49 protein-coding genes (2 of these 49 running past the window's edge) are annotated in these 56,716 nt (G+C 70.6%); 36 read left to right on the top strand and 13 right to left on the bottom strand.

Annotated features, from left to right (window positions below; all coding sequences use genetic code 11):
- The 5 genes from aceB to paaK form a co-directional block, all read left to right on the top strand.
- On the top strand, positions 1 to 660 hold the 3' portion of the coding sequence (gene aceB, locus ABEA67_RS08075; protein ID WP_345463740.1) for a malate synthase A. It extends 879 nt beyond the left edge of the window; only the last 660 of its 1,539 coding nucleotides appear in the window; its start codon lies beyond the left edge, outside the window; it ends in the stop codon at positions 658 to 660.
- Between the two features lie 212 nt (positions 661 to 872).
- A complete protein-coding gene (locus tag ABEA67_RS08080) occupies positions 873 to 1,688 on the top strand; it encodes an IclR family transcriptional regulator (RefSeq protein ID WP_345463550.1) in 816 nt (271 codons plus the stop codon).
- 190 nt (positions 1,689 to 1,878) lie between these two features.
- Complete coding sequence (locus ABEA67_RS08085; RefSeq protein WP_345463553.1) at positions 1,879 to 3,024, top strand: ABC transporter substrate-binding protein; 1,146 nt, start codon at positions 1,879 to 1,881, stop codon at positions 3,022 to 3,024.
- 218 nt (positions 3,025 to 3,242) lie between these two features.
- Entirely contained in the window at positions 3,243 to 4,667 is a 1,425-nt protein-coding gene (locus ABEA67_RS08090; protein ID WP_345463556.1) for an FAD-binding oxidoreductase, read from the top strand.
- Complete coding sequence (gene paaK / locus ABEA67_RS08095) at positions 4,648 to 5,928, top strand: phenylacetate--CoA ligase PaaK (protein WP_345463559.1); 1,281 nt, start codon at positions 4,648 to 4,650, stop codon at positions 5,926 to 5,928. Before ABEA67_RS08090 ends, paaK begins: the two co-directional genes overlap by 20 nt.
- Here the strand turns inward: paaK and ABEA67_RS08100 are convergent.
- Genes ABEA67_RS08100 through ABEA67_RS08110 form a run of 3 tightly spaced genes read right to left on the bottom strand, consistent with a single transcriptional unit; the run spans position 5,917 to position 8,790 of the window.
- Positions 5,917 to 7,317 (bottom strand): MATE family efflux transporter, encoded by a 1,401-nt coding sequence (locus tag ABEA67_RS08100; protein ID WP_425557163.1) that lies wholly within the window; start codon positions 7,315 to 7,317, stop codon positions 5,917 to 5,919. The genes paaK and ABEA67_RS08100 overlap by 12 nt on opposite strands.
- A 22-nt stretch (positions 7,318 to 7,339) precedes the next feature.
- On the bottom strand, positions 7,340 to 7,819 hold the full coding sequence (locus tag ABEA67_RS08105; RefSeq protein WP_345463565.1) for a MerR family transcriptional regulator: 480 nt from the start codon (positions 7,817 to 7,819) through the stop codon (positions 7,340 to 7,342).
- Positions 7,816 to 8,790, bottom strand: coding sequence for an NADPH:quinone oxidoreductase family protein (locus tag ABEA67_RS08110; RefSeq protein ID WP_345463568.1), 975 nt, complete (start codon positions 8,788 to 8,790; stop codon positions 7,816 to 7,818). The genes ABEA67_RS08105 and ABEA67_RS08110 overlap by 4 nt, the downstream gene beginning before the upstream one ends.
- 209 nt (positions 8,791 to 8,999) lie before the next feature.
- Between ABEA67_RS08110 and ABEA67_RS08115 the strand changes: the two genes are divergently transcribed.
- Genes ABEA67_RS08115 through ABEA67_RS08125 form a run of 3 tightly spaced genes read left to right on the top strand, consistent with a single transcriptional unit; the run spans position 9,000 to position 12,336 of the window.
- The gene (locus ABEA67_RS08115) at positions 9,000 to 9,635 is read left to right on the top strand and encodes a LysE family translocator (protein ID WP_345463571.1); all 636 of its coding nucleotides are present in this window, start codon (positions 9,000 to 9,002) and stop codon (positions 9,633 to 9,635) included.
- A gap of 41 nt (positions 9,636 to 9,676) precedes the next feature.
- A complete protein-coding gene (locus ABEA67_RS08120) occupies positions 9,677 to 11,473 on the top strand; it encodes an acyl-CoA dehydrogenase (RefSeq protein WP_345463574.1) in 1,797 nt (598 codons plus the stop codon).
- Positions 11,473 to 12,336 carry an alpha/beta fold hydrolase gene (locus tag ABEA67_RS08125; RefSeq protein WP_345463577.1) on the top strand — a complete coding sequence of 288 codons (864 nt, stop codon included), beginning with the start codon at positions 11,473 to 11,475 and terminating at the stop codon, positions 12,334 to 12,336. The genes ABEA67_RS08120 and ABEA67_RS08125 overlap by 1 nt, the downstream gene beginning before the upstream one ends.
- Positions 12,337 to 12,345: 9 nt before the next feature.
- On the opposite strand, the gene ABEA67_RS08130 is transcribed toward ABEA67_RS08125, so the two are convergent.
- Complete coding sequence (locus ABEA67_RS08130; RefSeq protein WP_345463580.1) at positions 12,346 to 14,004, bottom strand: M20/M25/M40 family metallo-hydrolase; 1,659 nt, start codon at positions 14,002 to 14,004, stop codon at positions 12,346 to 12,348.
- Positions 14,005 to 14,081: 77 nt separating this feature from the next.
- Here ABEA67_RS08130 and ABEA67_RS08135 point away from each other — a divergent pair, with 77 nt between their 5' ends.
- From ABEA67_RS08135 to ABEA67_RS08180, 10 genes are all read left to right on the top strand, one after another.
- Complete coding sequence (locus ABEA67_RS08135) at positions 14,082 to 14,996, top strand: LysR family transcriptional regulator (RefSeq protein ID WP_345463582.1); 915 nt, start codon at positions 14,082 to 14,084, stop codon at positions 14,994 to 14,996.
- A gap of 142 nt (positions 14,997 to 15,138) precedes the next feature.
- Positions 15,139 to 15,915, top strand: a complete 777-nt coding sequence (locus tag ABEA67_RS08140) for an SDR family oxidoreductase (protein ID WP_345463585.1) — start codon at positions 15,139 to 15,141, stop codon at positions 15,913 to 15,915.
- 116 nt (positions 15,916 to 16,031) lie between these two features.
- Positions 16,032 to 16,490 (top strand): MaoC family dehydratase, encoded by a 459-nt coding sequence (locus ABEA67_RS08145; protein WP_345463588.1) that lies wholly within the window; start codon positions 16,032 to 16,034, stop codon positions 16,488 to 16,490.
- The gene (locus ABEA67_RS08150; RefSeq protein ID WP_345463591.1) at positions 16,487 to 16,933 is read left to right on the top strand and encodes a PaaI family thioesterase; all 447 of its coding nucleotides are present in this window, start codon (positions 16,487 to 16,489) and stop codon (positions 16,931 to 16,933) included. The genes ABEA67_RS08145 and ABEA67_RS08150 overlap by 4 nt, the downstream gene beginning before the upstream one ends.
- Positions 16,930 to 18,015 carry an SMP-30/gluconolactonase/LRE family protein gene (locus tag ABEA67_RS08155; RefSeq protein WP_345463594.1) on the top strand — a complete coding sequence of 362 codons (1,086 nt, stop codon included), beginning with the start codon at positions 16,930 to 16,932 and terminating at the stop codon, positions 18,013 to 18,015. The genes ABEA67_RS08150 and ABEA67_RS08155 overlap by 4 nt, the downstream gene beginning before the upstream one ends.
- Entirely contained in the window at positions 18,012 to 18,440 is a 429-nt protein-coding gene (locus ABEA67_RS08160; RefSeq protein ID WP_345463596.1) for a PaaI family thioesterase, read from the top strand. The genes ABEA67_RS08155 and ABEA67_RS08160 overlap by 4 nt, the downstream gene beginning before the upstream one ends.
- Entirely contained in the window at positions 18,437 to 18,772 is a 336-nt protein-coding gene (locus ABEA67_RS08165) for a hypothetical protein (RefSeq protein WP_345463599.1), read from the top strand. Before ABEA67_RS08160 ends, ABEA67_RS08165 begins: the two co-directional genes overlap by 4 nt.
- On the top strand, positions 18,769 to 20,013 hold the full coding sequence (locus ABEA67_RS08170; protein ID WP_345463602.1) for an acyl-CoA dehydrogenase family protein: 1,245 nt from the start codon (positions 18,769 to 18,771) through the stop codon (positions 20,011 to 20,013). The genes ABEA67_RS08165 and ABEA67_RS08170 overlap by 4 nt, the downstream gene beginning before the upstream one ends.
- 36 nt (positions 20,014 to 20,049) lie before the next feature.
- Positions 20,050 to 20,265 carry an AbrB/MazE/SpoVT family DNA-binding domain-containing protein gene (locus tag ABEA67_RS08175; protein WP_345463605.1) on the top strand — a complete coding sequence of 72 codons (216 nt, stop codon included), beginning with the start codon at positions 20,050 to 20,052 and terminating at the stop codon, positions 20,263 to 20,265.
- Positions 20,262 to 20,651, top strand: coding sequence for a type II toxin-antitoxin system death-on-curing family toxin (locus ABEA67_RS08180; RefSeq protein WP_345463607.1), 390 nt, complete (start codon positions 20,262 to 20,264; stop codon positions 20,649 to 20,651). Before ABEA67_RS08175 ends, ABEA67_RS08180 begins: the two co-directional genes overlap by 4 nt.
- Positions 20,652 to 20,785: 134 nt before the next feature.
- On the opposite strand, the gene ABEA67_RS08185 is transcribed toward ABEA67_RS08180, so the two are convergent.
- Both ABEA67_RS08185 and ABEA67_RS08190 read right to left on the bottom strand, forming a co-directional pair.
- Positions 20,786 to 21,106, bottom strand: coding sequence for a type II toxin-antitoxin system HicB family antitoxin (locus ABEA67_RS08185; RefSeq protein ID WP_345463609.1), 321 nt, complete (start codon positions 21,104 to 21,106; stop codon positions 20,786 to 20,788).
- Positions 21,103 to 21,357 carry a type II toxin-antitoxin system HicA family toxin gene (locus ABEA67_RS08190; RefSeq protein WP_345463611.1) on the bottom strand — a complete coding sequence of 85 codons (255 nt, stop codon included), beginning with the start codon at positions 21,355 to 21,357 and terminating at the stop codon, positions 21,103 to 21,105. Before ABEA67_RS08190 ends, ABEA67_RS08185 begins: the two co-directional genes overlap by 4 nt.
- Before the next feature lie 43 nt (positions 21,358 to 21,400).
- On the opposite strand from ABEA67_RS08190, the gene ABEA67_RS08195 reads away from it, so the two are divergent.
- The 4 genes from ABEA67_RS08195 to ABEA67_RS08210 are packed head-to-tail and all read left to right on the top strand — an operon-like array spanning position 21,401 to position 24,990.
- On the top strand, positions 21,401 to 22,216 hold the full coding sequence (locus tag ABEA67_RS08195) for an SDR family NAD(P)-dependent oxidoreductase (protein ID WP_345463613.1): 816 nt from the start codon (positions 21,401 to 21,403) through the stop codon (positions 22,214 to 22,216).
- Positions 22,213 to 23,325, top strand: coding sequence for a phosphotransferase family protein (locus ABEA67_RS08200; RefSeq protein ID WP_345463616.1), 1,113 nt, complete (start codon positions 22,213 to 22,215; stop codon positions 23,323 to 23,325). Before ABEA67_RS08195 ends, ABEA67_RS08200 begins: the two co-directional genes overlap by 4 nt.
- Positions 23,322 to 24,026: a histidine phosphatase family protein gene (locus ABEA67_RS08205; RefSeq protein WP_345463619.1), complete on the top strand. Its 705-nt coding sequence runs from the start codon at positions 23,322 to 23,324 to the stop codon at positions 24,024 to 24,026. The genes ABEA67_RS08200 and ABEA67_RS08205 overlap by 4 nt, the downstream gene beginning before the upstream one ends.
- A 37-nt stretch (positions 24,027 to 24,063) precedes the next feature.
- Complete coding sequence (locus ABEA67_RS08210) at positions 24,064 to 24,990, top strand: alpha/beta hydrolase (protein WP_345463622.1); 927 nt, start codon at positions 24,064 to 24,066, stop codon at positions 24,988 to 24,990.
- A 185-nt stretch (positions 24,991 to 25,175) separates the two neighbouring features.
- Here ABEA67_RS08210 and ABEA67_RS08215 read toward each other — a convergent pair whose 3' ends face one another.
- Together ABEA67_RS08215 and ABEA67_RS08220 are read right to left on the bottom strand one after the other, a co-directional pair.
- On the bottom strand, positions 25,176 to 28,520 hold the full coding sequence (locus ABEA67_RS08215; RefSeq protein WP_345463625.1) for a diguanylate cyclase domain-containing protein: 3,345 nt from the start codon (positions 28,518 to 28,520) through the stop codon (positions 25,176 to 25,178).
- Between the two features lie 238 nt (positions 28,521 to 28,758).
- On the bottom strand, positions 28,759 to 30,453 hold the full coding sequence (locus tag ABEA67_RS08220) for a long-chain fatty acid--CoA ligase (protein ID WP_345463628.1): 1,695 nt from the start codon (positions 30,451 to 30,453) through the stop codon (positions 28,759 to 28,761).
- A gap of 252 nt (positions 30,454 to 30,705) precedes the next feature.
- Here ABEA67_RS08220 and ABEA67_RS08225 point away from each other — a divergent pair, with 252 nt between their 5' ends.
- From ABEA67_RS08225 to ABEA67_RS08250, 6 genes are all read left to right on the top strand, one after another.
- Positions 30,706 to 31,998, top strand: coding sequence for a hydroxyacid-oxoacid transhydrogenase (locus ABEA67_RS08225; protein ID WP_345463631.1), 1,293 nt, complete (start codon positions 30,706 to 30,708; stop codon positions 31,996 to 31,998).
- Between the two features lie 740 nt (positions 31,999 to 32,738).
- The gene (locus tag ABEA67_RS08230) at positions 32,739 to 33,359 is read left to right on the top strand and encodes a TetR family transcriptional regulator (RefSeq protein ID WP_345463634.1); all 621 of its coding nucleotides are present in this window, start codon (positions 32,739 to 32,741) and stop codon (positions 33,357 to 33,359) included.
- Positions 33,356 to 34,747, top strand: a complete 1,392-nt coding sequence (locus ABEA67_RS08235) for a cytochrome P450 (protein ID WP_345463637.1) — start codon at positions 33,356 to 33,358, stop codon at positions 34,745 to 34,747. The genes ABEA67_RS08230 and ABEA67_RS08235 overlap by 4 nt, the downstream gene beginning before the upstream one ends.
- Positions 34,744 to 35,586 (top strand): alpha/beta fold hydrolase, encoded by an 843-nt coding sequence (locus tag ABEA67_RS08240; protein ID WP_345463640.1) that lies wholly within the window; start codon positions 34,744 to 34,746, stop codon positions 35,584 to 35,586. The genes ABEA67_RS08235 and ABEA67_RS08240 overlap by 4 nt, the downstream gene beginning before the upstream one ends.
- Positions 35,587 to 35,647: 61 nt before the next feature.
- Complete coding sequence (locus ABEA67_RS08245; RefSeq protein ID WP_345463643.1) at positions 35,648 to 36,478, top strand: SDR family NAD(P)-dependent oxidoreductase; 831 nt, start codon at positions 35,648 to 35,650, stop codon at positions 36,476 to 36,478.
- Positions 36,475 to 37,347 carry a patatin-like phospholipase family protein gene (locus tag ABEA67_RS08250; protein ID WP_345463646.1) on the top strand — a complete coding sequence of 291 codons (873 nt, stop codon included), beginning with the start codon at positions 36,475 to 36,477 and terminating at the stop codon, positions 37,345 to 37,347. Before ABEA67_RS08245 ends, ABEA67_RS08250 begins: the two co-directional genes overlap by 4 nt.
- 56 nt (positions 37,348 to 37,403) lie before the next feature.
- Here ABEA67_RS08250 and ABEA67_RS08255 read toward each other — a convergent pair whose 3' ends face one another.
- Positions 37,404 to 39,437 carry an FAD-dependent oxidoreductase gene (locus tag ABEA67_RS08255; protein ID WP_345463649.1) on the bottom strand — a complete coding sequence of 678 codons (2,034 nt, stop codon included), beginning with the start codon at positions 39,435 to 39,437 and terminating at the stop codon, positions 37,404 to 37,406.
- Positions 39,438 to 39,950: 513 nt separating this feature from the next.
- Here ABEA67_RS08255 and ABEA67_RS08260 point away from each other — a divergent pair.
- A complete protein-coding gene (locus ABEA67_RS08260; RefSeq protein WP_345463652.1) occupies positions 39,951 to 41,813 on the top strand; it encodes a glycoside hydrolase family 2 protein in 1,863 nt (620 codons plus the stop codon).
- Between the two features lie 132 nt (positions 41,814 to 41,945).
- Here the strand turns inward: ABEA67_RS08260 and ABEA67_RS08265 are convergent, their stop codons facing one another.
- Positions 41,946 to 42,827: a tyrosine-type recombinase/integrase gene (locus tag ABEA67_RS08265; RefSeq protein WP_345463655.1), complete on the bottom strand. Its 882-nt coding sequence runs from the start codon at positions 42,825 to 42,827 to the stop codon at positions 41,946 to 41,948.
- Between the two features lie 273 nt (positions 42,828 to 43,100).
- Between ABEA67_RS08265 and ABEA67_RS08270 the strand changes: the two genes are divergently transcribed.
- Entirely contained in the window at positions 43,101 to 44,021 is a 921-nt protein-coding gene (locus ABEA67_RS08270) for a cation diffusion facilitator family transporter (protein WP_345463658.1), read from the top strand.
- Positions 44,022 to 44,110: 89 nt separating this feature from the next.
- Here ABEA67_RS08270 and ABEA67_RS08275 read toward each other — a convergent pair whose 3' ends face one another.
- Positions 44,111 to 45,310 carry a PucR family transcriptional regulator gene (locus ABEA67_RS08275; protein ID WP_345463660.1) on the bottom strand — a complete coding sequence of 400 codons (1,200 nt, stop codon included), beginning with the start codon at positions 45,308 to 45,310 and terminating at the stop codon, positions 44,111 to 44,113.
- Positions 45,311 to 45,644: 334 nt separating this feature from the next.
- On the opposite strand from ABEA67_RS08275, the gene ABEA67_RS08280 reads away from it, so the two are divergent.
- The 3 genes from ABEA67_RS08280 to ABEA67_RS08290 are packed head-to-tail and all read left to right on the top strand — an operon-like array spanning position 45,645 to position 49,224.
- Entirely contained in the window at positions 45,645 to 46,685 is a 1,041-nt protein-coding gene (locus tag ABEA67_RS08280) for a branched-chain amino acid ABC transporter permease (protein WP_345463663.1), read from the top strand.
- Entirely contained in the window at positions 46,682 to 48,502 is a 1,821-nt protein-coding gene (locus ABEA67_RS08285) for a branched-chain amino acid ABC transporter ATP-binding protein/permease (RefSeq protein WP_345463666.1), read from the top strand. The genes ABEA67_RS08280 and ABEA67_RS08285 overlap by 4 nt, the downstream gene beginning before the upstream one ends.
- Positions 48,499 to 49,224, top strand: coding sequence for an ABC transporter ATP-binding protein (locus tag ABEA67_RS08290; protein ID WP_345463669.1), 726 nt, complete (start codon positions 48,499 to 48,501; stop codon positions 49,222 to 49,224). Before ABEA67_RS08285 ends, ABEA67_RS08290 begins: the two co-directional genes overlap by 4 nt.
- A 31-nt stretch (positions 49,225 to 49,255) precedes the next feature.
- Here ABEA67_RS08290 and ABEA67_RS08295 read toward each other — a convergent pair whose 3' ends face one another.
- Positions 49,256 to 52,294: a CheR family methyltransferase gene (locus ABEA67_RS08295; protein WP_345463672.1), complete on the bottom strand. Its 3,039-nt coding sequence runs from the start codon at positions 52,292 to 52,294 to the stop codon at positions 49,256 to 49,258.
- A gap of 328 nt (positions 52,295 to 52,622) precedes the next feature.
- Here ABEA67_RS08295 and ABEA67_RS08300 point away from each other — a divergent pair, with 328 nt between their 5' ends.
- From ABEA67_RS08300 to ABEA67_RS08310, 3 genes are all read left to right on the top strand, one after another.
- Positions 52,623 to 53,936 (top strand): sensor histidine kinase, encoded by a 1,314-nt coding sequence (locus tag ABEA67_RS08300; protein WP_345463675.1) that lies wholly within the window; start codon positions 52,623 to 52,625, stop codon positions 53,934 to 53,936.
- Between the two features lie 325 nt (positions 53,937 to 54,261).
- A complete protein-coding gene (locus ABEA67_RS08305; RefSeq protein ID WP_345463678.1) occupies positions 54,262 to 55,317 on the top strand; it encodes a chemotaxis protein CheB in 1,056 nt (351 codons plus the stop codon).
- A 96-nt stretch (positions 55,318 to 55,413) separates the two neighbouring features.
- The gene (locus ABEA67_RS08310) at positions 55,414 to 56,457 is read left to right on the top strand and encodes a chemotaxis protein CheB (RefSeq protein ID WP_345463680.1); all 1,044 of its coding nucleotides are present in this window, start codon (positions 55,414 to 55,416) and stop codon (positions 56,455 to 56,457) included.
- Positions 56,458 to 56,539: 82 nt separating this feature from the next.
- Here the strand turns inward: ABEA67_RS08310 and ABEA67_RS08315 are convergent, their stop codons facing one another.
- A protein-coding gene (locus ABEA67_RS08315; RefSeq protein WP_345463682.1) for a hypothetical protein crosses the window boundary here: on the bottom strand, positions 56,540 to 56,716 show its 3' portion. 24 nt of this gene lie beyond the right edge of the window; 177 of the gene's 201 nt are visible here — the last part of the coding sequence; its start codon lies beyond the right edge, outside the window; it ends in the stop codon at positions 56,540 to 56,542.

Raw genomic sequence — 56,716 nt, forward strand, 5'->3', positions numbered from 1 at the left:
ACGCCGATGATGGCGAACTACTCCAAGCTGGCCGTGCAGACCTGCCACAAGCGTGGTGCCCCCGCCATCGGCGGCATGAGCGCCTTTATTCCCGTCAAGAACGACCCGGCCGCCAACGAGCGTGCCTTCGAGCAGGTCCGCGCCGACAAGGAACGCGAGGCGACCAACGGCCACGACGGCACCTGGGTCGCGCACCCCGGCATGGTGGAGCTGGCGACCGAGGTCTTCGACCGCCTGATGCCCGCGCCCAACCAGATCGACTCGGGCAAGCAGGCCGACCTCCAGGTGACGGCGGCGGACCTCCTCACCCCGCCGGACGGCAGCATCACCGAGGCGGGCGTGCGGACGAACATCAGTGTGGGCATCCAGTACCTCGCCGCCTGGCTCCAGGGCCGGGGCGCGGTGCCGATCCACAACCTGATGGAGGACGCCGCGACCGCCGAGATCAGCCGCGCCCAGCTCTGGCAGTGGCTGCACCACGGGGTGAAGCTGGAAGACGGCCGCACCCTCACGCCCGAGCTGCTGGACACCCTCTTTGCCGAGGAACTGGAGAAGCTCGGCCCCGACTATACGGACGCCGGACGGCTGTTCAAGGAAGTCGCCACCCGCTCGCCGCTGGCCGAGTTCCTGACCCTGCCCGCGTACCGCGAACTCGCCTGATACTGATTCCGATTGAAGGGTGTTGAAAACACCCGGAAATCCGACCAGAGGGAGAAGGAACAAGGTCGGATTTCGGGAGATGGATGAACAGACGGTGCCCTCCCGACTGTTCAGGAATTGGACGGAATCCGTATGAAGCCCCTTCCAGAGCGGTCCGTGCCCGGCGCGTCTCTGCCCGGCGTGCGGACCCTCTCCCCTCACCCAGGACACCTATGACCACGACCACACGGCAAAAACCAGGCCGCACCCGCAGCGGTGAAACCGGCAGCGTCCGCACCCTGGAGCGCGGGCTGCTGGTCCTGCTGGCCCTCAAGGAGCTGCGCCGCGCGCCGCTCAGCCAGATCGCCCGGCAGGTGGGGCTGTCGGTCAGCACCACCTACCGCCTGCTCGAAACCCTGCGGCAACAGGGCTTCGTGGAATGGGAGGAACAGACCGGGCTGTTCAGCGTGGGCCTGCGCGCCTACCAGGTGGGCCTCGCCTTTGCCGAGCGCAGCAACCTGATCGGCGCGGCCCAGCCCGAGATGGACGCCCTGGTGGCCGACCTGAACGAGACGGTGAATCTGGCTGTCCTGTACGACACCGAGGCCGTGTACGTGCATCAGGTGGAGGGGCGGCAACTGGTGCGGATGTTCGCGCACCTGGGCGACAGCGCGCCGCTGCACTGCTCGGGCGTCGGCAAGGTGCTGCTGGCCTGGCGGCCCGAGCAGGACGTGCGGCAGAAGGTGGGCGACGGCCCCTACCCGGCCTACACGCCGCACTCGATCACCACCCTGCCCGCCCTGCTGGGCGAACTCGGGCGCGTGCGCGAGCAGGGCTACAGCCTCGACAACGAGGAACGCGAGCTGGGCGTGCGCTGCGTGGCCGTCCCCGTCCGCGACGGGACCGGTCAGGTGGTGGCGTCCCTGAGCGTGTCGGCCCCCACCTCCCGTTTCAGTGCCCAGCAGATTCCGGAGATGGCGGCCCGCATGACCCGCGCGGCGGCCCAGGTGTCCGGGCGGCTGGGCTGGGAGGAGCGGACTGTACGCTGAGGCGGTGAGCCTGGAGTGGGGCGGGGGAGAGATTCCTCGCCCCGCCGCTTTTGCCCGGTCCGCGCCGTCCCTGGCCGCCGAACGCCCGTTTGCCGGGCAGGGCTTTCTGCTACCATTCGCGCAAGCACAAGCCAAAGCCCCTTGCCCCGTCCGGCCCACCCGGCGCGGCGGCTCCCGTGGAGGTTCACCCATGCAAAGGCCCACCCGACTGCTCCTGACCGCCCTGCTCGCCTCCTCGTCGCTGGCTCTGGCAGACGTGCGGGTGGGCGTGATCGTCTCCTCGACCGGCCCGGCGGCCAGCCTGGGCATTCCCGAGAAGAACACGGTCGCGCTGCTGCCGCAGACTATCGGCGGCCAGAAGATCGTCTACACCATCCTCGACGACGCCTCCGACACGACCGCCGCCGTCACCGCCGCCCGCAAGCTGATCCAGGACGGCAAGGTGGACCTGATCATCGGCACAACCACCACGCCCGCCTCGCTCGCCATGATCGACGTGGTGTCCGAGGCGAAGGTGCCCATGATCAGCCTCGCGGCCTCGGAAGCGATCATCAAGCCGGTGGACGCGCGCCGGGCCTGGGTGTTCAAGACCCCGCAGACCGACGCCCTGATGGCCGCCGCCATCGCACAGCACATGGCGCAAAACGGTGTCAAGACGGTGGGCTACATCGGCTTCAACGACGCCTACGGCGAGGGCTGGCTCGCGGAACTCCAGAAGAACGCGGCGGCGCGCGGCATCAAGGTGGTCGCCACCGAACGCTATGGCCGCAGCGACACCAGCGTGACCGGCCAGATTCTCAAGGTGATGGCCGCCCGCCCCGACGCCGTGCTGATCGGCGCGTCCGGCGTGCCCGCCGTGCTGCCGCAACGGACCCTGGGGGACCGGGGCTACACGGGCAAGATCTACCAGACGCACGGGGTCGCCAACGCCGACTTCCTGCGCGTGGGCGGCAAGGACGTGGAAGGGGCCATCCTGCCCGCCGGGCCGGTGCTGGTGGCCGACCAGCTTCCCGCGACCAACCCCACGCGCCGGGTGGGCCTGAACTACATGCAGGCCTACGAGAGCAAGTACGGCAAGGACTCGGTCAGCACCTTCGGCGCGCACATGTGGGACGCGGGCCTGATTCTGCAAAAGGCCCTCCCGGTGGCCCTGAAAAAGGCCAAGCCCGGCACGCCCGAGTTCCGCGCCGCCCTGCGTGACGCCCTGGAAGGCACCCGCAACGTGATCGGTGCCCACGGCATCTTCAACTACGGCCCCCAGGACCACCTGGGCCTGGATGCCCGCAGCCGCGTGATGGTGCAGGTCGTGAACGGCACCTGGAAGCTGATCAAGTAATACTGATTCCGATTAAAGGGTGTTGAAAACACCCGGAAATCCGACCAGAGGGAGAAGGAACAAGGGCGGATTCCGGGAGATGGATGAACAGGCGGTGCCCTCCCGACTGTTCAGGAATTGGACGGAATCCGTATAAGTCCGGGGAAAAGGCGGCGGGGCCGGGCGAGGGTGGCCCGGCCCCACCCTCTGCAAGGCCTGCGTGAAAGGAGGGTGGAGCATTGACGGAGAGCAAGGGGGACTGGCAGGCCGCTCTGCTGGAGCGGCTGGGCGAACGGGTCAGCCTTCAACCTGGCGACTTGAACGCCCACGCACACGACGAGGGCACGCCTTACACCTGCACCCCCGGCGCGGTGGTGTTCGCAGCCAGCGAGGCGGACGTGCTTGCCACGCTCGCAGTGGCCCGTGAGTTCGGAGTTCCGCTCACGCCCTGGGGAGCGGGGACCAGCCTGGAAGGGGCCGTGCTGCCCATGCCGGGGGCCATTTCCCTGGACCTGGGCGGCCTGGACACCGTGGGCGAGGTGGACCCGGTCGGCTTTACCGTGGCGGTCGGGCCGGGGGTGCGCCGGGTCGCGCTGAACCGCCGCCTGCGCCCGCACGGCCTGTTCTTTCCGGTGGACCCCGGCGCGGACGCCAGCCTAGGTGGTATGGCATCTACCAACGCGAGCGGGACCACCACCGTCCGCTACGGCGGAATGCGTGAGAACGTCGCGGCGCTGCGGGTCGCCCTGACTGACGGCCGGGTCCTGACCCTGGGGAGCGCCGCCCGCAAGAGCAGCAGCGGGTATGCGCTGAAGCACCTGTTCATCGGCTCGGAGGGCACCCTGGGGGTCATCACGGCGCTCACGCTGCGGCTGCATCCGCTCCCGCCCGCCACGGCCAGTGTGCAACTCGCGTTTCCCGACGTGGGGGCCGCCGTGCTGGCGAGCGTGACGGTGCGCGGCCTGGGCGTCACGCCCGAGCGGCTGGAGTTCGTGGACGCCGCGACCGTCCGCGCCGTGAACCGCCACCGCGACCGTCACGACCCGGAGGCCCCGACCCTCTGGGCCGAGGTGGCGGGCCGCGACGGGGCCGACGTGGAGGCCCAGCTCGCCCTGCTGCGCGAGGCGGCGGAGCTGCACGGCGGGCAGGTGGTGGGCGAGGCCCGCACGCCCGAAGCCCAGAGTGCGCTGTGGGCCGCCCGCCACGGGGTCTATGACGCGCTGCGCGCCGCCTGGCCCGGCCACGCCACCCGCATCGGGGACGTGTGCGTGCCCCTCCCCGCGCTGGGCGACACCGTGGCCCTCGCGTTGCACCTGCTGGAGGGGGCCGACCTGACCGCACCGCTGGTGGGCCACATCGGGGACGGGAACCTGCACCTGCTGATGCACGCGCCGCCGCAGGACAGCGGGACCTGGGCACGCATCGACCACGTGCTGCACGACCTCGCCGCACATGCCATCGCCGTCGGCGGCACCTGCACGGGCGAACACGGCGTGGGCCTGCGCAAACGCCCCTACCTGCGCGCCGAGCACGGGGAGGCCCTGGACGTGATGCGGGACGTGAAGGCCCTGCTGGACCCCCTCGGCCTGCTCAATCCCGGCAAGGTGGTCGGGGACCCCGACGCTCTGGTTGAATGGAGGAACGATGTTCCAGCCCGACCTTGAAGCCATGCCCCTGCCCGACCTGCGCGCCCTGCAACTCGCGCGGCTGCGTGACATGGTGGCCCGGCAGTTTGAACACGTCCCCGCCTACCGCGCGAAGTTCGCGGCGGCGGGCGTGACCCCGGACGACCTGTGGACCCTTTCCGACCTGGCCCGCTTTCCGCTGACCCGCAAGAGCGACCTGCGCGACAACTACCCGCTGGGCCTGACCGCCGTGCCCCGCGAGCAGCTCCGCCGCCTCCACGCCAGCAGCGGCACCACCGGCAAGCCCACCGTCGTCGCCTACGACGAGAACGACCTGGACGTGTTCGCGGAGGTGGTCGCGCGCAGCCTCCACGCGGCGGGGGCGCGGCCCGGCATGACCTTTCACAACGCCTACGGCTACGGCCTCTTTACCGGGGGGCTGGGGCTGCACGGCGGGGCCGAGCGCCTGGGGCTGAATACCGTGCCCGTGTCGGGCGGCGGCACCGAGCGGCAGGTGGGGCTGATTCTGGACCTGGAGCCGGAAGTCATCGCCTGCACGCCGAGCTACGCGCTGGTGCTGGCCGACGCCTTCGCGCGGCAGGGGGTGCGCCCGGAAGACCTCTCGCTGCGGTACGCGGTGCTGGGGGCCGAACCCTGGACCGAGAAGACGCGCCGCGAGGTGGAAGCCCGCCTGGGCGTTACCGCCACCAACATCTACGGCCTGTCGGAAATCATCGGCCCCGGCGTCAGCAACGAGGACGCGGCCGAGCAGCGGGGCAGCTACCTCTGGGAGGACCACTTCTACCCGGAAATCGTGGACCCCGAGACGGGCGAGGTGCTTCCCGACGGCGAGTACGGCGTGCTGGTCCTCTCGTCCATGACCCGCACCGCCCTGCCCGTGCTGCGCTACTGGACGGGCGACATCACCCGGCTGCTTCCGGAGGCGAACACGACCGGGCGCACCTTCCGGCGCATGGATCAGATTCGCGGGCGGGCCGACGACCTGATCATCCTGCGTGGCGTGAACGTCTACCCGACGCAACTGGAGGCCGTGCTGGTGGGGATGGGGCAGGTCAGCCCGCACTACCACGTGGTCCTGACCCGCACTGGCACCCGCGACGACCTCACCCTGCGCGTGGAGAGCGGGGACCGCGCGCCCGCCCTGCGTGACGAGATCGAGCGGCTGGTGAAGGTGCAGGTCGGCGTGACCGTGACCTGCGACCTGTGCGAACCCGGCAGCCTGCCCCGCAGCGAGGGCGGCAAGCTCCGGCGAGTGACGGACCTGCGCTCAGCCCAGTGAGGGTGCGGGCCGGGTCCGGCGCAGGAAGCGCGTCAGCAGCGCGCCCGCCGCCGTGAACAGGCCTGCCGTCAGGCCGAACCACAGCCCGCGCGGCCCCAGCCCCAGCGGGAAGGCCAGCAGTGCCCCGATGCCCAGCCCCACCACCCAGTAGGAGAGCAGCGAGATCAGCAGCGGCCAGCGGGTGTCATGCAGGCCGCGCAGGGCCGCGTTCGCCGTGACCTGTACCCCGTCCATCGTCTGAAACAGCGCGGCGATAGACAGCAGGACGGTCGCGGTGCCCACCAGCGCGGCATTGCGTGGGTCCCCCACACTGACGAACACGCCCAGCACCAGCCGCGGCGCGAGCAGTTCGAGCAGGGCAAAGGCCAGCATCACGCCCGCCGCGAGGCCGATGCCGGTCAGCCCGGCGCGGCGCGCCCCGGCCCGGTCCCCCGCGCCCGCCGCGTGCGCGACCCGGATACCCGTGGCGGTCGCCAGTCCCAGCGGCAGCATGAACACCGCCGTGATGACCTGAAGCGCGACGTTGTGCGCCGCGAGGGCCTCCGCGCCGAAGCGGGCCATCAGCAGCGCCGTCACGCTGAACATGCCGCCCTCTGCCCCCAGCGTCAGGCCGATGGGCCAGCCGAGGGCCAGCAGGGCGCGCACCTCTGAGCGCCGACGACCCAGGCCGGCCACCTGTGGGGCACGCCGCAGCGCCACGGGCAGCAGCGTGAGCGCCGTTCCCCAGGCAGTCAGGGCACTCGCCGCCGCCGCTCCCGCCAGCCCCAGCGTGGGCAGCGGCCCCCAGCCGAAGGCCAGCGCCGGACTGAGCAGGGAGACCAGCGCGACCCCTCCCAGGGCCACCGCCGTGACGGTGCGCGGCTGGCCGGTCCCCTCCAGCGTGCCGCGCAGCGCGGTAAAGGCCAGCAGCGGCGGCAACCCCAGCGCGTAGACCCGCAGGTACGTGGCCGCGAGGTCGGCCCGGATGCCCTCCGGCGCAAGGGCCGGGAGCCGCGCCGCCAGGCCCCACATCAGCGGCAACGCGAGGGCCGCCAGCAGCAGCGCCAGCAGCAACCCGCCCCGCATCGCCCGCGCCACGCCGACCCGGTCGCCCGCGCCGTGGGCCTGCGCCACCCGCGGCCCCACCGCCAGCATCATGCCCAGCAGCACCATGAACACCAGGGAATAGGTGGCGTTCGCGTAGGCCGCCGCCGCCAGTTCCGCCTCCCCCAGCCGCCCGATCACTGCCGTGCTCACCAGCATCAGCGCATTGGACGCGAACTGCGACACGACGACCGGCCCCGCCAGCCGGACGAGGGCGGTCAGTTCACCCCGTGCGGCGGGTCGGGGCAGAGAGGGAGCGGCGGAATCGGGCGTCACCCGAGGAGTGTAAGTCGCCCGTGCCCGCATGGGGCGGGGAGATGTCTGCCTGTCAGCCTGTCTCCTCCCCATCCGGCTCCAGGCCCAGCGGTTCCACGTCCCCCCCGGTAAACCGCTTGGTCAGCCAGCGGTCGAAGCGGGCCAGGCCCTCCGCCTGCCGCGCGTACGCGTCTTGCAGCAGCCGCAGCCGGGCGTGGATGACGCGCAGCCGCTCGTCGCTGAGGGGAATGTCCGCGCGCGTCCAGTCGCGGCGGTAGGTGCCGTCTAGCGTGTGGGTGGCGCGGCGCAGCGTGACCATGTCGCGCGCCTCGTCGAGCGGCACGCCCAGCGCACGCAGGTCCATCACGTCGCGCAGGAGCCGCAGCGCGTAGGGACCGTAGAGAGAGCGGCCCGACGCCGTGACCTGGTCGGGTGTCAGCAGCCCCAGCTCGGCGTAGTGCATCACCGTCCGCCGTGTCACGCCCGCCTCGCGCGCGAGTTCCGCCGTCGTGTAGAAGGTGACGGCCTGCCCCGGGGTGGGCGGCGCGGTCAAGGCGTGACCACCACTTTGCCGGTCACGCGGCGCTCCAGCAGGGCGCGCAGGGCCTCCGGGGTGCGCTCCAGCGGGTAGCGTTCGCTGACCAGCGGCCTGACCGTGCCGTCTGCCACCCAGCCCAGCAGCCGGGCCATGTTGCGGGCGTTGGCTCGCGGGTCACGCCGGGCGAACTCGCCCCAGAACACGCCCACCAGCGAGGCCCCTTTCAGCAGCGGCAGGTTCAGCGGCAGCTGGGGAATCTCACCGCCCGCGAAGCCCACCACCAGATACCGCCCGCCCCAGCCGATGGAGCGGAAGGCCGGTTCCGCGAGGTCGCCCCCCACTGGGTCGAAGATGACATCTGGCCCCTTGCCCCCCGTCAGTGCCTTGAGGCGTTCCCGCAGGTCCCCCGTGGTGTAGTTCAGCGTCTCGTCCGCGCCGTGTTCGCGGCAGAGGTCCAGCTTCTCTTCCGTGCTGGCCGCCGCAATCACGCGCGCCCCCAGTGCCTTGCCAATCATCACCGCCGCCAGCCCCACGCCACCCGCCGCGCCCAGCACCAGCAGCGTCTCGCCCTCTTTGAGCTGTGCCCGGTCCACCAGCGCGTGCATCGAGGTGCCGTAGGCCAGCGGCAGGCCCGCCGCCACGGCCACATCCAGCCCGTCCGGCAGTGGCATCACGACCGGGGCGGGCGCGAGCAGCTTCTCGGCAAAGGCTCCCGTGCCCGTAAAGGCCACTGCCCGCTGGCCGGGCCGCAGGTGCGTGACGCCCTCGCCCACCGCTGCGATGACCCCGGCGGCCTCCGCGCCAGGCGTGAAGGGCAGGGGCGGCTTGACCTGATACTGCCCCATCACCATCAGCGCGTCGGGGTAGTTCACGCCTGCCGCCTGCACGTCCAGCACGACCTCGCCGGGGCCGGGCGTGGGGTCGGGGACGGTCTGGACGGTGAGGGCTTCGGGTTCGGCAAAGGCGGTGCAGATGAGGGCGCGCATGGGAAAACCTCCAGGGGACTGTGCTTTTCCCCTCTCCCCGCGTGGGACTCGTAGAGCTGCGGAGCAGAGAGGGGCCTTGCGGAGCAAGGGGGTGAGGGGGAAGCGAGCCAACCAATTCTCCCCCATCTTAACGCCCACGTTCAAAGTTGACGTGCGCGGACACTCTGGATAGGCTCACGGCACAGCCCCACCCGCCCCCCGGAGGAAGAATGGTCCCCGCCCACGAGTTGCTCCCGTTCATCCTGGCCGTCCTGACGCTGTTCGTGATTCCCGGCCCCGCCGTGATGCTGATTCTCACGCAGAGCCTCAGCCAGGGGCGAGCAGCGGGGGTGGCGACGGCGGTGGGCCTGGCGCTGGGAGACGCTGTTCACGCGGGGGCGGCGGCCCTCGGTCTGACCGCGCTGCTGGCCTCCTCGGCCACGCTGTTCGCGGCAGTCAAGTGGCTGGGGGTGCTGTACCTGCTGTTCCTGGCGGTGCAGGCATGGCGGGACCGGACGCCGCTCGCACTGCCTTCCGCTGCACCCAAAGCCAGCCGCAGCCCCGGCAGCAACGTGGGCAAGGCCGCCCTCACCGAAATCCTGAACCCCAAGACCGCCCTCTTCTTCCTGTCGTTCCTGCCGCAGTTCGTCCGCCCCGAGCAGGGCGCGGTGCTGCCCCAGATGCTGATGCTGGGGGGCGTGTTCGTGCTGCTCAGCCTGGTGTATTCCGCTGGCCTGGCCCTGACGGCGGGCGGCCTGTCGGGCTGGCTGCGTTCTCGTCCCGCCGTGCTGCGCTGGCAGGGCAAGGTGGTCGCGGGCGTGTACGTCGCCCTCGGCCTGCGCCTGGCCCTGCAATCGCGCGACTGATTCTGGCCCCTGGCCCCCTCACCCCCAAGGAGACTCCCTGTATGGCCCCCTTCCTGTCCCGCCGTGACCTGCAATTCCAGCTTTATGAAGTGCTGGACACCGCTTCCCTGCCCCAGCGCCCCCGTTTCGCGGAACATAGCCGCGAGGTCTACGACGACGTGCTGAACCTCGCCTACAACGTCGCCGACCGCTATTTCGCCAACCACGCCCGCGAGGCCGACCTGAACGAGCCGCACGTGGTGGACGGCAAGGTGAAGTTGGTCCCCGCCGCCGCCGAGGCAATGAGAGCCTTCCGTGAGGCGGGCTTTTTCAGCGCTCACGCCGACGAGGAACTGGGCGGCCTGCAACTGCCCCACGTGGTCGCGCAGGCCATGCACGCGCACTTCAAGGCGGCCAACATCGGCACCAGCAGTTATCCCTTCCTCACCATCGGCAACGCCAACCTGCAACGGGTCTTCGCCTCGCCCGAGCAGCAGCGCAAATACATGCTCCCCCTGCTGGAAGGCCGCTGGTTCGGCACGATGGCCCTCTCCGAGCCGCACGCGGGGTCGGGCCTGGCGGACATCACGACCACTGCCACGCCGAGGGAGGACGGCACCTACGCCATCACCGGCACCAAGATGTGGATTTCGGCAGGCGAACACGAACTGTCGGAAAATATCGTCCACCTCGTCCTGGCGCGCATCAAGGGTGCCCCGGCGGGCGTGAAGGGCATCTCCCTCTTCATCGTGCCCAGATACCGGGTCAATGAGGACGGCACGCCCGGCGAGTCCAACCATGTCGTCCTGGCGGGCCTCAATCACAAGATGGGTTACCGGGGCACCACCAACACGCTGCTGAACTTCGGGGAGGGCGGCGAGACGGTCGGCGAACTCATCGGCGAGCCGGGGCGCGGCCTCCAGTACATGTTCCACATGATGAACGGGGCGCGCATCGGCGTCGGCATGGGCGCGGTGATGCTGGGCTACGCGGGCTACCTCGCCAGCCTGGAATACGCCCGCGAGCGGCGGCAGGGACGGCACGCCAGCAACAAGGACGCGGCCAGTGAACCCGTCCGCATCATCGAACATGCCGATGTGCGCCGCCTCCTGCTGCGGCAGAAGAGCATCGTGGAGGGCGGCCTGGCGCTGGGCCTTTACGCCGCGCACCTCGAAGACGAAATCGAAACCGGCCCGGAAGAGGACCGCGAGGACAACGCCCTGCTGCTGGACCTCCTCACGCCCATCGTCAAATCCTGGCCCAGCCGGTACAGCCAGGAGGCGCTCAGCGACGCGATTCAGGTGATGGGCGGGGCCGGGTACACCCGTGACGCCCCGGTGGAGATGTACTACCGCGACAACCGCCTCAACCCCATCCACGAGGGCACCGAGGGCATCCAGGGCAACGACCTGCTGGGCCGCAAGGTGACGCAGGCGGGCGGGCGCGGGCTGAAGGTGCTGCTCGGGCGCATCCAGGCCGACCTGAAGGCGTCGGAGGGGCTGGAAGGCCTGGACGAGATTCGCCCGGCGCTTGGGCAGGCGGTCCAGCAGAGTACGGCGGCCCTGCAAACCATCCTCGCCCAAGCCCCCGAACTCGGCCCCAACCTTTTCCTCGCCAACGCGAACAGCGCGCTGGAGATGCTGGGGCACACCGTCATCGGCTGGATGTGGCTGCGGCAGGCCATGGCAGCGGCCCGCGCGCTTCCGGGGGCACGCGGCGACGACGCCGACTTCTACCGGGGCAAGCTCCAGGCCGCCCGCTTCTTCGCCACCCACGAACTGCCGAAGGTGAAGGCCCACGCGGACCTGCTGGCAAGCGCGGACCGGACGACCTTCGAGATGCAGGACGCCTGGTTTTGATGGAGCGGTCAGCTTTCAGCGGTCAGCCGTCAGCAGAAGGGGACTTCCGGCGGGTCAGGGTCGGGGGGCGTGCCCTCGCGTACACCGAGGTTTCCCCGGCCCGGCCCCGCGCGAACGTCCTCTTCCTGGCCTGGCTGGGCGGGTCGCGGCTGGGGTGGCAGGGCGTGGTGGAGGCAATAGGTGACGAATACCGTGCCCTCGCCCCCGACCACCGCGACACGGGGGATTCGGAGGCTTTCGCGGACCCCTACCTGCTGGCCGACCTCGCGGACGATGCCGCCGATTTTCTGCGGGCAGTGGACGCCGCGCCCGCCTTCGTCGTCGGCCTCAGCATGGGCGGTATGGTCGCCCAGCACCTCGCCCTGCGGCACCCGGACCTGGTGCGCGGGCTGGTGCTGGTGTCCACCACGCCGGGCGGCGCAGATTCCACCCCGGCGACCGAGCGGGGGCGGGCGGCCCTCTTCCTGCCCGCTGACATGGAAGCGCAGGAACGGGCGCGGCAGGCCCTCACGCTGATGACGCACGAGGGGTTCGCGGCGGCCCACCCGGAAGCCCTCGACCTGGCCGCCGCGAACGCCGCCCGCCATCCCATGAGCGCCGAGAGCTTCAAGCGGCAGTTCCGGGCGATTCGGGCGCATGACGTGACTGCCGACCTCGCCCGCATCACGGTGCCCACCCTGGTGCTGCACGGCGAGGGGGACGACCTGATTCCCCTGCCCAACGCCGAACGACTGGCCGCAGGAATTCCGGGGGCCGCGTTGCGGGTCTACCCCTCCACCGGGCACATGCCGCACCTCGAACGCCCGGCGGAGTTCCTGCACGACCTGTGCGGGTTTCTGGCGGCCCACAGGGGCGAGGGGTAAGCGTTCGCCTCAGGGCTGGGGCAGCAGCCCCGTGACCAGCCGCCAGACCACTTCCGGCAGCGTCTCCAGCGCGTAGGGCAGATGCACCCGTTCGAGCCGCTGGTGGTATTCCCGGCCCCAGGGACCGACGTTCACGGTGGGAAAGACCGGAAAGGGGAGGCCAGCGTCTTCCCCCGCGTCCACGAAGGCCGGGACCGCCGTGTTGGCCTGCACGTCCCGCTGGCGGCCCTGGTCGGGGGGCGCACCCAGGAAGCTCATGTCGGAGATGCCCGCGAAGAACTGACGCACCGACAGCGGGGGCTGCGTGGAGGCCGCCACATAGAGGGCCACCTGCCGCAGCCGCTCGCCTGCTGGGCCATGTCCGGTGACGTGCGTGTGGGGGTAGTGCAGGCCCGCGAAGCCCACCACCGCCACCGGACCGCGCAGCCCTGCCTGACGGGTCAGCCAGTCGGTGACCTCGCGGCTGGCGTCCAGGGGATTCGTGGCCTGCGCGTGCTGCTGCACCAGCGCCTCATACGCGGCCTGCACGTCCGGCCCCCCGGCCTCCAGGACGAGTTGCCGGAGTGCCCCGAAGGTCAGTACACGCGGCGGGCTGTCGGTGGTCTTCAGCCCCAGCGCCGCCGCCCGGCGGGCCTGCTCGCGGATGACGGTGTGCATGGCGTCCCCGACCTCCGAGCAGAACAGGTCCAGCACCTCGGCGGGGGTGCGGCGGTGGGTCAGCACGTTGTAGGCGCTCCACACGCGGTCGGGGGTGGTCACGTCGTACCCGCCGCGCAGGTCGCGCAGTTCCAGGCAGGCGGGGGGCGGGGCACTCTCGCCGTGCGCGTGGTCGGCAAACTCGGGGTTGGTGTCCAGCCGCCGCAGCAGTTCGGCGCTCATCGCGTGGGCGCTGAGGCCCTCGAAGGGGTAGCCCGCGTGGGTGCCCCGCCCCAGCATGAACACGAAGGGCAGAAGCTTGCCTACCGTGCCCAGGGCGATGCTGCGGCCCTGCGCCCCGTCGCCCAGGTCACTGGTGGCGTCCAGGTTGATGCCCGCCGCAAAGGTCAGCCCCCACCGCTGCGCGGTCTCCCCCAGCGCGTGCCGGGCGGCGCGGGCACCCCGCGAGCGGTCCTCCTCGTCGGGGGAGAGGACCACCAGCAGGTTGCCCCGCCGCCCCGGGGCCTCCAGCCAGTGTTCGAGGACACTCAGGCCCGCCGCGATGCCGCCTTTCATGTCCAGCACGCCGCGGCCGGGCAGGAAGTCGCCCCCCGCCAGGTCGTCCCAGGCCAGGCGCTCGCCCGCGTCCGGCGACAGGGGCTGTAATTCCTCCAGCAGCGCGGCCCGCAGCGCCTCCGGCTGGTGCGCGAGCGGCGCGAGGCTCCCGTAGGGGTCCACGCTCACGGTGTCGTAGTGCCCCGACAGGATGACCGTCTCCGGCCCTTCCCCCCGGACCAGGGCCAGCAGGTTCTCGGGGCCGCCCCCCAGGGCAGGCTGCCGCCACAGGTGTTCGGGATGTGCCTGGAAATAGGGATGCTCGGCCAGGGCCGTATGCAGCCGGGGGGCGAAGGCCTGTTCGTCCAGGCTGCCCGTCACACTGGGCCAGCCCACCAGGAGGTCGAGCCAGGCACGGGTGCGGGGTGCCCATGAGGCGGCGGCAGAGGGGGTGGTCAGGTCGGGTGCGGAGGTCACGCCGCCAGCGTAGGAACCGGCAGGCCGCCGCGCTACCACGGGCACGCATGGCGGCGGTTAAACTATGCGTGAACGTCATGGCCCTTCCCGACCGCCTTTCGCCTGCCGCCGGGCTGCGCCCCCTCGTGAAGCCCGCGCTGCTTCAGGCGCTGGTGGCCGTGGCCGAGGCGGGCAGCTTCAGCCGGGGCGCGGCCCACCTGGACGTCACGCAGTCCGCCGTCAGCCGCTCGGTTGCAGAGCTGGAGCGCGAGCTGGGGGTGCGCCTGCTGCGCCGCACGCCCCAGGGCGCTCACCTCACCCCGGCGGGCGAGCGGGTGCTGGAGCGGGCCAGGCACATCCTGACCCTGCTCGACCTGCTGCACGACGACGCCCGCGCTTCCGGCGAAATCACCGGCACCGTGCGCATCGCCTGCTTCCGTAGCGTCGCCACGCACCTCCTGCCGCCCCTGATGGCCCGGACGCGCCTGGCCTATCCGCAGGTGCGCCTGGAGATTCACGACGCCTGCCTGGAAAGGGCCGATGTCGAGCGGGCCGTGCTGACGGGCCGGGCCGACTTCGGGGTGGGCCAGCTTCCCGCCGACCCGCGCCTGGTGGCCTCCCCCCTGCTGACCGACGAGTACCTGCTGGTGACGAACGCGGCCGACCCGGCCCCCCTCCCCCTGGCTGGCCCGTACCTCCAGCACGGCCTGACCACCCTGCCCGCCATCACGGAGGCGCTGAAGGCCCTGGGCCTGCCGGGCACCCCCGCGATGTGCCTGTCGGAGGAAACGAGCATCCTGGCGCTGGTCGAGAGGGGCTTGGGCTTCAGCGTTCTGCCCCGGCTGGTGTTGCCCGCCGCGCTGCCCGGCGTCCGCCTGCAAGCCTTTCCGGGCCGGGTCGCCCGCACGCTCGGGGTGTTGCGCCTGCCGTCGGGGGCACGTTCCCCCGCCGCGCGTCTCCTGCTGGCCGCCGTGCTGGACGCGGCGCATCCGGCTGTTCCGCCCCAGGAATAGGCTGCCGGGTTCGTCCCCCGCCCTCTCCCGCTGACCTGCCGGTGTCCCCGCACGTTCAAAATTGACGCGCACGTACATTTTCCTTATGGTGAGGGTGCAATTCCAACTTGTCTGGCACAATCCCACCCCCGGAGGTACACCGATGGCACTCAAGGACCTGTTTGACCTGACCGGTAAGGTCGCCCTCATCACCGGAGGCTCGCGCGGCCTCGGGCTGCAAATCGCGGAGGGGCTGGGCGAGTACGGCGCGACCGTTGTCCTGACCGCCCGCAAGCAGAAAGAACTCGACGAGGCGCAGACCCACCTGGCGGCCCTGGGCATCACCGCACACGTGTACGCCCACGACCTCTCGCAGTTCGAGACCATCGAGCCGCTGGTCGAGCGCATCCACAACGAGGTCGGCCCGATTCATGTCCTGGTCAACAACGCCGGGGCCACCTGGGGCGCGCCCGCCGAGGAGTACCCCTTCGACGCCTGGCTCAAGGTGATGAACCTCAACGTGAACGGCATGTTCCTGCTGACCCAGGCGGTGGGCAAGCACTGCATGATTCCCGCCCGGTCGGGCCGCATCATCAACGTCGCCTCGGTGGCGGGCCTCAAGGGCAACAACCCGCGCATGGCCGGAACGCTGGCCTACAACACGTCCAAGGGCGCGGACGTGAACTTCACCCGCGCGCTGGCCGCCGAGTGGGCCAAGTACGGCATCACCGTCAACTCCATCTGCCCCGGCTACTTCCCCACCAAGATGACCAAGGGCACCCTCGCCTATGGTGAGGAAACCATCCTCGCCCACACGCCCCTGGGCCGTCTGGGCGGCCCCGAGGACCTCAAGGGCCTCGCGCTGCTCCTCGCCAGCGACGCCTCCGCGTACATGACCGGGCAGAACATCGCGGTGGACGGCGGGGTGACGGCGATTTGAGGCTGGGAGCTATGAGCGGTGAGCTATGAACCAGCACCCGGACGCTTTTGCTTTTGGCGTCAGCCCTCTTTTTCATAGCTCATAGCTCACGGCTCAGAGCCTAAAGGAGGCTACCCATGACCCTGACTTCCCTCGAAGACCTCCGCGCCCGCGTGGGCCAGGAACTCTCGCTGTCCGACTGGGTGACGGTCACGCAGGAGATGGTGAACCAGTTCGCGGACGCGACGGGCGACCATCAGTTCATCCACGTGGACCCGGAGCGGGCCGCGCAGACGCCCTTTGGCGGTCCTATCGCGCACGGCTTTCTGACGCTGTCGCTGCTGGCGGGGTTCTTCCGGACGCAGGGCAGCTTTCCGCAACTGGCCGGGACGCGCATGGTGGTGAACTACGGCCTCAACCGCGTGCGCTTCATCGCCCCAGTGCCCGTGGGCAGCCGCCTGCGAAATCGCGCCGTGCTGCTGAACGTCGAGGACGGCCCCGGCTACGCGCAACTGACGGTTGCCAACACCATTGAGATTGAGAATGCCCCCAAGCCTGCCGCGACTGCCGAAACGGTGATGCGGGTGTATTTGTGACGGCGCTGGACGGCGCGGAAGCGGTGACTTTCGCGCAGAGCGTGCTGGATTCTCAGCCCTTCAGCGTGCTGGTCGGTGCGCGGGTGGAGGCGATGTCGCCTGCGGGCGTGGTGGTGCGCGTCCCTTTCCGCCGGGACATCACGCAGCACCACGGCTTCGCGCATGGGGGCGTGCAGGCGGCGCTGGCCGACATCGCCCTCACCTTCATGGGCGCGGCGGCGCTGGGGCCGAGCGTGCTGACCAGCGAGTTCAAAATCAATTTCGTGCGGCCCGGCCTGGGCGAGGCCCTGGTCGCCCGTGGCAGCGTTATCAGTGCCGGGAAGCGGCAGGCCGTGACCCGCTGCGACATTTTTGCTGTGCAGGCGGGCGAGGAAAAGCTGGTCGCCACTGCACTCGGCACCATCGTGATGGCGGACGTACCCCCGGCGGGAGGCGGCGGGTGAAACTCCGCACGGTCCTCGGCGCTGCCCTCGCCGCTGGCCTGGGCTGGCTGCTGTTCGCGCCCACTCGGGTGCGGCCGGTGGCCTGGGAAGGGCCGGGGCTGCCCCCCTCGCGCACGAGCGGCCCCTACGCCGACAACGGGCGGCTGAACACCGCCGAGCTGCTCGCCCCCGTTCCCGGCCTGAAGGCCCCCGAATCCGTGGCTGTGGATGCCCAGGGCCGCCTCTACAGCGGCTTCGAGGGCGGCGCGGTGGTGCGCTTCCAGCCGGACGGGACTGCGCCGGAAGTCTTCGCTGACACGGGAGGTCGTCCCCTGGGCCTGCGCTTTCACCCCGACGGCAATCTGCTGATTGCCGACGCGCTGCGCGGCCTGCTGCGGGTCGGGCCGGAAGGCTCGGTGCAGGTCCTCGCCACCGGGGCGGAGGGCGTCCCCTTCCGCTTCACTGACGACCTGGATGTGGACCGGGCGGGCCGCTTCGTCTACTTCACCGACGCTTCGAGCAGGTACGGCTGGCCGCACGAACTGCTCGACCTGCTCGAACACGGCGGGCACGGGCGGGTGCTGCGGCATGACCTCCACACCGGCGAGACGGTCGTGCTGGCCCGTGGCCTCAATTTCCCCAACGGCGTGACGCTCGGCCCGGACGAGGCGTACCTGCTCGTGACCGAGACGGGAACGGCGCGGGTTCACCGCCTCTGGCTTGCGGGCGAGCGGGCCGGGACGCTGGAAGTCTTTGCCGATAGCCTCCCCGGCTACCCCGACAACGTGCGCTTCGACGGCGCGGGCACCTTCTGGGTGGCGCTGCCCAGCCGCCGCTCGCCCCTGCTGGACGCTGGAGCGCGCCAGCCCTGGCTGCGGCGTGTGATTGCCCGCATTGCCGAACGTGCCCACCTGCCCCTCCCCGAAGAATCCATGCTCGTCGCCCTCGACCTGAAGGGCCGCCCGGTCGCGTTCGCGCAGGGGAGCGGTTCGGCCAGTTACAGCTACATCACGCAGGTGCTGCCGGTCGGTGACGCCCTGATTCTGAGTTCACTGCACGGCCAGACCCTCGCCCGCGTGCCGCTTGCCCAGGTGCGCCCATGAGCCAGCCGGACATGGCGGCAGCCCTGGAACGGCTGAGGCAGGCCGTGGAAACCAGCGGCTTCACGCGGTTCATGGGCACCCGCCTCACCCGGCTGGAGGCGGGGTGCGCGGAAATCGAACTCGACCTGCGCCCCGACCTCACCCAGCACCACGGCTACGCGCACGGGGCGGTCGTCGGCTACCTCGCGGACACGGTGAGCGCCTGGGCGGCCTCCTCCGTCGCGGGGGACGTGGTGACCGCCGAGTACAAGCTGAACCTGCTGGCCCCCGCGCGGGGCGAGATGCTGTGGGCACGCGGCGAGGTGCTGCGCTCCGGTCGCCGTCAGGTGGTCGTGCGCGCCGAGGTGTACGCCCGAAGTGGCGGGAAAGACACTCTGGTCGCGGCGGCGCTGGCGACCATTGTTCCAGTCGGGGGCGGGGCATGACCGTCTACCTGCTCGAACGGGACGGCGTGCTGCTCGCGCGGATGCCGCTGCGGAGCGTCGAGCCTTTCGCCATTCACTGCTACTTTCAGCCGACGCCCGCTTTCGAACCGTACCGCCCCCTCTTCGACGAGGAGGCCGCCCTGACGGAACAGATGACCCGCGATGACGCTGCTGCCCTGCTGGAAAGAGCGGAAGACCTTCTTGAACGCATTCTCGCCCTGGGGTTCACCCTCCGGCGTGAGGGCGGCGGTCTCTACCGCGAGGTGCTGCTGGGCATCGAGGGCGACACGGCCAGTTTTCGCCCCCTGAGTCCAGAGGAGGAACCCCTATGACCCTGTTCGACGTTTCGCCCCGCACCCAGAACCTGCACGCCCGCCTGACGGCGTTCATGGACGAGTACATCTATCCCAACGAGGCCGAGTTTCACCGCCAGGTGGAAGGGGGCAACCGCTGGGAACACGTGCAGCTGATCGAGGACCTCAAGCCCCGGGCGCGGGAGCAAGGCCTCTGGAACCTCTTCCTGCCGCCGGGCAGCGACCCCCAGGGTCAGTTCGGGCCGGGCCTCAGCAATCTGGAATACGCCCCGCTGTGCGAGGTGATGGGCCGGGTGTGGTGGGCACCCGAAATCTTCAACTGCAATGCGCCCGACACCGGGAACATGGAGGTGCTGGCCCGCTACGGCACGCCCGAACAGCAGGAGCAGTGGCTCGTGCCCCTCCTGAACGGCGAGATTCGCTCCGCCTTCTCCATGACCGAGCCGGGGGTGGCCTCCAGCGACGCGACCAACATCGAGTCCAGCATCGTGCGCCAGGGCGACGAGTACGTCATCAACGGGCGCAAGTGGTGGACCAGCGGCGCGGGCGACCCCCGCTGCAAGATCAGCATCTTCATGGGCAAGACGGACCCGACTGCGCCGCGGCACCTCCAGCAGTCCATGATCCTGATTCCGATGGATACCCCCGGCGCAACCATCGACCGCATGATGACCGTTTTCGGCTACGATGACGCGCCGCACGGCCACGCCGAGATGACCTTCGAGAACGTCCGTGTGGCCGCCACTAACATGCTGTTGGGCGAGGGCCGCGGCTTCGAGATCGCGCAGGGCCGCCTGGGGCCGGGCCGCATTCACCACTGCATGCGCCTGATCGGGCAGGCCGAACGCGCGCTGGAACTGATGGTGCAGCGCAGCGGCCAGCGCGTCGCCTTCGGCAAACCGCTCGCCGGGCACCAGCACATCCGTGAACTGATTGCCCAGAGCCGCATGGAAATTGACCAGGCCCGCCTCCTGACCCTGCAAGCCGCGCACATGATGGACACGGTGGGCAACAAGGCCGCGCGCGGGCAGATCGCCGCCATCAAGGTGGTCGCGCCGAACGTCGCCCTGCGCGTCATAGACCGCGCCATCCAGGTTTTCGGCGGCGCGGGCGTCAGCCAGGACACGCCCCTCGCCATGATGTACGCCCAGGCCCGCACCCTGCGCCTGGCGGACGGCCCCGACATCGTGCATGTCGAGACGGTGGCGAAGGAGGAACTGCGGCGGCAGGGCGTGGACGTGCGGGCGAAGCGGGGATAGGGCAGGCTCAAAGTTATAACGGGGTTATAATCAACCATGCAAAAGCGTCTAACTACTATCGGCAAATCCAGGGCGGTCATTCTCCCCAAGGAACTGCTGGAACTCTACGGCTTCGGGGACGAGGTGGAGATTGAACCCACCGAGGGCGGCCTGATTCTGCGTCCGGCCCGTAAAGGGATGAGCTTTGCCGAGGCCAAAGAGAAACTGTTCCGCGAGAAGCGTGAACTCCTTGAGCGCCTCAGCAACGCATGACGGTCTACCTGATGCCCGAACAGGTGCTGGAGTTACACGACGAGGCCCTCACGGCCTTCGGAGGTACACCCGGCATCCGGGACACGGGCGCGCTCGCCTCCGCACTGGCCCAGCCCGCCATGGAGGCGTTCGGAATGGAGCTTTACCCGTCTCTGGTGGAAAAGGCCGGCGCTTATCTCTTCTTCCTCGCCCGCAACCATGCCTTCACGGACGGCAACAAGCGGACGGCTTACGCCGCTGCCTCCGTGTTTCTGCTGCTCAATGGCGGAGAACTGACAGGCCCGGACGACGCCGTATTTGCCCTCGTCCTCCGCACAGCTCAGGGGCACTTGTCCGACCCCAGGGCTGTGGCGGACGAGTTGGGACACCTCGTCACGCTGTCCTAGGGCCTGAACATCAAGGAGCCTGCACATGGACTTCCAGAAGAAAGTCACCGTCGTCACCGCTGCTCGCTGCGATGTGGAGGGGAGCCTGCGGCAGGCGGTGGACCTGAGAGGGAAACGTGGCTAGCGCCCCCGCGTCAGGTTGCACGCTCCAGCGCCCGTTCCACGAAGGCGTTCAGGCTCAGCCCTTCGCTGCGGGCGCGGGCAGCGGCGCGGGCGTGCAACTGCGGGCTGATGCGGAGGTTAAAGCGCCCGCTGAGAGGTTTCTCCGGTTCCTCGCCCCGCTCGGCGCAGAAAGCCAGATAATCGTCCACGCTGTCCCGGAATGCCTGGCGCAGTTCGTCCACGCTCCGGCCCTGGAAGGTGATCACGTCGCGCAGGTTCAGAACCTCGCCGTGAAACAGGTCCGCTTCGTCGTCGAAGGCGGCCGTGCCTACGTAACCCTTGTACTCCATCATGGCGTCACTCCTGCGTTTTCCAGAAACCGCCGCACGCTGACCAGGGCACCCCGGTCCGTCTCCTTTTCCGGGTGGGGTCGGTGGAAGACCGCCCGCACCCCGTTCAGGGCCACGCGCACCCGGCTTCCGGCCCCCTCGCCGATGTCCGCTTCCAGGGCTTTCAATAAGGCCTTGATGTCTGCCCAGGCTACGTCGCTGCGTGTGGGTTGTTCGAATACCCGTTCAAGAGTCCGGCGCTGGCGGGTATTCACGGCCGTATAGTACCGCTTTTCAGTACCAAAAGGGAGGGAAGGTATGGACTTCCAGAACAAAGTCATCGTCGTCACCGGGGCCGCTTCCGGCATCGGCCTCGCGCTCGCCACGCGCTTCGTGCAGGAGGGCGCGACTGTGATCGCCTCCGACCGCAATTTGGAGGGGGGCGAGGCGCAGGCGGCACAGATCGGCGCGCGCTTCGTCCCCGCGGACGTGTCGCAGGAAGAAGGCGTGGCAGACCTGATCGCGGATGTGTTAGGCCATGAGGGCCGCATCGACCTCTTCTGCTCGAACGCGGGCATCGCGGTGGGCGCGGGGCCGGAAACCGAGAACCGCGTCTGGGACCTGATCTACCGCGTGAATGTCATGAGTCACGTCTGGGCGGCGCGGCACCTGCTCCCGCACTACCTGGAGCGCGGCGAGGGCTACTTTCTCAACACAGCGTCGGCGGCGGGCCTGCTCACCGAGCTGCACTCGGCCCCCTACGCGGTCACTAAGCACGGCGCGCTCGCCTTCGCGGAGTGGCTGGCGATCACCTACGCCGACCGGGGCATCCGGGTGTCCTGCCTCTGCCCCGAGGGCGTCCAGACGCCGATGATCCAGAACGCGCCGATTCTCCAGCAGACCGCCATCAGCACGGACGAACTGGTGGACGTGACCCTGCGGGCACTGCGCGAGGAGCGCTTTCTCATCACCACGCACCCCACCACGCTGGCGGGCTTTCAGCTTAAGGGGCAGGATTACGGTACCTGGCTCGGCAAGATGGTGCGGCTGCGCGGCAAGGCGATGGCGTTGCTGGAGGGACAGCAGGTCGCCTTCCCAGCGGGTGAGGCCCCCCGCACCGAGGGCCACCCATGACCCGGCCCGACACGGCCCCCGTCCGCCCCGGCGAGGAACTGCCCCTCCCGGCCCTGCGGGAGGCATTGCGCGGGCGGGTGGAGGGGGATGTGGACCAGCTCACCGTCGAGCAGTTCCCCGGCGGCTTCTCCAACCTGACCTACCTCGTGCGGCTGGGTGAGGGAGCGGACGCCCGCGAGTACGTCCTGCGCCGCGCGCCCCTCGGCCCGGTGGCGGCCAAGGCCCACGACATGCCGCGCGAGTACCGCCTGCTGGAGCGGGTACATCCGGTGCTGCCCGTCGCGCCCGAGCCGGTGCTCCTGGTCGAGGACACCTCGGTACTGGGTGCCCCGTTCTACCTGATGGAACGGCGGCGCGGCACAGTGGTCCGCACGAAGCTCCCGCCGGAATATGCTGCCCTGCCCGATGCCCCCCGCCAGCTCTCGGAGGCTCTGGCCGACACGCTGGCGGACCTGCACGCGGTGGACATCGACGCGGCAGGTCTGCGCGACCTCGGCAAACCCGAGGGCTTCAACGCCCGGCAGGTGGAGGGCTGGGCGGGGCGGTGGCGGCGCGCCCGCACCGATGATCTGCCCCCGCCCGAGGAGCTGCACGACGAGGACGTGATCGCCTGGCTGCTGGCCCACACGCCCGCCGAATCCGCCCACACCCTGGTCCACAACGACTTCAAGCTCGACAACCTGATGCTGGACCCGCAGGACCCCGCGCAGGTGGTCGCGCTGCTCGACTGGGAGATGACCACCGTGGGCGACCCCCTGGTGGACCTGGGCCTGACGCTGACCTACTGGACGATGCCGGAACAGCCGGGCCGGGAGGTCAGCCACGTGGGGGCCAACGCGCCGGGCTTCCTGTCTCGCGAGGACTTCCTGGCGCGCTACGTCGCCCGCAGTGGGCGTGACGTGTCGAAGGTGGCGTGGTACGAGGTGCTGGGCCACTTCAAGCTGGCCGTGATCGTGCAGCAGATCTACGCCCGCTACCGCGCCGGGCAGACGAAAGACCCCCGCTTTGCCCCACTGGGTCAGCAGGCGGCGTGGTTGATCGGGGAGGCGTGGCGGCGCATTCAGGCGGCCCAAGACGGGGTGGCACAGGACGGGGCTGCACAGCCGTGAGCGAGCTGATCCTCGTCCGGCATGGGCAGGCCACCCCCTTCGAGGCCGACACTGACCGCCTTTCCCCGCTGGGCGAGGCGCAGGCCCGCGCGGTGGGCGCGTATCTGGCAGAGGCCGGGGTAGAGCCGACCGACGTGATCAGCGGCTCGCTGGTCCGTCAGCGCGAGAGTGCGCGCCTCGCGGCGGAGGCAGCGGGCGGCGGCTGGCCCGCACCCCGCCTCGACCCCCGCCTCGCCGAGTACGACGGCGACGGTCTGACGCGCCTTCTCGCGCCGCTGCTGGCCGCCCGTGACCCCGATTTCGGCGCGCTGGTCCGCGCCTACGAACAGGAACGGCAGGGGCCGCAGCGCAACCGGCACCTCCAGCGGATGCTCGAACCCCTTACCGCCGCCTACCTGCGGGGCGAGCTGACCCATGAGGAGGTCGAACCCTGGGCCGACTTCCGCGCCCGCATCCACGCTTTCCTGCACGAGCTGCTAGCCGGGCCTGCCGGGCGCACCGTCCTGGCCTTTACCTCCGGCGGCGTCATCGGCGTGACAGTGGCCGCCGTGCTGCGTGCCCCCGACGCCTCCGCCCTCACGCTGAACTGGCGGGTGAAAAACGCCAGCCTGACCCGCCTGACCTACGGCGGCGGGCGCGCGAGCCTCGACAGCTTCAACGAAACCGCCCACCTGCCGGAAAGCCTCTCGTCCTGGCGTTAGCGCCCTGCTGGCCGCTGGTCGCCCCCAAGGAGAAAATATGCCCCTCGACCCCCACCTGAAAGAAGTCCTGCTCCAGATGGCCGCCGCCCCCGAACCCGGCAGCCTGGAGGAAATGCGCGCTGCGGTCATCGCCAACTCGGCGCGGATGCCCCAGCGCCCCGTGACCATCGCCGGAACGCGCGACCTGACGATTCCCGGCCCGGCCTCTGACCTGCCCGCCCGCCTCTACACGCCGGAAGGGGAAGGGCCGTTCCCACTGACCGTGTTTTTCCACGGTGGCGGCTTCGTCGCGTACTCCCTTGAAACGCACGACAGCGTGTGCCGCGAGCTGTGCGCCGGGGCGAGCACCGCCGTCCTGAGCGTGGACTACCGCCTCGCGCCCGAACACCGCTTCCCGGCGGGGGTGGAGGACGCCTACGCCGCCCTGGTCTGGGCTGCCGCCCACGGGGAAGAACTCGGCGCGGACACCTCCCGCCTGGCCGTGGCCGGGGATAGCGCGGGGGCCAGCCTCTCCATCGCCTGCACCCTGCGTGCCCGTGACGAGGGCGGTCCCCCGCTGCGCGCCCAACTGCTGATTTACCCCGCCGCCGACTTCGTGAACGTGGACCGCTACCCCAGCCGCCGCGAGAACGCCGAGGGGTACTTCCTGACGGAAGAGCGCATGAAGTTTTTCGGGCAGATGTACCTCTCAGACCCCAACCATGCCACGCACCCGCACGTCTCGCCGCTGCATGCCGCCGACCTCGCGGGCCTGCCGCCTGCCCTGGTCCTGACCGCCGAGTTCGACCCCCTGCGCGACGAGGGGGTCGCCTACGCCGAGGCGCTGAATGCGGCGGGGGGCCGCGCCACGCACCAGCCCGGCCCCGGTATGATTCACGGCTTCGCCAACATGACCGGCCTCTCGCCCGCTGCCGCTGCCCTGCTGGACCAGGCGGCGGCATGGCTGGGGGCGGAACTGGGGTAGGGGGGCCTCCGCGGGGGGCGGGTGCTGCATGTAGAGCAATTGACGTAAAAAGGCTCCCTCTCCCCTTGCTTCGCAAGGCCCTCTCCCGCAAGGGGAGAGGGTCAACCATCCTCCCCACTCTGAGCGCATTCTTTTGTCAGATGCAGGGGGGAAGGCGGGGACAACGGCCCTGCCTCCCGCCGCCGTTACTCCCCGCGCTGCGGCCCTTCCGCACCTTCCACGAGGGGCACCCTCAGCCCGTCCAGCAGGGTCAGGAGGGCGGGGGACAGGGGGGCCGCCTGTTCTCCCGCCAGCCTCGCACGCAGCGGGGCGAAGAAGCGCTGGACCTCGCTGTTGGCTCCCGGACGGGCCAGGGCGAGGTCGAGCAGGGTGCGGGCGCTGCCGCTCTGGTGCTCGCGGGCCAGCACGTCGGCCAGGCCGCCCAGGGCCTCCGCCAGAACCGAGGGCGCGTCGCACTGGGCGGCCAGGTGGGCACCCTCCAGGTAGCGGGCGCGGGCCTCATGCAGGTCGCCCAGGCCGATCAGGGCGTGCCCGAGGTTGACCAAGGCGTTGGCACTCTCCCAGTTCTGCCCGGCGTCCTGGGTCTGGCGCAGCACGCGGCGGCTCAGGTAGGCGCTCTGGTCGTACTCGCCCCTCAGCAGGGCCACCCAGGCCATGCCGGTGAGGTTCAGGGTCTGGCCCGCCAGCCCGCCGTAGCTGCCGTGCAGCGCCAGCGCCTGCTCGAACAGCGCGTGCGCCTGCGCCAGGTCGCGGCGCTCGCTGGCGGCCATCGCGGCGGTGTTGAGCAGGTCGGCGTGAAGCTGGGGTTGATCCAGCGCCTCCACCTGACGCAGCGCCTCCTGCACGTGCGTCTGCGCCGCCGCGAGGTGGCCCAGATACACCTCGCTGCGGGCCTGGCCGCCCAGCGCACGCACGGCGAGCACGGGGGCCGCCCCCGTCGCCTGCGCCCGGCGGTGCGCGGCCGCGAACAGCGTCACCGCCTGCCCGTAAGCGCTGCGGCGGTGCAGGATGCGTGCCTCTGTGAGCAGGGCGTGGGTGAGCAGGCCCGAGTCCTGAAGCTGCTCGGCCTGGGTGTGGGTGCGCTGGGTGAGCCGGTGCGCCTCCGCGTGCTGGCCGAGGTGCTGGAGGGTGTCTGCCAGCGCCAGGTGCAGCCCCACCGACAGCCGGGTGGGGGGGCCGGACTGGGTGTGCAGCGCGGTGTGCAGGTCCTCCCAGGCGTCGTAGAGGGAGGTGCGGGCCAGGCGGTAGGGGGTCAGGCGCAGCAGCAGGTGCAGCAGGGCCGGGTCGGGGGCCAGGGGGGGGCGCAGGTGTCCGCTCAGCAGCGAGCGCAGCACCGGATACTGCGTATCGAGGTGCCGGAACCAGGCCGCGCTGAGGTCCGGATGGGCCGACACGATAGCCTGCGCATGGGCCAGCGCCCGCTCCTGTGCCCGCTGGCGGATGCCGGGATAGTGTTGCAGGTGCGTCTGGCCCTGGCGCAGCAGGGTGTCGGGCAGGCGGTACAGGCCGCCGCCGACCGGTTGCAGCACGTGATGCCCCAGCAGGGCCGTCAGCAGGAAGGGCGAGGCCTCCGACACCTGTTCGGCCCAGGGCAGGTCGAAGGGACCGCCAAAGGTGCTCAGGGCCGCCAGCACCCGCCGCTCCGAGGTTCCGAATTCGCGCCAGGGTGTTCCGCCCGGCAGGACCGGGCCGCCGCGGTGCAGGTGCGCGGCCGTGCCGGACAGGCCAAAGGTCCGGACCAGCGGCAGCAGCGCCTCCAGCGTGCCGGGTTCGCCACCCACCTCGCGGGTCAGGCGGTCCAGGGCGGCCCCGTCCTCCTGCTCCTGGCCCGCGGGCAACTGCACTGCCAGCGCCGCGCGGACCTCGGCGTCCGGGAGGGGCGCGAGCGGCAACGTGGCCTCGCCTGGCAGGCCCAGCGGGGCCAGGGCGGTCACGATGATGCGGGTGGAGGGGCTGAGCGCCAGCAGCGTTTCCAGGGCCACGGCGGGGAACCGTGACGGGTCCAGCCCCCCCAGCAGCAGCAGGGTGGGCCGCCGTTCCAGCAGCCGCCCGACCGCGTGCGGGTCCACTGGGGCCGCCGCCTGGCCGACCAGGGCCTGCGTGATGCGGGCCAGCACCGCGTCGGGAGCCTGCCCCCCCTCCAGCCGGACCTCGAAGGTGCCGCCCGCGTAGGCTCCCCGCGCCTCCCACAGCAGCTGGCGGGCCAGGCGCGTCCGGCCGCGGCCCGGCGGGCCGGTCAGGGTCAGCAGCGGGTGGTCCCGCAGAAGTTGCGTGGCCTCCCGCATGTCCCCCGCGCGCCCATACAGGTAGGGCAGGTGGGGCGGGGTTCCCTGGGGCAGGTGGCGCAGCACGGCCGCCTCCCAGTCGTCGGGTGGGGCCTGGGTGAGTGCGGCCACGGACTGACGGCGCAGCCGGGCTTCCAGCAGCAGCGCCGAGAGCCAGGGGGACAGCCGGGCGGGCAGCCCCTCCACCCGGCGGGCCAGCCAGGTCCGGGCCTCCTCGCCCAGCGGCTGCCCGGCCTGCGCCTCGGCCAGCGCCAGAATCGCCCCGTCGCTCAGGGGCGGCAGGGATAGCGTGGTCTGGCCTTCCGGGTCCGGCACGCTCTGCCCGGTGATCACCGCCTGCGCCCGCCCCAGCAGCCGACCCAGGTCCGCGCGGGTGTGCGGGTCCAGGTACGCCGGCGTATCGAGCAGCACGGCCAGGGGCCGTTCGGGATGCAGGTGGGCGGTCAACGTGCCGGGTAGGCCTGCCACGGGGACGCCGCCGAGCGACGCGGTGCTCCACGCGCCATATTGCCGCCGCGCCCGCACCGGGTCGGCCTGCACCCGCAGGGTCTGGTACCCCAGGCTCTGGGCCACCAGGTCCAGCTCCCGCAAAAACGCGCTCAGGCCCCCGCCGGGAGGGGCCTGCACGCCCAGACGGCCCGCCCGCCGCAGGGCCGCCTGCAAAAAGGCCAGCGCCTGTGCCCGGCTGAGGTCGCGCTCCAGCAGCCGGGGCGTGACCTCGTCGCCGGATGGCCGCGGCGCGGTGTCGTCCTGCACCACCCGGCCCTTGCCCTGGCGTTTGGCGGCGTAGAGCCGGGCGTCGGCCAGGGCAAACAGGGCCTGCGGGTCGGGGGGCTGACCCGCCCGCTGCCGGGCCTCCCGCTGCTGGGCGGCCTCCAGGTCCGCCACCCCCATGCTGACCCGCAGCGGGCGGTCGGGGCGCGCGGCCAGCGTTTCCAGCAACTGCTGTCCCCAGGCGGCCAGCGCCCGGCAGGGCACATCCGCCAGCACCGCGAACTCGTCGCCGCTCAGGCGGTACGCTTCCCAGCCGGGAGGCAGGTGGGCGCGCAGACTGGCCGCCACCGCCCGCAGCGCCTCGTCACCCGCCAGATGCCCGAAAGTATCGTTGATCAGCTTGAGGTGGTCGAGGTCGCACAGCAGCAGCGCGCAACCGCTCCCCGCCGCCACCCGCGCCTCCAGATCCGCCTGAAAGGTTTCGCGGGTGTGCAGGCGCGTCAGATGGTCCCGGAGGGCAGCGTGCCTCACATCTCAGATTGTGACAGTCCCGCCGCCCGGCCTCTACACACCCGGACGGCGGCAGGGGCAGGGCGGCGCGGCGGGGTGGGCGGATACGGCTTGCGCCCGGTTCCGGGGCAGCCGGGAGACCATCGACTGTTCAGCCGTCTCCCGGAACCCGCCGCTTCTCCTCCTCTGCTCCCCGCCCTGCCCGGAGTGCCAGGTGGCCGGGTCAACCTTTCACCGGAGCTGCCCATCGGGGTTGGCCCTACCGCTGCCCGCCCAGCTCCGCGCGGGCCTGCTCCTGGAGGGGCCGCCAGGCCACCTTGCCGGTCGCGCCGCGCGGCAGGCTCTCCACGAACACGTAGTCGCGCGGCACCTTGTAGCTCGCCATCTGGGTTCTGGCCCAGGCTTGGATGTCCTCGCCGCTGGCCTGCTGGCCGGGCCTGAGCACGATCAGGGCGCGGGCGCGTTCGCCGGTGCGGTCGTCGGGCACCGAGATGACGCAGGCTTCCTGCACGGCGGGGTGCCCGTGGAGCGTGTTTTCCACCTCGGCGGGCCAGACCTTCATGCCCGACACGTTCACCATGCGCTTGAGGCGGTCGGTGAAGAAGAAGTACCCCTCCTCGTCCATGTAGCCCAGGTCACCGGTGCGGAAAAAGCGTCTGCCGTCCAGCTCCATAAAGGCCTCGGCGGTCGCCTCGGGGCGGTTCCAGTAGCCTTTCATCACCTGCGGGCCGTGAATCACGATCTCACCGATGCCGCCGGGCGGGAGTTCCGCGCCCGTGTCGAGGTCCACCACCCGCGCGTCCACGTCGAAGAGGGGGATGCCCAGGCACTGGAGCTTGGGGCGGCCCTTCGGGTTGGAATGCGTCTGCGCCATCGTCTCGGAGAGGCCGTAGCCCTCCGCAAAGGCGATGCCGGCTTGGTCGAGCAGCCGCTGGCCGACTGAGGCCGGGAGGCTCGCGCCGCCGCCCGTCACGCTGCGCAGGCTCCGCAGGTCCGCCGGGTCGAAGTTCGGGGAGGCCATCAGGTCGATGACCATCGTGGCGGTGTTGGTCCAGACGGTGATGCCGTGGTCCCGGATCAGCTCGCGTGCCGCGTCGCGGTCCCAGCGGGCCATCATCACGATCTTGCCGCCCCCGTTGATCGGCGCGAGCAGGCTGTTCACGAAGCCGGTCACGTGGAAAAAGGGCAGGCTCGCCAGGTACACGTCCTCCACCGTGCCGTCCACCCAGGCCCCCGCCCCGAAGATGTTGGCCTGCACCGTGCCGTGGGTGTGCATGCAGCCCTTGGGCGTGCCGGTGGTGCCGCTGGTGTAGGGCATCACGCACAGGTCGTCCGGACCGACCTCGGCGGCGGGGGCGGGGGCCGATTCCAGCGCCGCCTCCAGCGTCACGTCTCCCTCTTGCAGCTCGGGGTTCACGTCCAGGCCGTCGGGCAGCGGGATTCCCGCCCTCGCCGCGTCGGTGCCCTGCATGATGTTGGCGACGACCGCGTGCCCCAGCCCGCCCTGCTTGGCCTTCTCGTACAGCTCGGCCCCCACCACGCCCACCCGGATGCCGGCATCCCCCAGGAAGAACCCGAACTCGCGCGCCTGCAACATCGGCGCGAGCGGCACCACCACCGCGCCCAGTTGCCAGGCGGCGTGGGCGGCGACGGCCCAGGCGGGGCTGTTTTGCAGCCACACCGCCACGCGGTCGCCCTTTTGCACGCCCTGGGCGGCCAGGTGCCCGGCCAGCCGCTCGGCCTGCTCACGCAGTTCGCGGTAACTCAGCGTGCGGCCGTAAAACCACAGCGCCGTCTTGTCGGGGTAGCGCTCGGCGGCCACGCGCAGGTTGTGCATCAGCCCGGTGCGCGGCAGCGTCAGGTGGCGGGGCTTGCCCGCGGGCCAGTAGCGTTCGGCGGTCGGTGTGGCGGGGGCGACAGGACGGGGGGGAGACGAGAGGGGATCGTGCGTCATGGAAGGCCTCCAGTCGGAAGAGGGTAGTGAGGAGAGGGAACGTGAGACGCGCCGCGCCGCGCGGGTGGGCGCGGAGACGAGGACTCGCAGAAAGGTGTGGCCCGAGTGTAGGACAAAGCCGCGCCCGGCGCATCTCCCCGCCCTTCAGCCCCGTTACTCGTCACGTGACGAGCAACCTCGGGCGCGGGTGCTAGCTTGGCCCCACAGCCACGCCCCTCGCCGCCATCCCCGTCCCTGCCCCGGAGGTTGCCCATGTCCGCGTTCCCCACCCACGACACGCCCCGTGAACAGCTCTTCACCATCGAGGCCACGCCCGTCAAGTTCGGCCCTGGCGCGGCCGCCGACGCGGGCTGGGAGGCGGCCCGCCTGGGCATCCGGCGGGCGTTCGTGGTCCTCGACCCGGCCCTGCTGGGGGTCGAGGCGGCGGACGGCGTGCTGGACAGCCTGCGGGCGGCGGGCCTCGACCTGGTGCCCTTCACCGACATCCGGGTCGAACCCGACCTCGCCAGCCTGGAACGGGCGGCGGCGGCGGCGCGGGAGGCGGGGGCCGACGGCTTCGTGGCGCTGGGGGGCGGGTCTACCATCGACACCGCCAAGGTCGCCAACCTCCTCGCCACGCACGGCGGCACGGTGATGGACTACGTGAACCCGCCCATCGGCGGGGGCCGCCCGGTGCCCGGTCCGCTGCGGCCCCTGCTCGCCATCCCCACCACCTCCGGCTCGGGGTCGGAGGCGACCACGGTGGCGATTCTCGACCTGCCCGACCTGGGGGTCAAAAGCGGTATCAGCCACCGCTCCATGCGCCCCGCGCAGGCTCTGGTGGACCCGGAGCTGACGCGGACCGCCCCCGCCAGCGTGATTGCCTCGGCGGGCCTGGATGTGGTCTGCCACGCCGCCGAGAGCCTGCTGAGCCGCCCCTACACCACCCGGCCGCGCCCCGCCACGCCCGCCGACCGGCCCCCCTACCAGGGCAGCAACCCGGTCGCGGATCTGTGGTCGGCGCAGGCGCTGCGCTACGGCGGCCAGTACCTCCGGCGGGCCGTGGCCGACCCCGACGACGTGGAGGCGCGCGGCTTCATGATGCTGTCGGCCACGATGGCGGGGGTGGGTTTCGGTTCGGCGGGTGTGCACATTCCCCATTCCTGTGCCTACCCCATTGCGGGTCTGCGGCACACCTACCACGCGCCCGGCTATCCGCGGGACCACGCCTTCGTGCCCCACGGCTTCAGCGTCATCGTGACTGCGCCTGCCGCCTTCCGCTTCACCTTCGACGCTGACCCCGCCAGGCATGTGTTTGCGGCCAGCCTCCTGACGGGGCGGGAGTACGCGCCGGACGACCGGGAGGCCCTGCCGAATGCCCTGCTCGACCTGATGCGGGAGGTGGGTGCGCCCAGCGGCGTAGCTGAACTGGGGTACGGGGAGGGCGACCTGCCTGCGCTGGTGGCGGGGGCGCTGAAGCAGCAGCGGTTGCTGGCGGTTGCGCCGAAGGTGCCGAGTGCAGAAGATTTGGAAGGCATCTTCCGCGACTCGTTTCGGAACTGGTGAGGGTGGGGGGGTGTTTTGGAGGGGCAGGGCATCTTGTAGCGAGCTTCCCCCCGCCCCCCCAGCCCCCCTACCCCCCACCGGGGGACAGGGGGGAGCGGCGCTGCGCTAGGCAAGGGAGGTTCCTTGCGTTTCCGGCGTTGCCAGGCTTGGCCCCGGTTTCCCCCTCCACGCTATGCCCAGTCCGCCTGGCGGCCTCGGGCCTTGCGGCCCGAACGGCTCCTCTTTCATGCCCGCCCACTTGGAAAGTGGGGAAGGCCCGCCCGCTCCAAAGTTGAAAAAGACAGGGAAGCGGATGCTTTGGCTTTTGTAGGTGGCGTAGAAGGAAAGGGCGTGTGCGGTAGCTCGTTGCTCCTCCCCCTTTGTAGGCTGGGCGATTCAGATATCTCTCTCATAGAAGAAGCAATGCCGATAAATACGGCACTTTTAGCTCCTCCCCCCTTGCGGGGTAGGCTGGGAGGGGGATGGACGGCGAAGCCATCCCAATGTGCTTCAACGAAGTTAACGCCCTTTCAGCCTTCATGACACAACCAATGAGCAGAGACTTGCCTGCATCACTCAGCCCCTTCCGGGGAACTTGGAGAGCTGCTTGCAGGGTCAGGGAGGGGGGAACGCAAACGCCGTCCTGCCGCATGTTGTTGGGAATGAGCCGCCTTTTCAAGCATGCCTTCAGCCCCAGCTTGCCAGCCGGGCTACTCGGGAGTAGCCTGAGCCTCAAATCACGCACCAACCCAGGAGGAGGGATGAACCCGAACCCGATGCCGCGCCCTGACCGCGCGGCCGCCACCCGCAGGCGTTTGACCGCTGCCGCCGTGCAGACCTTTGCCGAGCGCGGCTATGCCGATACCCGTGTCAGCGACATCGTGGCGCGGGCGGGGGTTACGCAGCCGACCTTCTACGACCACTTCGCGGGCAAGGAGGCGCTGTTCACGGCGCTGGTCGAACAGTTTCGCGCACGCGTGCGCCAGCTTCTCGGGGACAGCCGGTGCCGGGAGCAGGAGGCCCGGCAGCAGGAAGCGCAGTTGCCGCTGCGCGAGAGCTTGCGCCTGACCTGCTCGGCCGTCTTTCACGCCTTTGCCGAGGACCCCGCGCTGACCCGGCTGGCGCTCGGGCAGGCCCCCGACGCCGCGCAGGTCAAGCAGGACCTCGTGACCCTGCTGGCCGGGAACGTGCGGGCGGCGCAGGCGCTGGGGCGGGTGCGCGCCGACCTCCCCGCCGACCTGATGGCGGAAGCGCTCGTGGGCAGCGTCGAGCGGCTCACCTGGCGCTGGCTGTTGACGGGCGAGATGAACGCGGACGACCTCGCCCGCGCGGTCAGCGACCTGCACCATGACGGGCTGGCTCCCCGGACGGGTGCCCCGTGACGGCCCCCGTCGCGCCCGGTCCCCGGGGGGTGCCCCTGCTGGGCAACGCGCCCGACCTCCAGCGGAACATGTACGGGGCGATGGCGCGCGATTTCCGGCGCTACGGGGATGTCGTGCGGTACCGGCTCGGCCCGCGGGTGGTTCATCTGCTGTCGCACCCCGACCTCGCGCAGCAGGTTCTCGTGAAGGGGGCGGCGCAGCACCCCAAGATTCCCTCGGGCGACGGGCTGGGCCTGCTGCTGGGGCGTGGCCTCGTCACCAACGACGACCACCCCTCCTGGCTGCGCCAGCGCCGCATGATGCAGCCGGTCTTTCACCGCCAGGGGCTGGCCGGGCTGGCGGGCGAGATGACGGCGGCGGGGGACCGGATGCTGGAGCGCTGGCGTGTGCGCTACCGCCCCGGCGACGCGGTGGACGTGGCGGGGGAGATGATGCGCGTGACCCTCGACATCATCAGCCGGACCATGTTCAGCGTGGCCGTGGACGAGGAGGCCGCCCGCATCGGCACCGCCGTCGAGGAGGGCACGCAGTTCGTGAGCCAGCGCAGCCGCCGCGCCCTGCGGCTGCCGCTGCACTGGCCGCTGCCGGGGCACGCGGGGTTCCGGGCCGCCAAGGGCACCATCGACGCGCACATCGCGGGCATCATCCGCGAGCGCCGGGCGGCGGGGCCGGGCCGCGGCGACCTGCTCGACCTCCTGATGGCCGCCCAGGACGCCGACACCGGCGAGCGCATGACCGACCGGCAGCTCCACGACGAGGTGCTGACGGTCATCGGCGCGGGCCACGAGACGACCGCGAACGCCCTCTCGTGGGCCTGGTTCCTCCTCGCGCAGCATCCGCAGGTGCTGGCCCGCCTTCAGGCGGAGGTGGATGGGGTCCTGGAAGACCGCGACCCCACCCTCGCGGACCTGGGACGGCTGCCGTACACCGCCGGGGTCTTTCAGGAAACGCTGCGGCTGTACCCCTCCGCCCCGATGGTGTCGCCGCGCCTGGTGCTGGAAGCCACCATCCTGGGCGGCTACGCCATCCCGGCCCGCTCAGCCCTGCTGGTCAGCATCAGCAACATCCACCGCCACCCCGACTTCTGGGCGGACCCCGGGACCTTCGACCCGGGCCGCTGGGTGCCGGGTGGTCCCGCGCAGGAGGCCCAAGCCCAGGAGGTGCAGAAGCGCCACCGCCTCGCCTTCATGCCCTTCGGGGCGGGGCCGCGGCTGTGTATCGGCAACAACTTCGCGCTGATGGAAGGCCCGCTGCTGCTCGCGCAGATGGCCCGCGCGGCCGAGTTCCGCCTCCTGCCGGGGCATTCCGTCCAGCCCGAAATGGCCGTCACCCTGCGCCCACGCGGCGGCCTGCCCATGACCTTCTGGCCGCGCCGGGGGAGGGCGTGACCCTCTCGCCCGTGTTCGTCTCCGTGGGCGGTGTCCGCACCCGCGCCGTCATTCAGGGTGAGGGCACCCCGGTGGTCCTGCTGCATGGCATCGGCCGCAGCCTGGAGGACTGGTCGGAAACGATTCCCGCGCTCTCCCGCACGCACCGCGTCTATGCGCCCGACCTGATCGGCTTCGGCTACACCGACAAGCCGGACGTGCCGTACACGCTGGCGGGGCTGGCCCGCTTCGTCCGGCACTTTCTGGAGGTGGTGGGGGAGACGCGGCCCGTCGCGCTCGTCGGCAACTCGCTGGGCGGGGCGGTGGCGCAGCAGTTCGCGGTGCAGTCCCCGGAGCGCACGCGCGCCCTGCTGCTGGTCGCCAGCGCGGGCTTCGGGGCAGACGTGGCCCCGGTCCTGCGTGCCCTGTCCGTGCGTGGGGTGGGCGAACTTCTGCTGCGGCCCCATCCCCGGACCGCGCGTCAGACGGTGCGCTCGCTCTTTCACGACCCGTCGTTCGTCACGGAAGAGCGGGTCGCGCAGGCCCTCGACTTGGCACGGCAGTCGGGCGCGGCGCGGGCCTTTCTGCGGGTGCTGCGCGACCTGGGCGACTGGCGCGGGGCGCGGGGGCCGTGGCGGGAGCACCTCGCTTCCGGCTTGGCCGCGCGGCAGACACCTACCCTGCTCGTCTGGGGCGACCGCGACGCCGTCCTGCCCGCCCGCCACCTGGGCGCGGCGCGGCAGCAGCATCCCCACGCACGTTTTCACCTCTTCCGCGAGACGGGGCATCTGCCGCAACTCGAACGCGCGGACGCCTTTCACCGCCTCGCCCTCGACTTCTTGCAGGAGGTTCCAGGATGACCCATCCGTTTCAAGACGCCAGCGGTGACAGCCGCACCCTCCGGCCCGGGAGCGCCTGACCGTGCGGCCCTATGTTTTCGCGGGCGGCGTGGCCGTCCTGACCGGGGCGGCCAGCGGCATCGGGCGCGCGCTGGCGACCGGGCTGGCGGCGCGTGGCAGCCACCTCGCCCTGATTGACCGGGACGAGGCGGGCCTGGAGGCTGTCACCGCCGGGTTGCGCGAGCTTCACCCCTCGCTGCGCGTTACCGTCCACCCCTTCGACCTCACCCGCACGGCACAGATTCCGGCGCTGGCGGGCGACGTGCTGCGCGACCACGGGCGCGTCACGCTGCTGGTCAACAACGCGGGCGTGGCGCTGGGCGGCACCTTCGAGCAGCTCACGCTGGAGGAGTTCGACTGGGTGATGGACATCAACTTCCGCGCGGTGGTCGCCCTGACGAAAGCGTTTCTGCCCGCCCTGCGCTCCTCGCTGGACGCGCACCTGGTCAACGTGTCCAGCCTGTTCGGGCTGATTGGCCCGGCGGGGCAGAGCGCGTACTCGTCGAGCAAGTTCGCGGTGCGCGGCTTTACTGAAGTGCTGCGGCAGGAACTCACGCCGCGTGGCATCGGCGTAACAGCCGTCTTTCCGGGGGGCGTGCGGACGGGCATCGCCCGCAACGCCCGCGTGGGGGCCGCGGTCAGCGCCGCCGAGACGCAGGCGGGCCAGCGCGAGTTCGAGCGCCTGCTGCGCCTGGACCCCGCCGAGGCCGCCGCCATCATCCTGCGGGGAGTGGAGCGCCGCGAGGCCCGCGTGCTGGTCGGGAGCGACGCGCGGCTGCTCGACCTGCTCGCCCGCCTCTTCCCGGCCTCGTACGGCCGGGTTCTGGAACCTCTTCAGCGGAGGGGAACATGACAGGAACGATGCAGCAGGCTCTGGTCCTCAGCGGCGGCGGCGTTACCGGCATCGCCTGGGGCGTCGGCTTGCTGGCCGGGCTGGCGCGGGCGGGGCTGGACCTGGGCCACGCCGACCTCACGGTGGGCACGTCGGCGGGGTCGGTGGTGGGGTCGCAGATCGCGGGCGGCGTGTCCCCCGAAACGCTGCTGGCCGCGCAGCTCGCCCCCTCGCAGGAACGTGCCGCCAGCTTCGACCCTGCGGAGATGGCCCGCATGTTCCAGTCCCTGGTGCAGGAGGTCGGCCCCGACCCCCGCGCCCTGCGCCGCCGCATCGGCGCGCTGGCCCTGACCGCCTCGGCGGTGCCCGAGCGCGAGCGGGTGGACATCATCGCCTCGCGCCTGGTCAACCGCACCTGGCCCGAGGCGCGCCTCCTGATTGTCGCCGTGGATGTGGACAGCGGCGAGGAGCGCGTCTTCGACCGGGCTTCGGGCGTGCCACTGGTGGAGGCGGTCGCGGCCAGTTGCGCCGTGCCGGGGGTGTGGCCGCCCGTCACCATAGGCGAACACCGCTACATGGACGGCGGCGTGCGCTCCACCACCAACGCCGACCTCGCCGCGGGCTGCGGGCGGGTGCTGATCCTCTCGCTGATGGGCCTGAACGCCTCCCCGACCCTGGGGCACGAGGCGGAGGCGCTGCGGCAAGCGGGCGCGGCCGTGCAGGTCGTCGGCCCCGACGACGCCTCGCTGGAAGCCATCGGCCCGAATGTCCTCGACCCCGCCCGCCGCGCCGTGGCCGCCCGGGCCGGGCTGGCGCAGGGGGAACGGCTGGCTCCGGCCCTGCGCGCCTTCTGGGAAGCGGGGGAAGTGGGGGAGACGCCGCTGCGGTGACGTTTTCGGGAGGGGGCGGTGTGTGGTCTGGCCGCCCCCTCCCCCCGCCGCTCGGCTCAATCCGCGCCCGCGGCCTGCCCGGTTCCTGCCCCGGCCCGCGCCGCCTCCGCGATGAAGCGGGCGGTGCGGCGGGCCAGGGCCATGCAGGTGATCATCGGATTGGCCCCCGAGGAGGTCGGAAAGGCACTGGTGTCCCCGATCCAGACGCCGGGGGTGTCGTGCAGCTCGCCGCGGGTGTCGGCGGCGCTGGTCCGCGGGTCCTGGCCCATCCGGGCCGTGCCCATCTGGTGCGCACTGAACACCGTGTGCCCGCCGCGCCCGATAGGCTGGGTCCGCCACTCCGCAAGCGCGGCTTCCAGATCCTCGCCGCGCTTCCAGGGCTGGGCCGTCTCGGACAGCGGCAGGATGGTCTGCGCGCCCGCCGCCTCCAGCAGCCGCGCCACCGTGGCCTGGCCGTGCCAGTAGTTCTCCACGTCCACCGGGTCGGTGACGGCGTAGGTCACGCGGGCCTGGCCCTGGTCGTCCAGCGCGACCTGCCCGTGTCCGTGGTCGCGGGTGAGGTGAATCAGCGTGGCGCTGCGGCTGTGCTGCGCCATCAGGTCCTTGTGCGCCTCGGGACCCTGCCACACCGCCGCCGACGCGAACAGGCCGGTGGTGTACTGGGTCGTCTCGATCAGGTAGCCGTAGCCCCCGGTGCGCCCCGCGAACTCGTCCACGATGGCCGCCTGGGCCGGTCCCCACCAGTTGCGCTGGTCTTCCGCGAAGACGCCCGTCAGCGCCCCGCAGGGATGCAGTCGCAGAAAATCGCCCGCCGCCGGGCCGCCCAGCCCCGAACGCAGCAGCAGCGCGGGCGTTTCCAGCGCCCCGCACGCGACCACGACCTGCGGTGCCCGCACCGTGACCTGCCGGACGCTGCCGCCTTCCCCCCGCACCGTCGCGGCCACCCCCACCGCCCGGCCGCCCTCGGTCAGCACGCGCTCGGCGGTGGCCCGCTCGACGATCCGCGCGCCGTGCGCCACGGCGTCCTTGAGGTAGGTCTTGAGGGTGCTCTGCTTGCTGCCCGTCGCGTCCCCGAAGCCGATGTGCCCCGCGTGCTGGGGGTCGTGCTTCTGCGGGTCGGCGTTGCGGTAGGCCCGCCGGGCGCGGTAGCCCAGCCGCTCGGCCCCTTCCAGCATGCGCTGGTGGGTGCCGTTGTACTCGCTGCACGTGTCGTTCGCGCTGATGCGGGTCATGACGGCCGCGACGTCGGCGTCGAACCCGGGGCCGTCCACCCCCGCGAGGCCCAGCCCGGCCCACTCGCGGCGCACCTCCGGGGGGGTGGGCACGCAGTTCATCCAGTTCACGGTGGTGCCGCCGCCCAGGGTCTGCCCCGCGATCAGCGACACGTTGCCGTCGGCGGTGGGCGTGAAGCCGCCGCGCCAGTAGAGGTTCTGGTAGGCCCACAGCTCGGAGTGCCCCAGTTCCGCGTCCGCGAACTGCCCGCCCGCCTCCAGCACGACCACCCGCAGGCCCGCGTCCGCCAGCTCGCCCGCGATGACGCCGCCTCCGGCCCCGGAGCCGACGACCACCACGTCCGCCGTCAGGGTCTCGCCGTCACCTGGGACCAGGGTGGGCAGCTCGCGCTCCGCGGCCGCGCCGCTGAAGCCGGGGCCGCCGTAGCCGAACTGCTTCCAGAAGGGATTGGGGGTCTCGGGGCTGACCAGCGTGTAGTTCAGCATCAGGCACAGCCGCCGCAGCGCCGCGATGCCCGCCGCCGCCTCGGGGCTGCTGCCCGCCACCGCCAGCAACACGGCCTCGCGCCGCGCCTGGGGGGCGTCCGGCGTCAGGCCGAACAGCGCCAGGCCGCCCAGCAGTTGCTGCACACCCGCCCGCTCCGGCGGTGGCAGGCTGGCGAGGTACGCCTCCGCGGCCAGGTGCGTGCCCACGGCGCTGCCGGGCGTGGCATAGAAGCCGTGTGGGTCGTCCTCGCGCTCCAGGGCAGGGACCAGGGTATCCACCAGGGCGAGCAGGGCCTGCCGCTGGGCCTCGTCCAGCAGAGGCGGGGGGGGCAGGGTGCCGGGCTGGGGCTGGCTCTCGTGCGGCTGACTCATGGTCTTCCTCCTGGCCGGGTGGGACCGGGACTGCGGCTGCCCCCACCCGCGGTGGCGGGAAGGGGAGAGGAACGTGGGCCTGTCTGTTCTGTGGTCTCACCTTAGCAAAAGCCCGGCGGCGCGAGAAGGCGTGGTGAGACGAATTCCGGTTGAACAGTGAGGCAATCACTGCGAAACCCGACTGGAAGGAGAAGGAAAGGGGACGGATTCCAGAATGGAGTGAGCCTTCGGCGCTTCCCCGAAGGAGAACGGAATGGCCGGAATCCGTATGAGACGACCTCCGCCGGCAGGCCCCGGCCTGGGCGGGCGGGAGAGCCGTGACGGCCGGCGGGATGGGGAGGCCCGCCTTGCCGGGCAGAGGCCAGATGAACGTCAGGTCATTGGCAGCCTGGTGGGGCAGCCCACACAATGGCCCGAGTCCGCTTCTGCCGCCCCCCGGTCCGGCCCTGGTCCCACCCGGACCGCTGCGGCCCACCGGCTTTCCAGCCTTCCCCCAGCACCCCAGGAGTCACCTTGCCCCACTCTACCCACCCCACCCCGCTGCTCGAACGCGACCACTGGCGCGATCTGGGCGGCACCTGGCGCTTTTGCTTCGATGACGGCTCCGGCTGGAAGCACCCCAGCGAGGTCACCTTCGACCGCGAGATTGTGGTGCCCTATCCGCCCGAGAGCCGGCGCAGCGGCATCCACGACGAGAACTTTCATGGGGTGGTGTGGTACGGCCTGACCCTCACCCTGACGCCCGAGGAGCGCGTGGGGCGGCTGCTGCTGCACTTCGGGGCGGTGGACTACAGCGCGACCGTGTGGGCCAATGGCCGCCTGGTGGCCCAGCACGAGGGCGGCCACACGCCCTTTACCGCCGACATCACCCAGCAGGTGCAGGCGGGCGAGACGGTCGAGATCGTGGTGCGTGCCCAGGACAACCCCCACGACCTGACCCAGCCGCGCGGCAAGCAGGACTGGCACCTCCTGCCGCATTCCATCTGGTATCCCCGGACCACCGGCATCTGGCAGACGGTGTGGCTGGAGAGCGTGCCCCAGACCTATCTCCAGCAGGTGACCTGGATGGGCGACCTGGAACGCTGGGAAATCGGCCTCCAGCTGGAAGTCGCCGGGCCGCTGCCCCCCGGTCTGAGCGTGCGGGTGCGGCTGTACCGCGACCAGGACCTGCTGGCCGACGACCGCTACGCCCTGAACCACCCGGAACTGGCCCGCCGGATCGCCCTGCCCGACCCTGGCATCGACGACTTTCGCAACGAGCTGCTGTGGAGTCCGGGGCACCCGCGCCTGCTGCGGGCACGGCTGGACCTGCTGGTGGGCGAGCAGGTGATCGACCGCGTTCGCAGCTACGCGGCCCTGCGCTCGGTCGGGGTGCGCGGCAACCGCTTCCTGCTCAATGGCCGCCCCTATTACCTCAAGATGGTGCTGGATCAGGGCTACTGGCCCGACAGCCTGATGACTGCCACCGACGAGGAACTGCGCCGCGACGTGGAGCTGACCCGGCAACTGGGCTTCAACGGGGCGCGCAAACATCAGAAGATCGAAAGCCCCCGCTGGCTGTACTGGTGCGACGTGCTGGGCCTGCTCGTCTGGGAGGAGATGCCCAGCCCCTACCGCTTCACGCCGGGGGCGGTGCGCCGCCTGACCCAGGAGTGGCAGGAGGTGATCGCGCGCGACCGCTCGCACCCCTGCATCGTGGCCTGGGTACCCTTCAACGAGTCCTGGGGCGTGCCAGACCTGCCCAGCAACCCGGCCCACCGCGACTACGTGCGGGCGCTCTACCACCTCACCAAGACGCTCGACCCCTCGCGGCCCGTGATCGGCAACGACGGCTGGGAACACGTGGCGACCGACATCCTGACCATCCACGACTACGCCGACGACCCCGAGGCCCTGCGCCAGCGCTACGGTACCCTGGAGTCCACCCGGCTGACCCTCCGCCAGCAGCAGCCCGCCGACCGGGTGCTGACCCTGACCGGCTTTCAGGAGGCCGAGCAGCCGGTGGTGCTGTCCGAGTTCGGCGGCATCGCCTACATTCCTAACCACGCCAGCGGCTGGGGCTACAGCCAGTCGCAGAGCGAGGTGGACTTTCTGGACGACTACGCGGCGCTGCTGGCGGCCATCCACGACTGCTACGGCCTGTCGGGCTTCTGCTACACCCAGCTCACCGACACCTTTCAGGAGAAAAACGGCCTGCTGTATGCCGACCGCACGCCCAAGGCCGACCTCCTGCGCCTGGCCCGCAGCACCCAGGGCAACCGCACCGCCCGCGAGATGACCATCGACCCCCTGCTCAACCCCTACGGCCACAGCGCCCGCTGGCTGGGGCACGAGGAGGGTGTCCTCCTGTTCCCCGAGGACGCCGAGGGGGGCTAGGGCGGCGCTCCGTTCCGTTGCCGCGTGTTCTGGGCAGCAACTCCACTTCACGCCGCCCTTATCACGGTTTCTCACTTCGTTCGGCCCAGAAAGGTTCGGCAACCTTTCTGGGCACCGCCCTAGGCGGGTCTCTCAGTCCGGCTTCGCCCCTCCCAGGCGCTCCAGCTTCTGCCACACCTCCACGGCCTTGAGGGTGGTCAGCCCCAGCCGGGCCGCGACAAGCTGCGGGTCCCCCGACTGCTGGAGCAGACGCAGCCCGGCCGCGTTCCGTAGCGCCCGCCAGGCCCGGTAGGGCACGTTGGCGTCCCGGCAAAGCTGGTAGACGGCGGCCCGCACCTGATGGTCGGTCTGGAAACTGAACACCGGGCCGGGAGCCGGGAACAGCTCCGTCTGCCCCTGTTCCCACCCGTGGCTCTGGAGGGCCGCGCGCAGTTCCTCGCTGACCTCCACCTCCCGGCCCTTCACCCGGAGCTGCCCGCGTGAGGCGTTCACGTCTTCCCAGCGCAGTCGCACCGTCTCGGGGCCGGTCAGCCCCGCATGTGCCCCCAGCAGCACCAGCGCCCGCCCCGCCGGGTCGGCGTGCGCCAGCAGACGCTGAATTTCCGCCTCCGAGTAGAGGTCGCGGTGTTCTTCCGGCCGGTTGCTGGGCAGCTTCAGCCCCAGGAAAGGGTTTGGCCCGGCGTGCAGCCCATGCTGTTCCAACAGGTCATAGAACGTCCGCACCCGTGTGAGGTGGTTGTGGATGGTGGCGGGCGTGTCCGGATGCTTTTGCAGCAGCGTCCCCAGGTACGCCCGCGCGTCCCCCTCCGCGGCGTGCAGCACGCTTCGCCGCTCCTCCTGCACCCAGCGCAGGTAGGCCCGCAGGCTGGAAAGGTAGTTCTTGCGCGTCGCGTTGCCCGGCGCGCCCGGCAAGAACTCCGCCATCAGGTCCAGCCCCGCTTCCAGGTCCCCCCGTGTCAGCGCCCGCCGGAACGCCTCGGCCAGCGGCCGCCCAAAGCCTGCCTCATCGCTCATGCCTCGAATATATACAAAATCGGGTACCTAATACCACACCCAAGCCCATCTCATCAGGCATAGGCCAATGCCAAAGCTCCCAGAAACGGCGATTACGTTGCCCACCCGAAAACGCAAGCTCAGCCCCGGTACAGGCCACCTTCCAACTCTCGCCACTCATTAGCCGTCAGCTTGAAATAGACGCCTCATGACTGTCAGGAGGCGTAGCCACCGTAGGGTCAAGGCCCTACTTCTTCAGGCCAAACGGCTCTGGCTGTAGTGTAGAGATACCAAATGACTCTCCCTCCTCCCTCTCAAGCGCAGCGAGAGCAGCAGCTCCTCCGGCTCTCCATCTGGTTGACGGTTGGGCTGGCTGTGCTGAGCCTGGTCGTAGGCGTCTGGGTCGGCTCCGAGTCCATCATCTTCGACGGCTTCTTCTCGGGCGTGAACGTGCTGATGACCTCCGCGGCGCTGCTGGTCGCCAGGCTGGTGGCCCGTGAGGGCAGCCGCCGCTTCCAGTACGGCTACTGGCACCTGGAACCCCTGGTCAGCGCCTTCAACGGCGCGATCATGACGCTGATCTGCCTCGTGGCCTTTGTCAACGGCGTCAATGGGCTGCGCGACGGGGGACAGACCGTCGAGGTAGGACCGGCGAGCATCTACACCATCCTCGCCTGTATCGCCAGCTTCGTCATGTATCTGTATGTCCTCCGGGCCAGCCAGGGCTTGAACTCGGAACTGCTGAGAATCGACGCGCGGGAGTGGCTGGTCGAGGGCGTCCTGTCCGCCGGAATCTTCGTGGGCTTTGTCCTCGCTGCGCTTCTTGGAAACACGCGCGGCGCGTCTCTGGCCCCTTACGTGGACCCCCTGATTGTCATGGTCCTGGCCCTGCTGCTGCTTCCGCTCCCGCTGGGGATCGTGCGGCGTGCGCTGCGGGAAGTCTTCCTGATCGCCCCCGCCGAGCTTGACGCCCAGGTCCGCGAGGTCCTGACCAGGCTCGGGCAGCGTCACGGCTTTCAGGACTACCGCAGTTACGTCGCCAAATCGGGCCGGGTGCGCTACATCGACATCAATATCATCACCCCCCCTGACTTCGGGAGGCAGGGCGTCGCAGGTCTCGATCAGATCCGGGAGGAGATCAGGCATGACCTGGAGGAGGCCGACACGCAACTCTGGCTGACAGTGTCATTCACCGCCGACCCCAAGTGGGCCTGAGGTCCGGAGTGTCATACCCCTCTGTCAGGGCTGGAGGAGCGTGGAGATTCAGGACAGGGGAGCAATAGCCCTTTGTATATATTCAGGGTCTAGCGCTCCCCCTGTCCAGCCTGGAAGGCCAGGTACAGGCGGGCCACGAAGGCGGGTTCGGAAAGCTGACCGCCCAGCACGTCCTCCACCCGGCGCAGGCGGTAGCGCAGGGTATTGACATGCAGGTTGAGCTGCTCGGCCAGTTCCAGCAGAGAGCCGCCGTGCAGGAGATAGCGCTCCAGGGTGTCTTCCAGCCGGCCGTCGGGGTCGGCCAACCGGAGCTGGCCGCGCACCTGTTCGGCCAGGGCGGTGAGGGGGGCGCTGCCCAGCAGGGCGTGCAGGGGGTCAAGGCGCTGGAAGGTGACCAGGGAGCGGGGGGAGGCCGCCTCGTCGAGGGCCTGGAGGGCCTGGCGGTAGGCGGCGGCGGCCCGGCCGTAGCCGTCCTGGCGGCCGCTGACGCCCAGGCGCACATCGAGGTCGGTGGCGGCGAGGAGGGCCGCGTGCAGGCCCGCCGCCTCGCGCTCGGGGTCCTGGGTCTGCCACAGCCACAGGGCCTTGTCGCCGCGCACGGTAGTCAAGCAGGCCAGCCGCCGCCCGTACAGGTAGCCCTCGCCCACGGCGCAGAGGGTGTCGAGCTGATGCACGTAGGCGTCGCGGGCGCGCCCCGCGCGCGGCACCGGCTTGCCCAGGCGCAGGGCGGCCAGGACGCAGGGGCCACCTTCCGGGGTGCCGGCCGTTTCCCCCACCAGCAGGGCCTCGAACTGACGCTCGCCCACCCGGCGGCGGGCGGCCCCGGCGGCGGCGGCCTGGAGGCGGGCCAGGCGGGCCACCTCCGCGACCAGCAGCAGCAGCGGGGACCAGCCCGCGTCGGCCTGAAGCTGGAGGCGTCCCACCGGGCGGCCGTCCTGCACCAGGCGCTGCTCCATCAGGGAGCCGCCGGGCGTGCCGTGCTGCGCCACCACGTCGTTCCAGCTGGAGGACAGGGTGGCCTGCCCCCCGGTCATGTCCGCCAGCCACACCACGATGTCGCGCTCGGGCTGGGGCCGCGCCAGGGTGCGCTGGAGGTCGGTCAGGAGGGTCAGGACGGCCGGCAGGGCAGGGCGCACCTCCTGCGCCAGCAATCGCAGAAAGGCCGGACGCCACTGCTGAACCGGCACCCCCGGCAGGGCCGCCGCGGCCGCCTCGGGGGAGGGCAGAGGCACGTCCGGCTGCACGGGGGGCAGGGCCAGGGCCGCCCGCAGGGCATTGAGCATTACCATTTGTCCAATCGTACGAAACATCGGGGGAGAGGAGGCGGGCAGCCAGAGCCGGAGAGGCCCCTTGCCGGAACGTCCGGAGCCGGGGGGCACGCCGGTCCTCCTTGTCCTTTCACACAACGCCACTGCCCGGCTTTGTCCCCCCACGTGTTGCGCGGCGAGGGTGGGCTTGGCACAATCAGCAGCATCAAAAAATCGCCCCGGCCCGCTTCCGTCCGGAACCTGGCCGCGACCTGGCCCACTCTTCCCGGCCCCCGGCCCGACCCTGGAGAACGATGACCCCATTTCCTGCTGATTTCCGGCCCACCGCTCCTGCCCTGACGGAAAGGCGCTGACGGTGGACTTTCAGATTGCTTCCATCCTGGCGGCGGACGGGCTGACCAACGGCGCGGTGTATGCGCTGCTGGCGCTGGCGACCGTGCTGGTCTTTGCCGTGACGCGGGTGATTTTCATTCCGCTGGGTGAGTTCGTGGTGTTCGGCACGCTGACGCTGGCGTCCTTTCAACTGGGCAAGGTGCCGGGGACGCTGGCGCTGCTGCTGGTGCTGCTGGGTGTGGCCGCGCTGATGGAGGCCGTGACGTGGCTGCGGCGCGGGCAGGCGGGGCGCGGGCTGCTGACGCTGGCGGGGGCGGCGGTGCTGGGAGCAGCACTCTGGGCGCTGGCGGGCTGGCTGGTGCCGCTCAAGCCCCCACTGTGGGCGCAGGTGCTGCTGACGCTGGCGCTGGTAGCCCCGCTGGGACCGCTGATCTACCGCACGGTGTACCAGCCGCTCCAGAACGCCACGGTGCTGGTGCTGCTGATCGCGTCGGTGGCGCTGCACCTGGTCCTGACCGGGCTGGCGCTGGTGTTCTTCGGGCCGGAGGGGTCGCGCACGCCGGCCTTCGCGCCGGGGAATGTCACGCTGGGGCAGGTCACGCTGAGCAACCAGAGCCTATTGGTGATCCTGGTGTCGGCGCTGCTGATGCTGGGGCTGTACTTCTTCTTCGAGCGCACCATGCCGGGCAAGGCCCTGCGCGCCACCGCCGTCAACCGCCTGGGGGCGCGGCTGGTGGGCATCAGCCCCTCCTCGGCGGGCACGCTGACCTTCGGGCTGGCGGCGCTGATCGGCGGCCTGGGCGGGATGCTGATCGGCCCCAGCGTGGCGATGACCTACGACTCGGGCTTCCTGATCGGCCTCAAGGGCTTTATCGGGGCCATCATCGGCGGGCTGGTGAGCTATCCGCTGGCCGCCGCCGGGGCGGTGCTGGTGGGCCTGATCGAGAGCTTCGCCTCCTTCAGCCTGTCGGCCTGGAAGGAAGTGATCGTGTTCACGCTGATTCTGCCCGTGCTGCTGTGGCGCAGCCTGACCACCCGCCATATCCCCGAGGAGGAGGAATGAGCGGCGTTTCACCCGTGCCCGCACGGCGCGGCTTTCCGGCCCGCGCGCTGCTCACGGCGCTGGCGGTGGTCGCCGCGCTGATTCTGCCGCTGGTGCTGCCGCTGTTCGGGGTGACGCTGCTGGTGAACATCCTGATCTTCTCGGTGGTGGTCACGGGGCTGGTGCTGCTGACGGGCATCGTGGGGCTGACCAGTTTCGGGCAGGCAGCCTTTATGGGCGTGGGCGCGTACACCACGGCGCTGCTGACCACGGGGGCGGGCTGGAGTCCCTGGCTCTCGCTGCTGGCAGGCTTCGTGGTCACGGGCCTGATCGCGTGGCTGCTAGGCCTCATGACGCTGCGGATGCAGGGGCATTACCTGCCGCTGGCGACGATTGCCTGGGGCATCAGCCTTTACTACGTGTTCGGCAACACGCCCGCGCTGGGCGGCTTTACCGGGTTGACGGACATCCCGCCGGTTCACGTGTTCGGCCTCGCGCTCACGTCGCCGCGCACCTTCGCCTACCTGGCGCTGGCGGCGCTGGGGCTGGTGGCCCTGGGAGCGCAGTTTCTGCTGTCCAGCCGGGTGGGGCGGGCCATGCGGGCGCTGCGGGGGGGGCCGCTGGTGGCCGAGGCCTTCGGGGTGAACACCTTCCGGCTGCGGGTGCAGGTGTTCGTGCTGGCCGCGTTGATGGCGTCGCTGGCGGGGTGGCTGTACGCACACAGCCAGCGCTTCGTGAACCCCACGCCCTTCAGCCTCCAGGCGGGCATCGAGTACCTGTTCATGGCGGTGGTGGGCGGCTCGCAGCACGTGTGGGGCGGGGTGCTGGGCGCGGGGCTGATCACGCTGCTGCGCGAGTGGCTCAGCGACCTGCTGCCGCTAGTCACGGGCGCGCAGGGCAACTTCGAGGTGATCGTCTTCGGCGTGCTGGTGATCCTGACGCTGCAACTCGCGCGGCGGGGGCTGTGGCCGCTGGTCGAGCGGGTGCTGCCGCAGGACAGCGTGCGCCTGCTGCCGGAGCGCATCCGCCTGCCCGAGCGCGCACAACCTGCCCCCGGCACGCCGCTGCTGGAGGTCCGGCACGCGGTCAAGCAGTTCGGGGGATTGAGGGCGGTGAACGACGTGTCCTTCGAGTTGCGGGCCGGGGAGATTCTGGGCCTGATCGGGCCGAACGGCGCGGGCAAGAGCACCCTCTTTAACCTGATCACGGGCGTGAACCCGGCCACGGGCGGGCAGATCCTCTTTGCCGGGCAGGACGTCACGCGGCTGAGCGCGGGGCAGATTCACCGGCTGGGCGCGGCGCGCACCTTCCAGCATGTTCACCTGCTGCCGGACCTCAGCCTGCTGGCGAACACCATGATGGGCGGCTACGCGCGGGGCCGGGCGGGCATGGTGGCCAGCCTGCTGCACCTGGAACGCGGGGAGGAGGCGGCGCTGCAACACGAGGCGCTGCGGCAACTGGAGCGCGTGGGGCTGGGCGGGCAGGCGCACACGCTGGCCGGAAATCTGGCGCTGGGGCAGCAGCGCATTCTGGAGGTGGCGCGCGCGCTGGTGGCCGACCCCACGCTGCTGCTGCTGGACGAACCCGCCGCCGGGCTGCGCTACGGCGAGAAGATGGAACTGGTCGCCCTGCTGCGGCGGCTGCGCGGCGAGGGCGTGACCATCCTGATCGTCGAGCACGACATGGACCTGGTGATGAGTCTGGTGGACCGCCTGGTGGTGATGAACTCCGGCGAGAAGCTGGCCGAGGGGACGCCCGAGGAGATTCGCCGCAACGCCGCCGTCCGTGAGGCGTACCTGGGTGTGGACCTGGACGACCTGACCGGGGGGGCGGCATGACCGCTCAGGGCACCCCGCCCCTGCTGCTGGACGTGCGCGACCTGCACACGCGGTATGGCCGGGTGGAGGCGCTCGGGGGGGTCAGTGTGCAGGTGCCGCAGGGCCACATCGTGAGCGTGATCGGGGCGAACGGGGCGGGCAAGACCACCCTGATGAACTCGATCATGGGCGTGCTGCCCTCGCGGGGAGAGCTGCTGTACGCGGGCGAGTCGCTGCGCGGCGTGCCGCTGGAGGCCCGCGTGGCGCGCGGCATCAGCCTGGTGCCCGAGCGGCGCGACCTGTTCGCCTCCATGACGGTGGCCGACAACCTGCAACTGGGGGCCTACAGCCGCCGCCGGGAGGCTTGGCGCTTGGACCTGGAGAACGTCTACGCCCGCTTTCCGCGCCTGCACGAGCGCCGCACCCAGCTCGCCGGCACCCTGTCGGGCGGCGAGCAGCAGATGCTGGCGATTGGCCGCGCGCTGATGGCCCGGCCCCGGCTGCTGCTGCTGGACGAACCCTCGCTGGGCCTCGCGCCCCTGATCGTGCGCGACATCCTGCGGATTGTGCAGGGCCTGCGGGAAGGCGGCGTGACGGTGCTGCTGGTCGAGCAGAACGCGCGGGCCAGCCTCGCCATCAGCGACGAGGCCTACGTGCTGGAAACCGGGCAGGTCAAGCTGCACGGCCCCGCCGCCGAACTCGCCCGCAACGAGGCGCTGGGGGCAAGCTACCTGGGGGGCTGAGCAGGGGGCTGAGGCTCCGGGGGCCAGCCCGTCATTCCTCGTCGTGGATAGCGTCCGCCCCGGCCTCGGCCACCTGGCGCAGGATGGGCGTCACGTCCTCGCCCCACAGCAGGAGCAGGTCGGCGGTGCCGTCCTCGCCGGGGAGGGGGCGGGCGTTGAGCTTGACGGCGCGCGCACCCCGGTCGGGCAGGTCCATCTCCAGCATGAAGTCGCGCAGTTCCTCGCCCCCCAGGGTCAGGTCGCGCAGGCGCTCGACCAGTTCGGCCTGGTCGAACTGCCCGCCCCCCAGGTCATAGAGGCGCTCGCCCTGGATATCGTCCGCCTCCACCCGCAGCAGGGACCGCACCGCCTGATTGTGCGACACGGCGCGCAGGTCATGGTCGAGCACCAGGATCGGGTCGAGGATGGTATCCAGGATCGCCTCGCTGTAGAGCTGCGTCTGGACGAGCTGCCGCTCCAGCAGCTTGAGGGGGCCGATGTTGGTAAAGACGACCACCACGCCGTCGATGAAGTTGTCGAAGGTGCGGTAGGGCGAGACGCGCATCAGGAACCACTGCTCGTCGCGGGTCTGCACGGCCGTTTCGAAGGGCGTGAGGGTCTGGAGGACGCGGCGGATATCGTCCGCCAGCCCGTCGTAGCGCAGGTTGGAGGCGATATCGGTCAGCGGCCGGCCCACGTCCACCGGCATCAGGTTGACCACCTGGGTGATCCGGGCCGTGAAGCGCTTGATCCGCAGGTCGTTGTCGAGGAACAAAGTAGCGATGCCGACCGAGTCCATCAGGTTCTTCATGTCGTCGTTGGCCTGTTGCAGGTCGCTGATGATCACCTGGTGCTCGGCGTTGATGGTGATCAGCTCCTCGTTGAGCGACTGGAGTTCCTCCTTGGAGGTCATCAGTTCCTCGTTGCTGCTCTGAAGCTCCTCGTTGGCGGTCTGGAGTTCCTCGTTGGCGCTCTTGCGCTCCTCCAGGGCCACCTCCATCTCCTCGATGGTGGCCTGGAGGTGGTCGCGTGTGGTCAGGAGTTCGCGTTCGAGTTCGGCCATCCGGTCGGTCGGTCTGGACCGGGGCAGCTCGTCCGGCCACGCCTGCGCCACCTCGCCCCGGTCCTGAAAGACAATCAGATAGAGGTCCTGGGGCTGTCCCGGCAGGCGCAGGGGCCGCACCAGCAGCTCAAGTGCGCGCAGTTCGCCGCCCACCGGCACCGTCAGGCGCGCGGAGCGGACCTCCTGGCCGCTGGCCGCCGCCTCGCGCAGCGCCCCGCCCAGCTCGTAGCGCAGGGCCGGCAGTGCCATCTCGATCACGTTGGTGCTGGGCGTACCCGCGGGCAGTTCCAGGTAGGCCCCGGTGCGGCCGCTGACATAGATCACGTTGCCCTGGGCGTCCACCACCACGGCGGGCGGTGCCCACTCGCTCAGCAGCAGATTCTGGACGGTGCCGGGCAGGCCCGCCGTTTCCCGCGCGCCGGCAAGGGGGCGGCGCACCTCGGAACGGGGCAGGCCCGGCCGTTCCAGCGAGGTCGGCCGCTGCCCCAGCAGGCCCAGCGAGAGGGGGGCCGCGCTGCGCGCCCCGTCGCGCCGGTAGAGTTTCCAGCGGTTGTCCAGGGCGGCGAACAGCTCCCGCGCGCCCCCCAGCGACTCGGACGGCCCCAGGAACAGCAGGCCGCCGGGCTTCAGGGCGTAGTGGAACAGGGGCAGAATCTGCTTTTGCAGTTCCGCGCCGAAGTAGATCAGCATGTTGCGGCACGACAGCAGGTCAAGCGCGGTAAAGGGCGGGTCGCCGAAGGTGTTGTGCCGTGCAAAGACAATCTTCTCGCGCAGTTCGCCGCGCACCTGATACCCGCCCTCGCGGGGCACGAAGAAGCGGGCCAGCCGCTCGGGCGAGAGGCCGGTCAGGTGCTGGGCCGAGTACAGCCCCAGCCGCGCCACGTCGATGGCCTCCTGATCGAGGTCGGTGGCGAACACCTGCACCTGCACGTGGCGCTCGCCCTGGCACTCGTCGAGCAGCTCGGTGAGCAGCATGGCGAGGGAATAGGCCTCCTCGCCCGTCGAGCAGCCCGGCACCCACGCCCGGAAGACGGCCAGCTCGTCGTGTTCGCCCAGGTAGACCCGGATCTGCGCGGCCAGCACCTCGAAGGCCTGGGGGTCGCGGAAGAAGCTGGTGACGTTGATCAGGAAGTCGTGAAACAGGGCGTCAATCTCCGCCGGATGTTCCTGAAGGTAGCGGGCGTAGTGGGCGAGGTCCTCGATCTGCTGCCCCTTCATGCGCCGGTCGATGCGCCGCACCAGGGTGCTCTGCTTGTACTGCGAGAAGTCCTGTCCGGTGCGGGCGCGCACCTGGAGCAGAATCCTTTGCAGGGCCGCCGTCCCGCGGCCCTCGGGGGTCAGGGCCTGATCCAGGTCCAGCGTCCGGGTGCCCGTGACCTGCGCGTGCAGCGCGGCGGCCAGCTCGTCGGCGGGCAGGACCGCGTCGGCGGTGCCGGTCGCCAGCGCGCTGCGGGGCATGCTGGGATACGGCGCGGTCGCGGGGTCCTGCACGTACACCCGCCCCCCGCGCTCCTTGATGGCCCGCACGCCCCGGCTCCCGTCGGTCCCCGTGCCCGACAGCACCACGCCCACCGCACGCTCCTCCTGATCCTCCGCGAGGCTCTGGAAGAAGAGGTCGATGGGCATATAGGGCTGGGCCTGCGGCGTCAGCAGCAGCGTGCCATTCATCAGGTTCAGGACGTGTCCCGGCGGCACGACGTACACCTGCTCGGACCGCAGTTCCAGGCCGTCCTCGACCTCCACCACCGGCAGATCGGTGCAGCGGGCCAGCAGCCCCGGCATCAGGCTTTCCCCGCCCTCGTCCTGGTGGGCCATCACCACAAAGGCCAGCCCACTCCCGCCGGGCATGGCCCCGAAAAACCGCTCGTAGCTGTCGAGCGCCCCGGCAGAGCCGCCCAGCCCCACCACGCCGGTGGGCCGGGCCAGGGCCGGGGACGCCTCACCGGCAGGCGGGGTGGCCTCGGGCGTGGCTTCAGGCAAGGCGGCGTCCTGGGAAGGGGCAGGTTCGGGCGGGGAATCTTGGGACATGCACAGGCTCCTGGGAGGGTCATTTCCCGCGCCCGGCCCAGAGGAGCGGCGGGTCAGGCGCAGCGTTACTGAATCACTCTAACGTGCTGGCCGCCCCGCAAAGCGCCTTCCGCCACAGATTCCGGTATGCGGAAACAACGGCTCATTTTTTGCCCGGACGGGAAAACCAGATATAGTCAGAGCAAGCCGCAGAACTTCCCGGCCCTGCCCGGGCCTTTCCGTCCCGTCTCCGGCTTTGACCCTGGCTTCTGCTCCGGCGCGCCACCTGCTTTCCGTCCGCCCCCATCGCCGGGCCAGCCCTCTCGCCCCTCCGGAGTCAGCCAGTCATATGCCCCAGGACCAGACCGACCGAAACGAGCCTTTGCGGGAGCAGGCCGAAGCCAAGCTGCGCGAGCATGGCCCCGTGGCTCCGGCCCCTGCCCCCCAGGACCCGCTGGCCCTGCTGCACGAGTTGCAGGTCCACCAGATCGAACTCGAACACCAGAACGAGGAACTGCGCCGCGCGCTGCTGGAAGTCGAGGAGGCGCGCACCCGGTATCTCGACCTCTTCGACTTCGCGCCCATCGGGTACTTCACCTTCGACCGCCAGGGCGTGATTCAGGAGGCCAACCTCACCGGCTGCCACCTGCTGAACGTGCCGCGCGAACGCCTGATAGGCCGCCGCTTTCTGGTGTTCGTGGACCCGGACTCGCGCAGCCACTTCACGGCGCTGCTCAAGCGGGTGTTCGAGTCGCCCGAAAAACGGGTGGGCGAGCTGCGGCTGCTGCGGCAGGACGGCAGCCTGTTCTGGGGCCAACTGGAGATCGTGGCCGAGAACCTGGCCGGGACACCGGGGCAACACTGCCGCGCCGCCGTGATCGACATCACCGTGCAGAAGCAGGCCCAGGACGAGGTGATGCGCCTGAACCAGACGCTGGAGCAGCGGGTGGAGCAGCGCAGCGCCAAGGTCCGCGAACTCAGCGAGGAACTCGAGCGTTTCACCTACGACATCGCCAACGACCTGCAAGCGCCGCTGCGACACATCCAGAGCTTCACGGAACTGCTGGCCAAGCCGGGGGGGCTGGAGGACGGCCAGAGCGAGCGGTATCTGGAACATATCGGACACTCCGCGCAGCGGATGCAGGGCCTGATTGCCGCGCTGATGGACTTCTCGCGCGCCAGCCGGATGCGGATGCGCCTCACGCACGTGCCGCTCGATCAGGTACTGAGGGAAGTCCGCAAGAAGCTCGAACCCCAGTGGTCGGTGCGCGGGGTGCAGCTCACGGCCGAGCCGCTGCCCGTCGTGCAGGCCGACAGCGGCGCGATGCAGCTCGTGTTCCGGCAACTACTCGACAACGCGCTGAAGTTCACCCGCGAGCAGCCCCAGCCGCGAATTCGCATCCTGTCCCAGGAGACGCCCGGCGAGTACGTGATCGGCGTGCAGGACAACGGCGTGGGCTTCAACATGCGCTACCGCAGCCGCCTGTTCGGCGTCTTCCAGCGCCTGCACAGTGGCCGCGAGTACGAGGGCACCGGCGTGGGCCTGGCCACCGTGCGCCGGGTGGTGTCGCGCTACGGGGGCCGGGTGTGGGCCGAGGGCAAGGTGGGCGAGGGAGCCACCTTCTACGTGGCCCTGCCCAAGCAGCCGGTGGACCTGGACTGATACCAAATTGCGTTGAACCCTTGGAATCAACCGAGCGGACTGGCACAGCTGAGGAGTGGCGTCCCCAGGGGCGTCCGTTCACGACGACTCCGCAGGAGAGCGAGTGGCAAAAAGGACGGGGTTGCGGCGATGGAACCGCCCAGTGTCCAGAGCCGCCTCTGGACACGCTTTCAGGGCGGGCAGGAACATCTGGCGCTTTCCCAGAGGTCCGGGAATCAGAGCAATCCCGTATGACACGGCGGGGCCGCGCGACGGTTAAGACGGCAGGCCCCGGCCTTCATCTTCCCGGACGCCCAACCGGGGCGGGAGCACCCAGAATGCGGGCATGGCACCCCAACGTATCGTCGTGATCGGCGCATCTGCCGGGGGCGTGGAGAGCCTGATGGATCTCGCCGCCTCGCTGCCCGCCGACTTCCCGGTACCGCTGCTGGTGGTCCTGCATGTGCCGGCGCACGGCCCCACCCTGCTGCCGCAGATTCTGCGCCGCTGCGGTCCGCTGCCCGCCGCGCAGGCCGAGGACGGCGAACCGCTGCTGCCCGGGCGCATCTACGTGGCTCCGCCCGACCACCACCTGCTGGTCGAGGACGGGCACGTGGCCGTGACCCGCGGCCCCAAGGAAAACCGTTTCCGGCCCTCGGTGGACACGCTGTTTCGCTCGGCGGCTTACGCCTATGGCCCGGCGGCGATTGGCGTGGTGCTGTCGGGCACGATGGACGACGGGACCTCGGGGCTGTGGACCATCAAGCGGCGGGGCGGCGTCACCATCGTGCAGCAGCCGGAGGACGCGCTGTTCAGCGAGATGCCGGAGAATGCCCTGCAACAGGTCGAGGTGGATCACGTGGTGCCGCTGGGCGAGCTGGCGGCGCTGCTCACGCGCCTGGTGCGGCAGGAGACCGGGGGCGGGGAGGACCGCATGAACGAGGAAGAACGGCGGCGGCTGGAAACCGAGGTGCGGATCGCGGCCGAGGACAATGCGTTCGAACAGCAGGTGATGAGCCTGGGGAACCTCTCGGCCATCACCTGCCCGGAGTGCCACGGCTCGCTGGTGCGGCTGCACGAGGGCGGCACTGTCCGTTACCGCTGCCACACCGGCCACGCCTTCAGCGTGAACGCACTGCTCACGGGCACGACCGAGGCGGTCGAGGACAGCCTCTGGGGCGCGATCCGTGGCCTGGAGGAAAGCACCATGCTGCTGCACCAGCTCGGCGAACACTATGCCGGGACCGGCAATGCCCGCCTGGCCGAGGCCTTTCTGGACCAGGCCCACGAGGCCGAGGAACGCTTCCGCCAGATCCGCCAGATTCTGCTGCGCCACCGCCCACTCGACAGCCCGCTGATCCAGGCAGGCAGCCAGGCCGCGCAGGATTCTGGGCTGCCCTGAGCGGCACGGACCACCCTGCCCCGGACCGAATGCCGTGGACGAATGGCACAGCCATACCGGTCGGCATACGTTGTCTGAGGCAGAATAGGGAAAGCTATGGCGCATCCCCACATCGTGGTTATCGGAGCCTCTGCTGGAGGCGTGGAGGCGCTGCTGACGCTGGTCGGGCAACTGCCCGCCGACTTTCCCGCACCCATCTTCGTGGTGCTGCATATCGCGCCCCACAGTCCGAGCCAGCTTCCCAGCATTCTCAGCCGGGCGGGGGCGCTCCCGGCCGTGCATCCCTACGACGGGCAGGAATTCCAGCCGGGGCATATCTACATCGCGCCCCCCGACCATCACCTCCTGCTGGAGGAGCGGCGTGTGGGGGTGAAAAAAGGCCCGCGCGAGAACCGGGTGCGGCCCGCCGTGGACGCGCTGTTTCGCTCGGCGGCCTACACCCACGGCCCGGCGGTGATCGGCGTGGTGCTGTCGGGGCTGCTGGACGACGGCACCTCGGGGCTGTGGACCATCCAGCGGCTGGGCGGGCAGACCATCGTGCAGGACCCGGCCGACGCGCTGTTCGACGCGATGCCGCGGAATGCCCTGCAGCATGTGGCTGTGGACGCCGTCCTGCCTGCCGCCGAGATCGGCACCCTCCTGACCCGGCTGGTCCGGGCACCGCTGCCTGCTAGCGCTGCGCCGGGCCTGAATCCGCGGGAGCAGGCGCTTTTGCGGACCGAGGTGCGGATTGCGGCGGGAGCCAGCGGCTACGACCTGGGCGTCATGCAGTACGGCGAGCCGACGCCGCTGACCTGCCCGGAGTGTCATGGCACGCTGGTGCAGCTGCAGGAAGGCACCCTGACGCGCTACCGCTGCCACACCGGCCACGCCTACACCGCCGACACCCTGCTGGCGGACCTGACCCGGAGCGCCGAGGAACAGGCCTACCAGATGCTCCGTGCCATGGAAGAAACCGCGATGCTGCTGCGACAGCTCGGGCAACGCTTCGGCGCGGCGTCGGACCCGGCGGCCGAGGCCTTTTTGCAGCAGGCCTGCGAAACCGAGCGCCGCACCCACCTGATCCGCGAACTGCTCTGGCAGACCGAATCGCTGAGCAAGGAAAAGCTCCGGGCGGAGGAGCCGGCGGCGCGGGAGTAGGCACAAACCGGATGTCCCAGCGACCGATCCCGTTGCCGCCGGGTTTCGCAGGGATGGGCTAACTGTTCAACCGGAACTCGGCTCAGTGATCGATAGGCCGCTGCTCCCTGGGCAGGTCGAGGCCCGACTTGTCCACGCCCTCGGTGGCGGGCCGGGTCAGGGGCGCATCCTGGAGTTCGCGCATCTCGCGGTCGGCGGCCTCGGAAACCTCGGGGGTCCACTCGCCGTGCTGGGTCTGGGTGGGCTGCTCCTCGTTCTT

Source organism: Deinococcus carri (genome assembly GCF_039545055.1).
GTDB lineage: Bacteria > Deinococcota > Deinococci > Deinococcales > Deinococcaceae > Deinococcus > Deinococcus carri.

Coding starts and splice junctions, on each gene's coding strand:
- ABEA67_RS08080 (WP_345463550.1), top strand. CDS start 873: ATGACCACGACCACACGGCAAAAACCAGGCCGCACCCGCAGCGGTGAA.
- ABEA67_RS08285 (WP_345463666.1), top strand. CDS start 46,682: ATGAGCGGCGTTTCACCCGTGCCCGCACGGCGCGGCTTTCCGGCCCGC.
- ABEA67_RS08165 (WP_345463599.1), top strand. CDS start 18,437: ATGACCGTCTACCTGCTCGAACGGGACGGCGTGCTGCTCGCGCGGATG.
- ABEA67_RS08275 (WP_345463660.1), bottom strand. CDS start 45,310: ATGGTAATGCTCAATGCCCTGCGGGCGGCCCTGGCCCTGCCCCCCGTG.
- ABEA67_RS08145 (WP_345463588.1), top strand. CDS start 16,032: ATGACCCTGACTTCCCTCGAAGACCTCCGCGCCCGCGTGGGCCAGGAA.
- ABEA67_RS08300 (WP_345463675.1), top strand. CDS start 52,623: ATGCCCCAGGACCAGACCGACCGAAACGAGCCTTTGCGGGAGCAGGCC.
- ABEA67_RS08305 (WP_345463678.1), top strand. CDS start 54,262: ATGGCACCCCAACGTATCGTCGTGATCGGCGCATCTGCCGGGGGCGTG.
- ABEA67_RS08270 (WP_345463658.1), top strand. CDS start 43,101: ATGACTCTCCCTCCTCCCTCTCAAGCGCAGCGAGAGCAGCAGCTCCTC.
- ABEA67_RS08250 (WP_345463646.1), top strand. CDS start 36,475: ATGACAGGAACGATGCAGCAGGCTCTGGTCCTCAGCGGCGGCGGCGTT.
- ABEA67_RS08295 (WP_345463672.1), bottom strand. CDS start 52,294: ATGTCCCAAGATTCCCCGCCCGAACCTGCCCCTTCCCAGGACGCCGCC.
- ABEA67_RS08170 (WP_345463602.1), top strand. CDS start 18,769: ATGACCCTGTTCGACGTTTCGCCCCGCACCCAGAACCTGCACGCCCGC.
- ABEA67_RS08175 (WP_345463605.1), top strand. CDS start 20,050: ATGCAAAAGCGTCTAACTACTATCGGCAAATCCAGGGCGGTCATTCTC.
- ABEA67_RS08220 (WP_345463628.1), bottom strand. CDS start 30,453: ATGACGCACGATCCCCTCTCGTCTCCCCCCCGTCCTGTCGCCCCCGCC.
- ABEA67_RS08125 (WP_345463577.1), top strand. CDS start 11,473: ATGGAGCGGTCAGCTTTCAGCGGTCAGCCGTCAGCAGAAGGGGACTTC.
- ABEA67_RS08265 (WP_345463655.1), bottom strand. CDS start 42,827: ATGAGCGATGAGGCAGGCTTTGGGCGGCCGCTGGCCGAGGCGTTCCGG.
- ABEA67_RS08120 (WP_345463574.1), top strand. CDS start 9,677: ATGGCCCCCTTCCTGTCCCGCCGTGACCTGCAATTCCAGCTTTATGAA.
- ABEA67_RS08200 (WP_345463616.1), top strand. CDS start 22,213: ATGACCCGGCCCGACACGGCCCCCGTCCGCCCCGGCGAGGAACTGCCC.
- paaK (WP_345463559.1), top strand. CDS start 4,648: ATGTTCCAGCCCGACCTTGAAGCCATGCCCCTGCCCGACCTGCGCGCC.
- ABEA67_RS08100 (WP_425557163.1), bottom strand. CDS start 7,317: ATGCGGGCACGGGCGACTTACACTCCTCGGGTGACGCCCGATTCCGCC.
- ABEA67_RS08180 (WP_345463607.1), top strand. CDS start 20,262: ATGACGGTCTACCTGATGCCCGAACAGGTGCTGGAGTTACACGACGAG.
- ABEA67_RS08115 (WP_345463571.1), top strand. CDS start 9,000: ATGGTCCCCGCCCACGAGTTGCTCCCGTTCATCCTGGCCGTCCTGACG.
- ABEA67_RS08135 (WP_345463582.1), top strand. CDS start 14,082: ATGGCCCTTCCCGACCGCCTTTCGCCTGCCGCCGGGCTGCGCCCCCTC.
- ABEA67_RS08140 (WP_345463585.1), top strand. CDS start 15,139: ATGGCACTCAAGGACCTGTTTGACCTGACCGGTAAGGTCGCCCTCATC.
- ABEA67_RS08290 (WP_345463669.1), top strand. CDS start 48,499: ATGACCGCTCAGGGCACCCCGCCCCTGCTGCTGGACGTGCGCGACCTG.
- ABEA67_RS08210 (WP_345463622.1), top strand. CDS start 24,064: ATGCCCCTCGACCCCCACCTGAAAGAAGTCCTGCTCCAGATGGCCGCC.
- ABEA67_RS08085 (WP_345463553.1), top strand. CDS start 1,879: ATGCAAAGGCCCACCCGACTGCTCCTGACCGCCCTGCTCGCCTCCTCG.
- ABEA67_RS08230 (WP_345463634.1), top strand. CDS start 32,739: ATGAACCCGAACCCGATGCCGCGCCCTGACCGCGCGGCCGCCACCCGC.
- ABEA67_RS08195 (WP_345463613.1), top strand. CDS start 21,401: ATGGACTTCCAGAACAAAGTCATCGTCGTCACCGGGGCCGCTTCCGGC.
- ABEA67_RS08185 (WP_345463609.1), bottom strand. CDS start 21,106: ATGATGGAGTACAAGGGTTACGTAGGCACGGCCGCCTTCGACGACGAA.
- ABEA67_RS08225 (WP_345463631.1), top strand. CDS start 30,706: ATGTCCGCGTTCCCCACCCACGACACGCCCCGTGAACAGCTCTTCACC.
- ABEA67_RS08160 (WP_345463596.1), top strand. CDS start 18,012: ATGAGCCAGCCGGACATGGCGGCAGCCCTGGAACGGCTGAGGCAGGCC.
- ABEA67_RS08255 (WP_345463649.1), bottom strand. CDS start 39,437: ATGAGTCAGCCGCACGAGAGCCAGCCCCAGCCCGGCACCCTGCCCCCC.
- ABEA67_RS08110 (WP_345463568.1), bottom strand. CDS start 8,790: ATGCGCGCCCTCATCTGCACCGCCTTTGCCGAACCCGAAGCCCTCACC.
- ABEA67_RS08310 (WP_345463680.1), top strand. CDS start 55,414: ATGGCGCATCCCCACATCGTGGTTATCGGAGCCTCTGCTGGAGGCGTG.